This is a genomic window from Rhizobium sp. RHZ01, from assembly GCF_014851595.1.
GTDB lineage: Bacteria > Pseudomonadota > Alphaproteobacteria > Rhizobiales > Rhizobiaceae > Rhizobium > Rhizobium altiplani.
Map to the genome: position 1 here is coordinate 1 of NZ_JACUZZ010000039.1, position 49,511 is coordinate 49,511.

The window sequence follows — 49,511 nt, forward strand, 5'->3', positions numbered from 1 at the left end:
CTTCGCGATCCTGACGTCACTACTGCGATGAGGCGGAAAGGGCGCCCGTGTCAGTCGCCGCCGGAAAGTCAAATTCCAATGTTTACAGACACTTGAAGAGGGGGTGCATAATGAACACAACGTGGCCGCGGGGCGTCCGCTATGGTTCGCAAGCCAATGTGGTGATCTATGCCGGTGAGCACCCGATTACCAACTGGATAGGGTACTGTTGGATGCGGCTACTCTCGGTGCTCACCTATGTCAGCTAGTGAGGATTCGCGAGACATCAGCTTGATTTCCATTACGAACCAAAAGCGCAAGGGATTGCGCGTCGCCCTCGCCGTCGCGGCTGCATTCACTTGGGCGGTCGCCACAAGCGATCCCCTCCCATTTCTATGCGCACTGTTTGCGGCGCAGATGCTCATTTCGAGTTCTCGAGCGATTTCTCTCCAAAGCGCATTCTTGCTGACCCTGATCATCCTAATCGCTGCGTTGATCGTCCAGTTCCTGACCACGTTTCTGGCCGAGCGGCCACCGGTCCTGCTGCTGTTGCTTGGCCTGATTTATTTCGCCTGCTTTCTGAGGCAGGCGAGTGGCAAGCCCAATCCGCTCGTTTTCCTCATCCTTGTGGTCAGCGTCATGATCCCTCTGCTGACTATTTTGAACATTGACTTGGGCAGCTCCATTTTGACGGTCTTCGTCAAAAGCATTGCAGCCGGCGCCATCGTAACGTGGCTGGCCTATGCATTGATACCGGATATCGAAACGGTCGAAGCTGCGCGGCCATCTACATCCTCAACCCCGAAACCAGTTTGGCGCGCTGCTGCAGACGCATTGATTCTGCTTCTTGCGGTGACGCTCTGCCTTACCCAGGACCGGCTTGCGACCGCGGTAGTGATTCCCATCACCGTCGCGTCGCTGCTGTCGCAGTTGGACGTAGAGGCTAACGGCAGGCCTGCTCTGGCTACTGTCCTCGTCAACATACTAGGTGGCGTGGCGGCGATACTAGGGTTCGCAGTGTTGGAACTAAGGCATTCGTTGGCGACGCTGTTTCTGCTGGTGTTGCTTGCCGGGCTCGTATTCGGCGGCCGCGCGGCGACGCCAACTGTCGTGGCGAAGATCAATGCAGGAGCCCTGACTGTATTTCTGCTGGTGCTGGGCTCCGCTGTCTCACCACTTTCTAGCGGCGCAGCCGAAACCTTTGCGACACGCGTCGGATATATAGCGCTTGCAATTGTCTACACGCTGTTCTTTGCAACGTTGCTGTGGCCGAGCAAGGGAACGGCTGGCAGAATTCGGGACAGATAGCTTCCCGCGGCGCGCTGTCAAGTCCACCGTCTGACGTCAAGCGCAACTCCAACATTGCCGGGCTATCAATTCCGTTCCGCGTGGTCGCGAGCCGCCTCGCCAAGCGCCTGCACACTAACCGCTGCGACTATCCCGGTCAGCACGATACCGGAAAATCCAATCACCAAGGCAAGAATTCGCGCAAGGGCATGCTTGGGCGTGAGATCGCCGTACCCTATGGTCAAGCCCGTAACAAAAGTGAAGTAAAGTGCTTCGCCGATACTCCAGTTTTCAATGCGGCTGATGACGATCCCGCATCCGACCATGACGACGAGGATCCCGGAGAAAATTGGCCACAATACGTAAAGCTGCGTCAGGAGCGCAGCAAAAAAGAGTCTCCTCCTTCTTCTCCGATCTGACACCTGACGTGTTTTCGCCATGAAATGCTCGACCCCCACTCCCACAAACAACCATCCCTGTCAGTCTCTCTAGGCGTTTAAGGACTCTTCTTCTCCCAGCCAGTTCCTGACGATCGAGTAACCAATAGCCATGACAAGGGGGCCGACAAAGATACCGATGAGTCCCATCGTCAGAACACCGCCGATCACGCCGATAAAGATGATCCAGATGGGAGAGCCAGCGCCGCGGCCGATCAGCAATGGTTTGATGACATTGTCGAGGATATTGATGATTATGCCCGCAACTGTAGTGAAGATCGCCCAACCGGTTTCGCCTTGATAAGACAGCCAAACTGCAGCCGGGATCCATACTAGCCATGTGCCGATCTGCAGCATTGCCGTGCCAAAGCAGAGTACGCCCAGCGGGACAGCAAACGGAACCCCAGCGATCGCGAAGCCAATGCCTGATAGTATGCTCTGTATGAGCGCTGTCCCCATCACCCCCTGCACGACGCTTCGAATGGTGCGAACGGCAACGTCGACCAGGCTCTCCCCGGTGGGACCTCCAAGGCGCCGCCCGATTGTTCGGAATGTTGAGGCCGTGCTTCCTTGAGTGGCGAGAAAAACTCCGGCAAGAATAATGGAAAGCAGCATCTGCACAACGGTGAGTCCTAACGATGCACCAAGAGCCGCAAGCCATTGAAAAGCCGGCCCGAGATAGGGTTTCAAAATAATCAGTACATTGCGCGAGGATGACGCGGCCGCATTCCACTTCTCTCCGATCGTCGACCCAACGAGTGGAAAGTCGGACACCCAGGACGGTGGCGGAGGCAGGGTCAGCTCCGTCCAATTGTTGGTCATGGTTGCTATCGCTTCGGTCGCGTGATCGAAGGAGCCCGGCAGATAAGAGAGCGGGACTATCACCAGGATCAGTAGTGAGAGGACGATGAGCATCGTCGCCGTTTTCGGGTGACCTCCGATTGCGCTCGCGAGGCGGCGCTGCACCGGATATAGCGCGACAGCAATTAACGCTCCCCATGCGAGCACACCTATCAGCGGCCACGCGATCCAGAAGCAGGCTAAAATGATCACGCCTATGATAAGGAGGCCTACTAGGCGCTCGGCCCAGAAACCCAGAGATTCTTCTGCGCCCGCTGACATGCGCGTCTCCCCCGGTCGGATTCTGCGCGTTTCAGTCCACTACCACCCTTTAGATTCTGAGTTGCCCAATACCCCAGCTTGTGCACCACCAGTGATAGACATTATGCCACCGCCAACTTGCAATATCCAGCCAAAGCTCGCTCTGAAGTGTGGCACTCGGAAAAGACGCCTTCTGGCCTCCCGGAGGCGCCCAAGAGGCAACATCGCCCGTTTCTCTCCGCCCATGGCGTCGGATGCTCCGCCTGAGTTGATCTGCGAAGGCTAAGACTTGGGCATCGCCAGGACTGCGATCCCGCTCCTTGCCGAGGCAAGTCGCATCAAGGCGGATACGCAGGAGGCAAGACCAATAGAGTGAACGCGAAAATCGGATAAAGCGCCAGCGCCATGACCCGGCGTACGTGCTCCGCGCAAACAGGTGCAGGTCTTACCAGCTGACTGAGGAAGGGCCGTGGCTCTTTCAGCTTGGTGTGGCGTGCTTCCTGATAGCGATCACAGTTTGCCATCTAGGCAATCTTCATGCCCAGCGGTATCCTCTTGCTGAGATGCATGCAGCCAAAACGAGATCCGTTACCAAAACCCTCCTAAGCACAAACGGCTCCAGCGCAAGATGGGAATCGGGATCGACAATCGGCGCAAGAATGCCCAGCAGCGCCTCAAACTCTATGGCTCAAACCTGCTCCGAGGCCTTGAGGATCGGCAATAGAAGCAAGCGCCAGGTCGGCGGGCAGGACATGGATAGTCTTTACGGCGTCAGCGAGCAGGTTGAGCTCAGTACGCAGTGTCGGGTGACGCGCCTCCGGCAGGGTCTTTAATAGGTTCTCCAGCATTGCGCGTAGCCGCCGCGCGACCTGGAAGTTCTCAGCCCCATAGAAGCGAATCTCCCTCACGGCCAGTTGCACGAAATCCTCCCAGTTTGGTGTCTGAAGGATCAGTCGTAATTGGCCGGATTTGTCGAAAGCCTGGTCGCCTTGCAGCCGCCGCTCGCCAACCTTTCGAAGCAGTCGATTAAGTTGGTCGACGGCGAGTACGGCGGTGGTAGGGTCGTTGATAGCTTTGGACAGGGCCTTTATCGCTATGTCGACGATGATACGGAAGGCAAAGGTGGGATCCTGCTCGATAGTGCGCTCGGGCCCGATCGCCACATTTTGGGGGAACCGTCTTTCCTCGATTTTTGCAATGTCGCCATAGAGCCGAAAAAGTGGCTCGCCTGACTCTAAGAAGCTCCCGACAAAGTGAGGGAGCTCAATGACGAGCCCGAACCGCTGCGCCTCTTTCACAAGACCCTTCAGATTTACCGCTAGTATGACCCCCGACTTGCCGCTATGGGGTATGGTGCGGTCTGGCAGATTGATTGTTCGTCGCGAGTCTGTGTGCAAGTCATGACCGTCGAACAAGTCAGGATAGACCTTTTCGATTACGTCACATCCGAGGTCGCCTATACGCTGAACGATGCTGACGGGCCGCAGCAACCGCGCAGCATGGTCGATCAGATAGAGGAAGGCGATTAGGGAAGCGAATCCAAGAATTCCGGCAATTCCGACAAGAAAGAATGGTGCTTCGGCTTCAAGTCGTCCCAGCACGCCTACTGAAAACAGGAGCGTAAAGATAAAGATGCCCACAGTTGTCCGTATCACATTGTCACGCAGTAGGGCTGTTGCAATGATTCTCGGGCTCAGCTGACCGCTGGCAACCTGAATTGCGACAAGCAATGACCCGAAGGTGAAGACGATGAACGTCAGCGTAAGGGTGACGATGGTCTCCAGTATGCGCTGCGCCCCAGACGTCCCCCATGGCCACAATGGGATCACAATGAATCTCGCATTTATCCAGTCGACAACCTGGATAACCATTACGTAGAATAGCAGTGCGATGAACGGGACGACCCACAGTGTGGATCTTAGGTAGCTCTTAATGCTGTACCACCGATTCCATGACATTCTTCGCCCTCCCGTGATGCCGCCTGCAAGCCTGTGTGGACCTCGCGCCGAGGGGGTGCCCGGACGCTGCGGCAACCACTCGGGCTAAGCGCCAAGCAGGGCGGTCACCCGCGACGACCCAACAATGGCGTCTCCAAGCTGCTGAAATTCGGCCACGTCGCGGGGTGCAGGTGCCAAGCCGACGCCGTCAGGGTGGCCGGTACTGGGCGTCCACACCCTGCGCGTCTCCAAAAGGTACACGCCGTAAACAACGCGCAGTTCGCCCTGTGTCTCGATCTCCTGCTGGGCAGAGCAAGCAGCCAATGCAGCATTGACGACGACCGAGGTCTCAATCAGCGCCTGGCGGTACCCTGCACGTTGGAGAATGTCTGGCCCGAACGCCGCCTGAAGTTTTTGCGCCGAGACGTGCACGACGACCAGCAGGCGGTCGAGGATCTCTCGCAACGAATGTCGGTCGACCAGCGAGAGGTACATTCCAGGATTGAGGAAGACATCCACGGCTGCGGACACGGCGCCACATCCGCTATGTCCAAGGACGACAATGAGCTTGAGGGTGCCGCCCAAGTGCTCAACAGCGTATTTCAAGCTGCCCAAGACGTCGGAGCCGAGGCCGTTGCCGGCCACGCGGATGACGAACAGGTCGTTCGGTCCCTCGTTGAAGATCAGTTCGAGCGGGACACGGGCATCGGAACAGCCCAGGACAGCCGCGAACGGACGCTGTGAAGGCGCTGCGGCCATGCCGGACGCCAGCCCTAGATCACGCGCGTCGACTTGCACGACGCGGCGCGCTGAAGTGCCTTCGTCTTTCACACTGTCAAGCAGGTCGGCGAATGCGCGATTGCCGTCGATCAACCGCGAAAGGGCAGTAGTCGCGTCAGGCGGTCTGGGGCGAACGCCGACGTCCTTCTCCTGATACCGGTATGCAATTTCAACCGTTCTCACTAGGGTTCTCGGCCGCTTAAAGGAGCGCGCCGAGATCATACCCTCCTTACAACTTGTGATCCAGCATCATTGTTTGGGTTAAACATACTGACCGGGATCGCCTCACCCACTGGTGGGCGGCGGGTCTGGATGATCTCGTCGAGTAACCATGCTGGTCGATGGCGCGCCACAGCCAGTGTTTTTGGCCGCCGATCATCACGACCACCTCGTCCAGATGTTGCCACACATCGTTTCGGCTCGGCGCTTTGCGCGTCTCGTGAAAAACGATGATACCACGCTCCAGCAGACGCAGGCTCAGCGGAAATCGAAAACACAGCCAGACTGCGTAGCTAATGACGGACGGCGGATCACGATGACGCTTGTAACTGGCGGAGGGCTCGATCATGACGGCCGAATATTAGCCAGAAGCTTCATCACCAGTTAACCTGACAGCACAGTCCAGCGGCATGGGCGGATCGATGGTTTGAACACTCGCAAGTGCCCGCGCCCTCGGAAATCTCGATGACCACGGCGGGAAGGTTCGCCCCGATAGGGAGTGCCACATGGTTAAGGCACGCTCCCGCTCCCTACCGTCGCTAGTACAGTTTGTGAGGGCGATGCCCTCACTGAGGGATACGAGCATCATATGACCAATACGTGGGTTCCTACGGGTGCCCTGCCGTAAAGATGAAGAATGTCTTCATTGGTCATGCGAATGCAACCATTCGACACCGCCTGTCCGATCAGCCAGGGTTCGTTTGTGCCGTGGATCCGGAAGTACGTATCCTGTCCACCGCGGTAGAGATAAAGCGCAGCTGCACCGAGCGGATTGTTCTCCCCTCCTGGAACGCCTCCAGCGTACTCAGCCAACCGGGGCTTGCGTTCGATCATGCTCGCGGTCGGCGTCCACGATGGCCACTCGGCCTTCCGCCCGACAACGGCATTGCCCTTCAGAGTAAGACCTTCCTCGCCGACTGCCACGCCATAGCGTGTCGCGCGGCCTTCGTCCTCAACGTAGTAGAGGTAACGTTCGTAGGTGTTGACGACGATACTGCCCGGCGCCTCGCCGCCCGAATACGCAACCTCCCGTCGTTGAATAGGGGAAGTTCTTGAGGCATAGGGATTCCGGACTGAAGAATTCAACGTGCTGCACGAGGTCGCCATCATCGCCAGACAGCTCAAGAGTAGGCTCCGGCGCGTAATATGGTATTTATCCATTGTTACCTGCTGATTGTGGTGTGCCCTGGTGTTTTATTAGCAGCGACGCATGTTAATGCCAAGTCATTGCTCTCCCTATAGTTGCCAAGTCGTTCCGATCCGATCGATGGTTAGAATGCGTCCGAACGCATGAAGCTGGCGCAAATTTGTGGGCTGTGCCGCATAGACTTCATGAAGCGTCAGCATGCGAAGGGAAGCCTTCTGCACCTGGTTCAACACCACGCGCATGCGGGATATTTCGACGCCCTGACCCGATGAAGAATGTGATACAATGGTCGGCCCTCTCCCAGTAACGGAACCGCGAACAGCTTTCGCAGTGATCGGCAAGCCAGCTCAGTCACGGCCGAGTTCACGACTGAGCCAGCCATTAGATTAAGCAGCGTCGGGACGGTGAAGTGTTTTCACCTCTAGAAAATCTTCCAATCCGAATACCCCGCCTTCGCGGCCGTTGCCCGACTGCTTGTAGCCGCCGAACGGACTCCCATAGCGATGGGGCGCGCCGTTGATATGAACCATGCCGGCGCGCAGTCGTCCTGCCACACGCTCGGCGCGGGCTGGATCGCTGGTCTGCACGTATGCCGCCAGCCCGTAGCTGGTATCGTTGGCGTTTGCGATCGCCTCCTCTTCGGTCTCAAACGGCATGATAGCCAAGACCGGACCAAACACTTCCTCCCGGGCAATCCGCATGGAGTTGTTGACGTCGGCAAAAATCGTCGGCTTGACGAAATAGCCGGTTTCGAAGCCCGACGGCTTGCCGGCACCACCGACGAGGAGGCGCGCGCCCTCCGCGATGCCGGCCTCGATCAATGCCTGCACGCGGCCATACTGGACGTCGCTGACAAGCGGCCCGATGTGGCCACCTTCCTCCGCGGGGTTTCCCACGGTGGCACTGCCGCCAACGCGCTGAGCGATCTCGACGGCCCTGTCGTAGACCGATTTCTGTACCAGTAGACGAGTTGGCGCGTCGCAGGATTGTCCGGAATTGTTGAAACATTCGAGGACGCTGCCAGTGACGCGGTCTTCGAGATCGGCGTCCTCAAAGACGAGGTTGGGAGACTTGCCGCCGAGTTCCAAGGTGACACGCTTGACGGTATCCGCTGCGTCCTTGCTGACGGCGATGCCAGCACGCGTCGATCCGGTGAAGGACATCATGTCGACGTCCCTGTGCCTCGAAAGGGCGGCGCCGGCATTAACACCGTCGCCATTGACGAGGTTGAAGGTGCCGGCTGGGAAGCCTGCCTCATGTACCATCTCCGCATAGAGCATGGCGTTGAGCGGAGTGAACTCGGAGGGCTTCAGCACGCAGGTCGAGCCTGTTGCCAACGCCGGAACCACTTTCAGCGCGATCTGGTTGATCGGCCAGTTCCAGGGGGTAATGAGGCCGCAGACACCGATCGGCTCCCGCAAGAGCACGTCGCCGTTCGACAACACGTCGCGCACCTTCAATTGCTTCAGTGCATCGATGAAGCCCTGCAGGTGACCTACGCCGACATCAGCCTGCTGCTCGCGGCTCATGGTGATCGGCGCGCCGAGTTCGAGCGTGATCGTCTGTGCCATCTCCTCGTAGCGGCGCTTGTAGATCTCAAGCAGCCTTTCGAGAAGCGCAAGTCGTTCCTCCACGCTCGTGCGACTGTACGTGGCAAACGCAGTCTTCGCGGCAGCAACCGCACGATCGATATCGGCGGGCGTGCCCATGGAAATCACCGCGACCGGCTTCTCGGTCGCCGGATTGATAACCTCCAGATCGTTGGCAGCAAGCGGCGCTACCCATTCACCATTGATATAGAATTTGCGCTTGTCGAGCATGTCGTTACTCCCGTCATACTTTGTTCTGTTTTGCGTTCAGCCAGTTCGTGACCAGGCGGCGATACTTCTCGCCGCTGAAACTTGGAAAATGGCCGCCGTGTACCGTTCTGGCCGGAATTCCCAGGAGCCGCTCCATCGATGCGAGGTAATCATCGGCGTTCGAGTGGTAGGTGTCCTCGATCAACGGCCCGTCGTAGAGGATGTCTCCCGAAAACAGCGTTTCTGTTTCGGCTTCCCACAACGCGATTCCGCCCGGTGAGTGACCCGGCGTGTGGATAACCTCGAACCTACGGTCGCCGAGATCGATCACATCGCCATCCTCCAGAATGCGCGTGGCCGGCGCCTTTTTCACGCCATAGCACTTCGAGCAATAGGGCTCGGGCGGCAGCGCGTCGAAGATATCGTCGGTCACGTAAGGATCAGCAAGCGTGTTTTGCCGGGTAGGGTCGGCGAGCAGATCGGCCTCCGCCGAATGGACGGCCCGGCATTCAAACTCGTGATGGCAACCGATATGGTCGAAATGGGTGTGGCTCGCGACGGCAATCAGATCCCGCTCGGTGACGAGCGGCACCCATTCGCGCAGCGAAACGACGCCCATGCCGCTGTCGACCAGCATATCCCGATCCCGTCCGCGCACATGCCAGACGTTGCAGCGATAGAACTCCTGGATGAAGGGCTCGGAAATCTGCGTGACATCGTCGGCCAGCCGCTTCAGCTCATACCATTTGTGCGCAGCGATCCGTTCCATCGTCTGGGCCTATGCCTGTTTCGACGGCAGGGCGACGATATCACCAACGTTGACCGCAAGCGTGAGCACTTGGCCTTCGGCGACGACGGTTGATTGCGGCATATGCGCGACGATGCTGATATCAGGAGCGCCATTGGGCGCCAGATGGCATCGATAGTGGGTTCCGAAGAAGGCGCTGTTGGACACCGTGGCCTGCCCGAGCGCCGTAACGGCGCCATCGCCTTCGCCTGCACGGCGGAAATGTTCCGGCCGGATGCAGAGCATTGTCCCCTGCCCGGCGGACGGCGGGCCAGCCGTGAAGCAGGCTTTCGGCAATGTGACCTTCCCCAGCGCTGTTTCGACAACCGCCCCGGTGCCGTCCATATCTCTGATCTTGCCGGGAACGAAGTTGACCTCGCCCATAAAGCCTGCCGCAAACAACGAGCGTGGCCGCATGTAGATTTCCGATGGTGGTCCGAAGTCTTCGATTTTACCCTGGTTCATCACCACGATCCGATCGGCAATTGCCATGGCCTCTTCCTGATCGTGGGTTACGTGGACGAACGTCGTGCCGACACGCTTCTGGATGGCTTTCAGCTCATCCTGCATCTGCCGGCGAAGCTTGAGATCAAGCGCGCCGAGCGGTTCGTCGAGCAACAGGACGTCAGGGTCGACGGCGAGGGCCCGGGCAAGTGCAACACGCTGGCGTTGCCCACCCGAAAGCTCATGTGGTTTCTTGTCCGCCGAAGCCTTGAGCCCAACGAGGTCGAGAAAGCTCTTTGCGCGCTCCTCGCGCTCGGCCCTGCCGATGCCGCGCATTCTGAGGCCAAACCCGACATTGTCCTTTAGCTTCATGTGCGGGAACAGCGCGTAGTCCTGGAACATCGTCGTCGTTGGACGTCTTGCCGGTGGAACGTGGGTCATTTCCTTGCCACCGATCGCAATTCGACCGCTACTCGGCGACAGAAAGCCTCCGAGAATGGACAGAAGCGTGGTCTTGCCACAGCCGGACGGTCCCAGCAGAACAATGAATTCGCCTGCAGCAATGTCGAGAGAAACATCGTCGAGAGCGGTGGAACTGCCGAAAGTCTTCGTCGCGTTTTCGATTAAAACCGCAGCGGTCATGATTTTTTCGTCCTTTTGAACAGGAACAGTTCCAGCATGATCAGCAAGGTGACAGAAACGAGGAACACCAGCGATCCGATGGCATTGGTCTTAGGATTGAGGCCCGAACGAAGCAGGCTCCAGATTTCGACCGGGAGCGTAACGTCGAAGCGCGACAGCAGAAAAGCGATGATGAATTCATCCCAGCTAAACGTCATCGACAGGAAGAAGGAGGCGAGCAGCGACGGCAGCAGCATTGGCGCCGTCACCAGCACCATCACCTTGATATCGCTGGCGCCGAGATCGCGTGCGGCGCGTTCAATGTTGATGTGATGGTCCCCCATCGACGAGTAGATGATCGCAAAGCACAGCGGCAGATTAATCACCACGTGACCGATGCCGACCGTCCATAGCGATAGGCCAATTCCGAACGCGTTGAGGACGGTCAGGAGTCCGAGCGCAATGATGAGGTAGCTGACTGTCATTGGCGCGATCAGCAAGCCGCGCTGCCAGGCCGAGCCCGGCAGCTTGAAGCGGGCGAGCGCGTAGGCCGCCAGGAAGCCGAGAAGGCACCCGACGAGCGACGATATCGTCGCCACCAAGAAGGAGTGCAGCAGTGCCGACATCAGCTTGCGATCGGCAAAGACTGCTTCATACCATTGCAGGGAAAAGCCATTGAATGGCGGTACCGGCAGGCGCCCATCCTGGAACGAAAATAGCACCAGCACGATAACAGGCAAAAAGATGAAGCCGAAGATCAGAACCGCGTAGGCGCTGCAGGCGATACTGGTGATCCGGTTGCGTATCATCACGTTCTCTCAATCTTCAGCCAGCGCGCGCAAGCGACATAGGCTGCGGTGACCGCTAGCATCAGAATGATCGAGAGCGCTGCGGCCATCGGAAAGTCCGCGCGGCGACCAAGTTGCAGCATGATGATCTGCGGCAAGACAAGTTCGTTGTTGCCGCCCAGGATCTGCGGCGTGACATAGTCGCCGATGCAGAGCACGAAGGTGAGGAAGGCTCCCGTCATGATGCCCGGCATGGTCAGGGGCAAAATGACGTGCCAGAAGGTCTGAAATGCATTTGCGCCGAGGTCGGCAGCAGCGCGGCGGTAATTTGGCGAGAGCTGCACAAGGTTTGCGTAGATCGTCAGCGTCAAAAGCATGACGAAGAAGTGGACGAAGCCGATAACGGTCGCCGTACGGTTGCTGGCAAGCTCAAGCGGCTCGCTGATCACGCCGATGTTCATGAGTGTCTGATTGATGACGCCATTGCGCGACAGCACGAGCAGCCACGAATAGGAACGGACGACGTAAGAGGTCCAGAATGGCAGGACCGCAAGAATTAACGCCGTTCGCTGGAACCTTTGCGGCACCCGCTCTGCAATGATCCAGGCCAGGGGATAGGCGAGCAGGATGGAGAGGGCCGTCACGATCGCGGTGATCTCGAGGGAATTCGTCAGCCCGCGGAACAGCGCATCCTTCTCGAAGAAGGCGATGTAGTTGCCAAGGTTCCAAACGCGGACGATCGAGCCGCCCTGTTGCGCCCAGAGGCTCATTGCCGCCATGAACAGAAAAGGAACAACGAAGAAGACGATCGTCCAGACGAGCGCCGGTGCCACGAAACCCCAGGCCTTTCGACGTTCGGCATCTTCAAGTGAATGAGCAGCCACAGGCAAGTCTCCGACCTCCCTCTCCCATCTACGGGGAGAGGGTCTTGTGATTCAGTATAGAAGGGTCGAAGCTGTCAGTTTTGCAGCATTTCGGTCCAGGCGTCCTGCATCTTTGCGTCCAGTTCCGCGCTTGGGATCGGGTAAAGCTGCGTGCGCTTGAGATAGTCGGCCTGCTCGTCCCAGCGCAAAGCGGTTTTCTGTTCGGCACTCAGCTTCTCGCCGGCCTTGGCATTTGCGGGCATCGCCCAATAGCAAGAGGACGTCGCAAGTCGCGCCTGCCCTTCCGGGCTTACAATGTACTGCACGAATTTGAGGGCGAGGTCCTTTTTCGTGGAGTCCTTCATAACGCCGATCGACTGGGCCCAGCGCACTGCGCCCTGCTCAGGGATGACCCAATCGAGGTTGGGTTTGTCTTTCACCAGACCGGCCGTCAGCCACTCGCCTCCGCCAAAGACGATATCAACCTCGCCCGTCGCAAGTGCCGTTTGCGACGAGACGACGTCGCTCACCTGCTTGGCGTTGGCCTTGAGAGCAAACAGCTTGTCCTTGATTGCCGGCAGGTCGGCGTCCGTCAGGCTCGCCGTTGCCTTGCCCAAATCGATACCGGTCAGGCCGATCATCGGCAGGTAGTAGTCATAGACCGCGATGCGGCCCTTGTACTTGTCGGACCATAGCTTCGACATATCCTTCATGTCGGCCGGATCTACTTTTGTCTTGTCATAGGAAACCGTGTTGTAGCCGAACTTTTCGGTGACCGCATAGGTCTTGCCGTCGCGGGTGTTGTTGGGCTCCATGCGAACTTCAGGGAAGATATCTGCATTAGGAAGCGCGTCGGCCGGCATCTCCGCAAGAATGCCCTTGTCGACCGCGCGTTGCACGTCGACGCCATCGATAACGAGCACATCCCAGTCTCCCGGGCGCGACTGGTCGATGATGGAGAGACCCGCACCGGTACCCTCATATTCCTTCAAATTGACCTTTACGTTGTTCGCCTGCTCGAAGGGCTCGATCAGTGCGGGATCGGTGTGATCGCACCAGACAAGCGCATTCAATTCCTCCTGCGCCAGTACCGGCGCCGGGGTGATCGTTATTGTTGCGGCACCCAATGCGAGGATGGCAGCGGAAGCGAGGAGTCTACGCGCAAAAGCGCCTTCAGTAATATCAATCATCATGTGGCCCTCTGTCGGTGACGCTCATTTCGGCGCCTTCATGAAAAAGATTGAATGAGTTCATTTTTTTAGTCAATATGATTTTTGAGGACATTCATTATTTGAGAGAGTCGCATATGACGGGACTGCGCGCCAAGCAGAAAGCCGATCGCAATCGCCGCATACTGGAGGCGGCGACGAGCCTTTTCCGGGAGGTCGGATATGACAGCGCCCGCATCGAAGACATTGCCGAGCGCGCGGAAGTGTCGGTTGGCACGTTCTACAACTACTACGAAAACAAGGGCGACATTCTCGTCGCCACCGTTTCGATGGAAGTCGAGGAAGTGTTGGCTTCCGGCAAGGACATCGTTGAAAATCCGCCGACCACTACGCTCGAAGCCCTGCAAGTACTGATCGACCAGTATTTTGACCATTCGCTGGTCTATCTCAGCAAGGAGATGTGGCGTACGGCCATGGCGATCTCCATCCAGCAACCCGAGAGCCCATTCAGCCGTCGATATACCGAACTCGACGGGCGCCTGTGCGATCAGGTTTCGACGCTGGTCCAGAAATTGCAGCTTCGCGGCGCTGTCATGCCTGGGATCGATGCGATTGCGGTGGGCCAGATGGTCTTCAATAACCTCAACATGATGTTCCTTGAGTTCGTCAAAGACGAAGCGATGACGCTGGATAGGCTCAAGGAACGCGTAGCACGGCAGAACCGGCCGCTTGCCGTCTTAATCAGCAGCCCCAAAATTCAATAGCAGGGAACATCAGGGATGGAACACCAGCAACAAGCTGTGCTTGCCGCAGCGGATCGCCTCGTCGAAGCCTTTGGCAGGCATGATCGTGATAGCTACTTCGCGGCTTTTGCGCCCGCCGCCACCTTCATATTTCACAATCTCGACCGCCGCCTTCATACGCGTGCGGAATATGAGGCCGAATGGGCATTGTGGGAAACGCGCGACGGATTTCGTGTGCGGGCCTGCCGTTCCAGTGACCAGGATGTTCAGATTGCCGGCTCCGTCGCCATATTCACTCATTCCGTCGAGACGGATCTTGCTTTCAACGGTGAGCCGTCGACAAGCACCGAGCGCGAGACGATCGTCTTCGAGAAGCAGGCGAGCGGAGAATGGCTGGCGATCCACGAGCACCTTTCGCCGCAGCCCTGAGGCGACGATCGGAACCGCCCACAACGCTACCCAGGTCTGCGCCCCTTGGTCGTATTGCCGGGAAATTTCATAGGAAAGACAAAAACGATGGTTGAGTTGAAGAAGCACCTTGAGGATCTACGCAAGAAGTTCGCCGATAGCGCCGAGTTCTTCGATCCCCGCTTCCGCCGTGTGGCCGAGAAGATCTTTAGGGGCGGCACGCGCGCTGCACCTTATTCGGGCATTTCGACCTTCGCAGGCTTGCCCTACAGGGAGGTTAATTTCGCGGCCCCTGACTTCGGCGACCTGCAGGTCGCGGCAGTCGGCATTCCGATGGATCTCGGCGTCAGCAATCGGCCGGGTTCGCGATTTGGACCGAGGGCTGTGCGCGGCATCGAACGCATCGGTCCCTACAATCACGTGCTCGATTGCGCACCGGCCTATGATCTACGCGCTGCCGATATCGGTGATATCCCGTTCGGGAGCCGCTATCGGTTGGAGCAATGCCACGAGAATATTGAGGCAGCGATCCGCAAGATCGTCGAAGCCGGCGTCATTCCGCTCTCCGTCGGCGGCGACCATTCAATCACACACCCGATCCTCAAGGCAGTCGGCGCCAGAGAGCCCGTCGGCCTCATCCATATCGATGCCCACTGCGACACGGGGGGCCCGTTCGACCAGACGAAATTCCATCACGGCGGCCCGATGCGCAACGCCGTTCTGGACGGCGTCCTGGATCCGACCCGCACGATCCAGATCGGCATTAGGGGGCCTTCCGAATATCTCTGGGAGTTTTCCTACGAGTCCGGAATGACGGTCATCCACGCCGAAGAGGTCGGTGGCATGGGTATCCCCGCCATCATCCAGAAGGCCCGAACGATCGTCGGAGATGGCCCGACCTATCTGTCCTTCGATATCGACAGTCTCGATCCCGCGTTCGCGCCGGGCACCGGGACGCCAGAAATTGGTGGCCTGACGAGCCGTGAGGCGCTGGAACTGCTGCGCGGCCTCAAAGGTCTCAATTTCGTCGGTGGCGATGTCGTGGAGGTGGCTCCGCAGTATGACAATACCACCAACACCGCACAGGCTGGTGCGCAGGTATTGTTCGAGATCCTGAGCCTATTGGTTTTCAGCCCGGCTGTCGCGAGCGTACGGTGAACGCCGTCGCCTCGGGCTGCTGCTTGACTTCCTTACTCACGGGTGACGGCGTCCATGGCGCCTTCACCCACAATGCCACTGTTATGTCGTTTTGCCTTGCGGCCATCTCTTTCGTTTCACTGCGGATTGGGCAGACCGTAGCGGTCGCGTATCGTCTGCCCCTCGTATTGGCGGGGATACACGTTTCGATCCTGAAGGATCGGGATGATCTTGTCTACGAACTCAATGATGTCGTCCGGCGCCCGAGGCGGTTGCAGAGTGTAGCCATCGACCGTGCCGTCTTCCCAAAAGTCTATCATTTCGCCTGCTACCTCCTCCGGAGTGCCGAGCAAAAGCCGATGATGCCCCTCTGAACGACGTATGGCCTGCCGCGCAGTCAATTTCTCGTGGCGCAGCAGGTCGGATAGACCAAGCCCCATTCCCACCGCTTGCTGCCTGTTCGGGTCGGGGACGAAGCGTTCGTAGTCCAACACGGCATCCGGATCGAAACGGTCACGGTCCAAGCCATGCTCGCGCACAAAGCGTTCAAGCAGGCCATCTTCCGATCCGGTGCCGCTGTAAAGCTCATGCTTGCGAAGAGCCTCTTTTCGATTCGGCCCCAGGATGACAACAAGGCCCGGAACGATACGAATTCCGGATGGATCCCTGCCGAGCACAGCAGCTCGGCCGCGCACCTTGTCGCCGAAGGCTTTCCCTGCGGGTTTGGAAAGGATGTTGCAGTAGATGATCTCGCCGTGCCGCGCCGCAAGCTCGATGCCGCCGTCCGATGCGCCGGCCTGGGCAATCACGGGATGTCCCTGCGGTCCGCGCGGCACATTGAGCGGCCCGCGCACCTGAAAGAATTCGTCCTCGTGATTGATCGCGATTGCGCTGGCGCTATCCCAGAAGCGATCGGAGGCAACCTCACTCTCGCGGCGTGGGTCCCAGCTCGACCACAGCTTCTTCGCCACATCGAGAAATTCGGTCGCACGCGCATAGCGCTCGTTGCGTGGCGGAAGCGCCGCGCTGCCGAAATTGGCGGCGACGTTGGGATTGAACGACGAGACGATATTGACGATCAGGCGCCCGCCCGAAACGATATCGAGCGACTGGACGCGCCGTGCGAAGTTATAGGGCGAATTGTAGGTAGAGGAGACCGTGACGACAAAGCCGATATCAGGTACTTGAGCGGCTAGCGCCGTACACAGGATCAACGGATCGATCGTGTGGAAGGGGCGCCCGAGCGGTTCCGTCATCAACGCGGGATGGTCGGAAAAGAACACGGCGTCGAACAGCCCCTTGCGGGCGATTTCCGCCAAGCGCCGGTAATAGGCGGGATCGTTGATATCATGCCGACCACCGCTACGATATTTCCACGCATTCGCGAGATAGCCGGTGGAATTCAGCCCCACGTTTAGGTTCATGCGACGTTTTTCAATGCTCATGCGTCAGTCCGTTCTGCCTCTTCTTCTCTTGCAACGCCCACGCCCGCCTGCGGGCCCGGGATCGTACCGTTGATGGCGAAATCACCGACAATGCGATCGTGGTAGATACGTGGATTGTGGGACGCGATCGTGCGGGCGTTGCGCCAGTGGCGGTCGAGACCGTGGCCGCGCTTGACGGCGGATGCTCCCAACGCGTCAAACAGCACCGTGCTGGCGTCAAGGATCAGCGAGGTGACGACGGTCACGGACTGGCTGACCTCGAGTTCGGCATTGCGACCGGCCAGCGCGATCTGCTCCTGATCACCGCCCTGGTTGGCCTCATAGGCCCGCTGCAGGGCCCTTGCCGCCTGCAGTACGATCGCACCGGCACTGTAAGCGGCGCCCCTCACCTTCCCCACGACCTGCTGGACCTGGGAGTCCTGTGCCGATCGGGACGCATTGCCACGGCTATAGACCCTTTTTCTCGCCGCGACATGCCGCGCCAGATCGTTTGCCGCAGCGCGACCGATGCCGGCGAGCGAGGCGAGATGGACCAGTTGGAAGAACCCGCCGGAATAGCTGAATCGCACCGCGCTTGGCTTGATCAGATCGTCGGCGACCTCGACGTCGCGGAAACGGGCAGTGCCGCTCGCTGTCAGCGACTGGCCGAAGCCATCCCAGTCGTCGATGATTTCGACGCCCGGCGCCGATGTCGGCACCAGAGCGCCGATCGGCTGCCCGTCCCCGTCGATCGCACCGAGCGTGATCCAGTCCGCGTAAAGCGAGCCGGTGGTGTAGAATTTCTCGCCGTCGAGCCGCCAGTTGGCGCCATTGCGGACCAGTCGCGTCGAATAGCTGCCGAGCGGCGTGTCGCCGACTTCGGAGAACCCGCTTCCGATCGTCTCGCCCTGCCCAAGCCTCTTCAGCCAAGCATCGCGCCAGGCGCTTTCGGGTGCATTCAGCAGATCCTCGGTAAAGCCGAAGTGGCTCCGATAGGCATTGGTGAGGTTCGGATCGGCTGCAGCGAGCTCGATGATGAGGCCGAAGAGTTCCGGCAAGGTCGCGCCTAGGCCACCGTTCGCGACTGGTAGCCGCAATCGCGAAAAGCCGGAGGTTTTGAGCCACTCATAGGCATCGAATGGCAATTCGTGCGCGAGGTCACGGTCGACCGCACGCTCGCCAATCCGGGCGAACACCGACCTGAAGGTTTCTGCGAGCCGCTCGAAGCGTTCGCTGGGCGGCGCGCCCCAGGCCCCATTGATATCAGTCATGACGTTGTTTCCTATTCAAAGCCGCACTACCGCCGGCTGACGACGGCGGTATCCGAGGCTCGGTTCCCGTTCCTGCCAAGGCGAGCCTCGCCTCAAGCGGCTGCCCGCTTCTCCGCCTCGAAATCGTGAAGCAGGATCGCGATTTCGAAGCCGCGGCGGGCCAGCCAGTGGGCGACGATGCGGGCACGCGATCCCAGCAGATCGTCGATCAACACGACGCGGGCGCCGCGAACGGCGATTGTCCTATAGGCCACGCCGAGAAGCTGTCCGCCCTCGGACGAGATCGATCCGGGAAGGCTCGCGCGCGCGAATTCCTCCGGCGTGCGAACATCGAGCAGGTAGGTCGTGCGCGCCGGATCGGCGTTCCATCGCTCGGCAGTCTGTCGATCGATGAGCGTCAGGACGTCCTTTGCAGAAAGGCTATCACCGCGCTCAAGCGCAAATTGGCGCGCCTCTTCGCTTGGCTCACCGTAAGAGGCGGTGCGCCCGGTCTCCAGTTCGAAACCGGCATCCGTCCAGCCACGCGTGCCGTCGCCGAGATAGGAGACGGCGTTCGCAACGCCGGCATCGATCAGCGTCTGGGCTCCGAGAATGGCGCGTGGCAGGCCGGCGCAGGAAACGACGACCTTTGTTTTCGCCGAGGGGACGAGGTCCTGGAAACGCAGCAACAGTTCGGCCCCGGGAACGCCGACGGCGCCCGGCACATGAGCCTTCTCGTATTCGGCGAGCGTGCGCGTATCGAGGACGATGACGTCCTGACCCTGATCGCGCAGCGCTTTCAGTTCCACGGCGGACGTCACTGGCGTCTTCTTCTCCTCACGCACCCTGGTGACAAAGGGAACGCCGGGAATATCGAATGTCGGAAGCTCTTCGCCGCCTTCCACCCAGGCGGGAATGCCCCCTTCCAAGAAGTGGATATCCGTCCAGCCCGCTTGCCGCAAACGGCTGACCGCCGCTTCGGCATTGCCGTCGCCGCCATCGGCCAGAACCGTGCGAACACTACGGCGCGGCACGAAGCGGTCGAGTTCGACGTCCAGGCGCTCGGCCGGCAGGTTCGTCGCAAACAGCGGCGACGCATAGCCGACGTCTTCGGCCGGGCGGATATCAAGCACCGCCAATTCCAGCTCATCGCCCAGCCAATCGATCAATGTGGCCTTGTCTATCAGATATTTGGACATGTTTCCTGCTCCTCGACATCAAGCGTTCGGATCGAGCCACAGATCGCCGAAGCTCCAGTTGAGGCCCTGCGATCCGGTGACGTAGTTCTTGACCCGCTTGTTGGCGACGATCTGGGCGCCGGCGGCGACGAGGTCGACAGAGGCGACTTCGTCGTGGATGAGGTGCTGGAACTTGCTCCAGACCTCCCAGCGCTTCTTCTCGTCGGGCTCGATCGCGGCCGCCTCGAGCAGCGCATCCGCCTCTGCATTCGCGTAGTGGCTGGCATTCGAGAACGGCAGCCCGATCTTGAAGTTCTTGCTCCAGTAGGCGCGCTGGATGCCGAGCGACGGATCGAAAGTGTTGGAAAGCGACTCCACGACGAGGTCGAAGGCGCGGTCGGTGTAGACTGTCTTCAGGAAGGTCGGCAGGTCGTATTTCTTGATCTCGATTCCGACACCGATCTTTTCCAGCTGGCTTTTCAGCACATCGGCATAGCCTTGCGGCAGGTACGAGTTGTAGGTCAGCCGGAGATCGAAGCGCTTGCCATCCGCCTTGCGGGGATAGCCCGCCTCATCCAGCAGCTTTTCGGCTGCGGCCGTATCGTAGGGATGGGCCACGACGCTCTTGTCGTACCACTGAGGCAAGGCCGTGCTGACCGGGCTGGGCGACACCTGCGCATAACCATAGAGCGCGACGTCGACGATTTCCTGCAGGTTGATGGCCTGTGCGATGGCAAGCCGGACCTCGCGCTTGGCAAACAGCGGATTGTCGTAGTTGAAGAACAGCTGCTGCTGCGGGCCGGAATAGGCGTAGGTGGTCGTGTCGACGATGAGATTGGGGACCTGCTTCAGCCGGTCGAGATCGGCAAGCGGCACCGGATTGTCGCCGATGTCGGCTTCACCTGTCTCCAGGGCCGCGGACCGGGCGGCCGGATCGGTGACGATGCGCAGGATGATGCGGTCGAGATAGGGCTTGCCCGCATCCCAATAGTCGGGATTGCGTTCGAAGATCAGATGGCTGCCGGCCACCCATTCCGTCAGCTTGAAGGGGCCTGTGCCGATCGCGGTCTGCAGCGTCTGCCCGTCACCCGGCGCCAGTTTCTCGAAGATGTGCTTCGGCACGATCGGCGATTCCGAGCTCGACTGCGCAGCAAGCAAGAACGGGGCAGGCTTCGACAACACGATAATCGCGGTGAGCGGATCCGGCGTCTCGACCGCCACCACGTTCTGATAGGTGATGCGACCGCGCGGATGCGCTTCCTTCAGTCGGAAGATCGAGAAGGCGACGTCATCGGATGTGAAGTCCTTGCCGTCGTGCCACTTCACGCCCTTGCGAAGCTTGAATGTGTAGCGAAGATTGTCATCGGAGACCGCCCATTCCGTTGCCAGGAGCGGCTGCGGCCTGACATCGAGGTCGAAGGTGAGCAGGCCCTCAACGATCTTCGGGCCGATCGCCTGGCCGGTGCCCGACGACGTGTTGATGGCAAAGAGAGCATTGCCCGGATCCACCCGGTAGAGCCAGTTCAAGGTGCCGCCCGTCGCCGGTGCAGCGCCTTGTCCAAAGGAGATCGACGGGATGAGGGTGCTGGCGCTTGCAAGCAACATCAGCTGGTTGAAACTGCGACGGTTGATGGACACGCGAAGAGCTCCTCTCGGGTTTGGATTGTGGTCCGCTGAGGGGAAGCTTCAGTTCTGTGCCTCGAAAGCCGAAGTGAAAGTTTCTTCTCGTCCGGGAAAGAATAATTGCGTCTGAACGATTGTTCGAAGTCGGCGCACCACAGAGGAACAGCTACTCAATTTCCGCGATTTGACGGGATGATGTTTTCGTCGATGAGCACCCCGACGAAACGCAGGAATTGAGCGCGCCGGCGAAAGAATTTCTTTCCGTGAAATCAAACAGATATTTCTGGACTTGAACCGCCGGCCAGCCAACCGTTGACGGGAAATAGAGGGGTGAACGCCCCTTTCACCGTCATTCCCGGAGGCAAAATGCCGTTCGAAACAAATGCTGACGACACGTTGCTAGTAAAAGCGGCCGAGCTGCGTCAGGCGTTCCACCGTGATGCCGTCGAGAGAGACAAACAGGGCGGCAGCCCCGTCGAGCAGATCAGGCTTCTGAAGGCTAGCGGCCTGCCCTCCGCGCAGATCGCCAGGGAATATGGCGGCCAGGGCGCCTCATGGCTGACGATCCTGCGTATCGTCCGGGAGTTTGCCAAGACCGACGGTTCGCTCGCGCACCTGTTCGGCTACCATCATCTGCCGCTCAACCTCATCCTGTTTCGCGGCTCGGCGGCGCAGAAAGAGAAATGGCTGACCGGCTCGGCGGCCGGCGGCTGGATCTGGAGCAATTCCGGGAACGCCTTGTCGAAGACGTCGAGCGGCGAACGGACGGCAACGGGCTGGATCATCAACGGCAGTCGCCCATTCTCCTCGGGCACGCATATCGCCGATTACATCCAGATCTCCTGGGAAAATGCAAACGGCGCCCGGCTGACCGCCGCCGTTCCCGCCGACCGGGAAGGCATTGTCATCGTGAATGACTGGGACGGCATCGGCCAGAGGCAGACCGGCAGCGGCACGGTCCGCTTCGTGAATCTTGAGGTTCACGACGACGAATTGATCAGCTCGCCCGACGTGCCGCTGACGCCCTACTCCTCCCTCACATCGCTCCTCCAGCAGAGCGTGCTCCTCAATGTCTTCGTCGGCAGCGCGCAGGGTATACTGGAGGAAGGCCGCGGCTATACGGCGACGAGTTCGCGGCCATGGGTCTATTCCGGCGTCGAGCGGCACACCGACGACCCCTGGGTCAAGCGCCAATATGGCGACCTCTACATTCGAACGCTGGCGGCAACGGAGCTGGCCGACAAGGCGGCGCGCAGCCTCGATGCCGCCTACGCCGAAGGGCCTTCGCTGACCACCGCGGGCCGTGGCGCAGCCGCGATCGATGTCGCGACGGCCAACCTCTATGCCGGTGAAGTCGGACTTGCCGTCTCCAGCGAGATCTTCGAGGTGATGGGCGCCCGCTCCGCGACCATTGCCAACGGCTTCGACCGCTTCTGGCGCAACGTCAGAACGCACACGCTCCACAATCCCGCCGAGTACAAGAAGCGCACCGTCGGCACATGGCTGCTGACTGGTGAATTTCCCGTGCCGGCCATCTATCGCTGAAAGGGACCGCAATGGCGAGACGCAAGGACAAGATCAAACTCGGCGCATTTCTGCTCTTCACCGGGCATCACGTGGCCGCATGGCGTCATCCGAAAGCCTCCGTCGGCACCGAATTCGAGAACTACGTGGAACTGGCTAAGCTCGCCGAAGCGGCGAAGTTCGACACGATTTTCTTCGCAGACGGTGTCGCCGCGCGCATCAAGGATGTCGAGGCTGCGAGCCGCAAGGCTCACAGCGGTGTCTATCCCTTTGAGCCGATCACCCTGCTCTCCGCGCTGTCCTCCGTTACCCGCAATATCGGGCTGATCGCCACGGCGTCCACCAGCTACTCCGATCCCTACAATCTCGCGCGGCAATTCGGCTCGCTCGACCGGCTGAGCGGCGGCCGGGCCGGCTGGAACCTCGTGACTTCCTCCGACCCTGACGCCGCCTTCAATTTCGGCCACGAGGCTCAGATCCTCCATTCCGACCGCTATGAACGAGCCGAGGAATTTGCTGATGTGGTGCTCGGCCTCTGGGACAGCTGGGAAGACGATGCTTTCTTGCGGGATCGCGAAAGCGGCCGCTACTTCGACCCGGCGAAGCTGCATCGCCTCGATCACACTGGAAAGCATTTCAAGGTCCGCGGCCCGCTCAACATTCCGCGCTCGCCACAGGGGCGACCGGTTGTCGTCCAGGCGGGCGCCTCCGAACCTGGCAAGGAGCTTGCCGCCCGCACGGCGGAAGCCATCTTTGCCGCCCAGATCACGCTCGAGGAAGCGACCGGCTTCTACGCCGACGTCAAGGGACGGCTTGCCAAATACGGTCGCTCGCATGACGACCTGAAGATCCTGCCCGGCATTTTCCCGGTCGTCGGCCGCACACAATCGGAGGCCCAGGAAAAGTTCGAATCCCTTCAGGAACTGATTCAACCGGAGGTCGGGTTGAACCTGATTTCCCAGCTATCCGGCGTCGACCTCAGGGAATATCCGCTTGATGGACCGGTGCCCGAAAATCCGCCTGCGACGAATGCCGGCAAGAGCCGTCAGGCGCTGGTTCTGGACCTCGCCCGGCGTGAGAAGCTGACGATCCGGCAGCTCTACCTCCGCATCGCCGGCGCGCGCGGTCACTGGCAAGTGGTGGGAACGCCAACTGACATTGCCGATACGCTGGAAGAGCGCTTCGAAAATTATGGCGCCGACGGCTTCAACATCATGGCGCCGATCATGCCGGGTGGCCTTGCGGATTTCATCGAGCTTGTGGTGCCGGAACTGCGCCGCCGCGGTCTTTTCCGCCATGAATATGAGGGCACGACGTTGCGCGAAAACCTCGGCCTCAAGCGCCCCGAAAACAGCCATGCCGTCAATCGCGGCGCAGTCGCGGCCGAGTAAGGAGAACAGACATGAGCCGCGATACGCTTTTTCTCATCGCTCCCGGCTTCTCGGATCCGAAGCACCCCGGCCAGACCTTCGTCTGCCCCCATTGCAACGCGATCGAGGGCTTGCTTTCGAGCTTCCCCGAACTTGCCGCCCGCATTGAGGTGCGGAGAGTTCACTTCCCTCGCCCGCGCACGCAGGTCATCGAGGCGGTGGGCGAGGAAAACCAGTCCTTGCCGGTGCTGGTCCTCGCATCCAACCCGCCACCCGATGCTGCGGACTGGAAAGGCAAGCGCTTCGTCTCCAAGACCAGCCGCATTCTCGATCTGCTTTCAGAGCGGCATGGCTTTCCGCGACTTCACGACTGACGGAGATAAGACGATGACCGTAAAGCCCTCAGGCTTCGAACCAGCCCTGCTACCTCCCCTCCTCTTCGAGCCGGACCAGACCGATCCCTATCTCGCCAAGGCGGTCGAACTCAGGAATATCTTCGCTGTCGATGCCGTCGAGCGGGATCAACAGGGCGGGAGGCCGACGGAGCAGGTCCGGCTTCTCAAGGAGAGCGGCCTCGTCAATCTCCTCATTCCCACGGAATTCGGTGGCGAGGGACAACCCTATTCGACAGCTCTGCGCATCGTGCGCGAATTCGCCAAGGTCGACGGCTCGCTTGGCCACCTGTTCGGCTATCACTTCAGCCCGATTCAGAATGCCCTGACGGGGGCCAGCGACGAACGATCGGCCGCGATCCTGCGGCAATCAGCCGAGGGTCGGTGGTTTTGGGGCAATACAACGAACAGCTTCTCCAAAAGCCTCTTCGGCAAAAGGATAGAAGGTGGCGTCCTCTTGAACGGCTATCGGCCATTCGCCTCCGGCTCGCATGTCGCCGACTATTTGATGGTCGCATGGGAGGACGAGGAAACAAACGCCCGCAGCTTCGCCTATATTCCCGCCAATCGCGACGGCATAACGATAGCCGACGATTGGGATGGGATTGGCCAACGGCAGACCGGCAGCGGTCGCGTCCTCTACAAGGATGTGGCGGTGAAGGATGAAGAGATCCTGCCGGAACGCCCCAGGGATCCGGCTGCCCTTCTCATTCCGCAGCAACAGCAGAGCGTTCTCCTCAACGTCTTCATCGGCAGCGCGCAAGGCGCCCTGATCGCAGCGCGGGATTATACGATCACGAAGTCTCGGCCGTGGATCTACTCCGGTGTCGAACGCCATTCGGACGACCCGTGGATCAAGCGACAGTACGGTGAACTCTGGACCAAGGTGCAGGCCGCAACCGCGCTGGCCGACAGGGCTGCAGTCGCCATCGATGCAGCCTATGCCAAGGGCCCGGCGCTCACGGCAGAGGAGCGCGGCGCGACCGCGATCGCCGTGGCTTCCGCCAATGTCCTGGCCGGCAAGGTGGCGCTCGACGTCACCAGCGAAATATTCGAGGTGATGGGCGCCCGTTCGGCCGTGCGCCCCTACGGCTTCGATCGTTTCTGGCGCAACGTCCGCATCCATACGCTCCACAATCCGGCAGAGTACAAGACCCGCAATGTCGGCTCCTGGTTTTTGACTGGCGACTATCCCGAGCCGGGGATATTCCAATGAGCCGACGGCAGCTTCATCTCAACATCAATATCCTGCACTCGGGGTTCTCCCCGGCGGCCTGGCGCATGGAAGGCAGCGACCCGCGCGCCTCCTTCGACATCAACCACTACATCAAGGTCGCTGGCATCGCGGAACGAGGCACCTTCGATGCCGTCTTCCTGGCCGACCAGGCGGCCATATCGGACCGCATCGACTTCCGCCCACTGACTTCGCTGGAACCGACGATCGTGCTTGCGATTGTTGCGGCCAGCACGGAACGGATCGGGCTGATCGGCACGGCCTCCACCACTTACAACGAGCCCTACAATATCGCCCGGCGCTTCGCGACGCTCGACCATGCCAGCGGCGGGCGCGCGGGCTGGAACATCGTCACCAGCGCGGATCTGGCGCAAAGCCGGAATTTCGGCCTCGAAAAGCCCGTGGCCCATGCGAGCCGCTATGAGCGGGCCGGCGAATTTGCCTCCGTGGTCAAGGCGCTATGGGACAGCTGGGAGGAAGAGGCCTTCGTCGGCGACGTCGCGACGGGACGTTTCGTCGATCCCGGCCGCGTGCATCCGATCGCTCACAACGGCAAGCACTTCTCCGTGCATGGGCCGCACAATATCCCGCGCCCGCCACAGGGGCACCCGGTTCTCGTGCAGGCGGGCGGATCAGACGACGGGCGCGCGCTCGCCGCCGAACATGCCGAAGCCGTGTTCTCCGCCTCACAATCCTTCGAAGAGTCTCTGGATTACGCCAGGGATTTGCGTCGTCGCGCCGCTCGTTACGGTCGCCCGGAAAACAGCATCCTTGTGCTTGCGGGCCTCGCCACCATCATCGGCAGCACCGAAGCGGAAGCAAGGCGCAGACAGGAAGAGCTGCGCGACCTCATTCCGCTGGAGTACAGCCTTGCCCGGCTGGCCGGTGTCCTGCAGGTCGATCAGAAGAAGCTCGAACTCGACAAGCCATTGCCTGAGGACATACCGTTGCCGGCTGACGGCGGGCACACGTTCTTCCAGGCCACGTTGGCGCTGGCGCGGCGGCAGGGATTGACCGTTCGAGGCCTGATACGCGCGCTCAACGGCGGCACCGGGCATCGCACGATTGTCGGAACGCCTGCCGCGATCGCTGACGATATCGAGACATGGTTCACCGCCGGTGCGGCTGATGGTTTCAACCTCATGCCCGATGTGCTGCCGCATGGGCTTGAGGTCTTCGTCGATGAAGTGGTTCCGATCCTGCGTCGCCGCGGCTTGTTCAGGCACGAATACACCGGGCGCACATTGCGCGATCACCTTGGCCTCACGCGACCCCACAACCCCTACGCCACCGCGGCGGAATAGCGGCCCGGAAAGGACGCTCCCATGACACCATCCCTTGCGGCAAAACCAACCGGCACCGACCGGCTGGCGACGCTATCAGCCGAACGCTATCGCCAGGCGCAGCACCTCGGCAGCGACTGGAACGAAACGATCGATACGCTGCTCTCCCACCGCAGCGTGCGCAGCTATTTGCCGGATCCGGTTCCACACACCGCTGTCGAACTTGCCGTTGCCGCCGCGCAGTCGGCTGCCAGCTCCTCCAACCTGCAGGCATGGAGTGTCGTCGCCGTCGAGGACCCCGAGCGCCGTAACCGCCTGAACGCCGTTGCCGGCAATCAGCGCCAGATCGCCCAGGCACCCCTCCTGCTCGTCTGGCTCGCGGACCTTTCCCGGCCTCGGGCGATCGCAGCGGACGGCGGCTCGGCGGGCGACGGCCTCGACTATATCGAGAGCTTTCTGCTTGGCGTGATCGATGCGGCACTTGCGGCGCAGAATGCGGTCGTTGCCTTTGAATCGCTCGGGCTTGGGACGTGCTACATCGGTGCGATCCGCAACGATCCGGAAACGGTGGCCCGGGAACTCGCCTTGCCGGACGGCGTCTTCCCGGTCTTCGGCCTGACGGTCGGCTTTCCCGATCCGGCGCAGCCCGCCGGCGTAAAGCCACGCCTGCCGCAATCGACGGTCCTGCATCGTGAGCAATATGCGGATGACGCCCGGGCGCGGGATCTTGCCGGCTACAACAAGGCATTGAGAAGCTTTCAGGCGGAGCAGGCGATGCCGGCGATCGACTGGACGGATCAGGTCCGCAATCGTATTGGCACGGTCGAGGCGCTGAAGGGCCGGCACGTGCTAGCCGCGGCCGCGCGCAGGCTGGGCTTCCCACTCAAGTAGAGGCAAGGCGTCTGGGACGACGTTACTCGGCCGCCATCATGTCTGCCGCCGGTCGGATACGGCGCGCGATGATCTCGTCCATTGTCTGCAAGGCCCGCGCTTCGGCAAGCAACCACTCGCGAAACAGATCGACGCGCATCAGTCGCGCCGTATGCGCCGTGGTGGCGAAGAAATAGGACGAACTGACGGGCTGCGGCACGCCAAAGGGGCAGACCAGCCGCCCGGAGCGGATCTCTGCTTCCGCCAGCCGGATCTTGCCGAGCCCCAGCCCCTGCCCCGCCAGCGCTGCATCAAGGACGAGGGAGGACTGGTTGAGACGAAAACCACCCTGCGACGGCAGGTAGGAAAGCCCGGCGGCGCGCAACCATCCACCCCAATCCGGGCAGGATTGGTCATGCTCGGCGCCCTCCTCATGCAGCAGCGGCACGTCTTCGATCGCCTCCGGCTTGCCCCACAGCCCATACGTATCCGCAAACTCCGGGCTGCAGACCGGCAGCACGGCCTCGGAAAAGAGATGGTCAACGATGAGCCCCGGATATGGACCGCTGCCGTAGCGGATCACGCAATCGGCGTCGCCTGCATCAAGGTTCGTCAACTGGGTCGACGCATCGACCAGGACCTGAAGGCGCGGGGCGGCCCGCCGCAGCGCATCGAGGCGCGGGATGAGCCACTTGCTGGCAAAGGACGGGGCGACCGAAACGCGGATCGGCTGTTCATGATCGCTCTGCACGAACTGAGCCATGGCGGTCAGAACCGCATCGAAGGCCCCGGTCAGTCCAGGCACCAATGCCAGCCCGGCCGGCGTCAGATTCAACTGGCCACGCACCCGGTTGAAGAGCGGCTGGCCGAGATAGTCTTCCAGCAGGCGGATCTGTTGACCGACCGCAGCCGACGTCACATGCAACTCTTCGGCAGCACGAACGAAATTGAGATGTCGCGCCGTCGCGACGAAGGCCCGCAGCGATGTCAGCGGCGGCAGTCGCGCAAGCGTGGGCTGGATTGCTTTTCTGCGGGAGTCGGCAAAGGTGCTCATTGCGTGATTGCACCACAAACCTGCCTATGAAGACGAGAACCGCCTTTCCTTCCAGCCCTTCCGACGGAGCATTTTCTTGCGCCGCGAGCATTGATCGGAGATGCAAAAACTCATTTTTGTGAATGTCTATATTTTTAGTAGATTACAACAACCCACGCCCACTCCGGATACCCGGACGCGAAGTTTTCCTTTTCAGGACAGGGAGAAAAACATTCTTCCAATTCTCCTCCACGCTGCCCGATGATGCCGGCGACGACGCTTTGATAGAGGCGTCCATCGCAATTCAGGGGGTATTCATGGACATCAGCAGACGCCAGCTCAACAAACTTCTCGCCGCGACGGGCCTTACCGCATTCCTGCCGCTTAGCGCCTTCGCCGAGACTGCGGCGCCGACAAAGGGCGGCACGCTAAATTTCATCGTCGAGCCGGAGCCGCCGACGATCCTGACGCTGGCCCACACGGCTGGCGGCACCCAGAAGGTAAGTCCGAAGATCACCGAAGGCCTTTTGACCTACGATTTCGATCTGACGCCGAAACCACAGCTCGCCACGGAATGGTCGATCAGCGACGATGGACTGAACTACACCTTCAAGCTCCGCCCGAACGTCAAGTGGCATGACGGCAAGCCCTTCACATCCGACGATGTTGCCTATTCCATCGAGCTTCTGAAGCAGGTCCACCCGCGCGGGCGCGGCACCTTCGCCAATGTCACAAAGGTCGAAACGCCCGATCCGCTGACCGCCGTGATCCGGCTTTCCAAACCGGCGCCCTATCTGCTGAGTGCTCTCTACGGGGCCGAGTCGCCGATCGTGCCCAAGCACGTCTATGACGGCGTCAAGATCGCTGACGTCCCAACCAATCCGAATGGCAGTGCCCCGATCGGCACGGGGCCATTCGTCTTCAAGGAGTGGGTACGCGGATCGCATATCATCCTCGAGCGTAATCCTGATTACTGGGATGCCGGCAAACCCTATCTCGACCAGGTCATTGTGCGCTTCGTGCCTGATGGCGCGGCCCGCGCCGCCGGTTTTGAGACCGGCGAATTCGATATCGGCGGCGACAATCCCATTCCGCTGAGCGATCTCGAACGTGTGAAGGCACTGCCGAACATTGCCGTCGATTCACGCGGCTACGAGACCAAGGGCGACCAGACGCAGCTGATCTTCAATCTCGACAACGAGTATCTGAAGAATGTCAGCGTTCGCCGCGCGATCGCCCACGCCATCGACCTCGACGTCATCCTGAACACCGTCTGGTACGGCTACGGCCATGTTTCGCCGACCCCGATCAGCACCTTCCTGCCGCGCTATCTCGACACCTCGATCAAGCCCTACGCCTTCGACCTGAAAGCCGCTGAACAGCTGCTCGACGAGGCCGGCTACAAGCGCGGAGCAGACGGCGTCCGCTTCAACCTGCGACTGACCCACAATTCCTACAACGAAGGCTTCAAGCGGGTCGCCGAATATCTGAAGCAGAACCTGACGCGCATCGGCATCAACGCCACGATCGATTCCTACGACTTCTCCACCTACATCAAGAAGGTCTACACCGACCGTGCCTTCGACGTGACGGCCGAATATCTCGGCAACCAGTTCGATCCAACGCTTGGCGTGCAGCGCATCTACTGGTCGAAGAATTTCAAGCTCGGCCTGCCCTTCTCGAACGCCAGTCACTACAACAACCCGGAGGTGGACAAGCTGCTCGAAGCCGCATCCGTCGAGATCGACGATGCGAAACGCAAGCAGCAATTCTTCGCCTTCCAGAAGATCGTTGCCGACGAAGTGCCGGTGGTGAACCTGATTTCACTGGAGAACGTCACCGTCTTCAACAAGCGGGTCAAGAACCACACGATCGGGGCCGAGGGTGTGCAGTCCAACTTCGCTGATGTCTACATCAAGGACGGCGAAGGCTGAGGTGCGGCGGCAGGACCTGCACAGGAAAGGGGCGCATCGTCGATGCGCCCCTTTTGCTTTTGGAGGTGAGATCACGCGACGCGGACGGGCGTGAATTTCGTGAGGATACGATCGGCGAGTGCAATCGCCTGGGCGCGCTGCTCGGTGATCGAACTCGACTCCCATGCAACGCCCCGCAGCGGATGGCCGATGGCGCTGAGATTACGGTGGACGAGCCCCTCCTCGTTGATGAGATCACCCGCCGGCGTCGCATCAATGCCATAGCCGGTGCTGTGAGGGCGAACCTCGCCGCTCGCGAGCAGGCTCTTCACGAAGGGGTCGGATACCCGGCGCCAATCATGCAACTGATGGCCACGGCAATCGATCACGCCGTCGAACGGCACCGTCCCAACGCCTGTCGCTGTCTTCAGGCTGGCGGTGATCTCGCTGCCCTCAATGGCAAATCCAAGGATACGGGCGCGGCCATGCTCCAGCCGACCTTCCGAAATCACCCGCTCGATAATCGCGTGGCTTTCCGGCGCCGAGCGATGCGCGGTAACGTCCCAGTAGGCCCTGAGATGCCGGGTGAACCGCAGACGCTCACGATCGCTGGCCCCTTGCCACAGCGAGAGAATATGGGGGCGGATCGCCAAGGGCAGCCCTTGCCAGTCTGCACCCTCAGCCGAAATCGACCGCCGTTCAGCCTTGACGCGCGACAACAGTTCGCGCGCGGTTGATGGCAACGGGCCATCGGCCAGAAAGTCGCGCGCTGCGTCGACAGTCCTGCGACCCTCCACGAACTGGCCACGGCGCGATATCACGCGGTAGCGGCCGCGATAACCCCGCGCCTCCATGCTGGCCACGGCATCGACCATCGACAGGCTCGAACCTATCAGGAGAATTTCCTCGCAGCCTTTCAGACGGTCGAGCGCCAGTGCGTCCCACGGATTGGCTGCAAAACGCGGGTGACCGGCGAGTTGAGCCTCGGCGGCCGACAGGCGCGGTTGGAAAACGCCAAGGGCCAGCACGGCCTCATCCGCCTCCACAGAGGTACCGTCAGCCGTGGTAATGCGGATCCGGCTCGGCGTTGCCACCAGCCCGGATGCCGACGACCGGATATGCCTTAGCGTCGAACCGAGCCGCGCGTTCGCGACCGCACGCGCGAGCTCGTCACGGACATAGGTTCCATAGAGGTAACGCGGCGGACTGCTTGTGCCCGCCTCGGCGGGAGGCGTCCAGCCGTAGGCCGGGCCATTCTCGACGAGCCAGCGCGAGAGATGGCCTGGATCCTCTGGATAGAGGGAGAAGATTTCAGCCGGACCGTTCACCAGATGGGCCGGATCGGGTGTGCTGTAGGCAACACCTCGCCCAAGCTCCTCTCGTCGCTCGATGATGGTGATCGCCAATGGCACTTCGGTCTGGTCGAGCAGCTTGAGCGCCGTCAGCGCCCCGGCGAAGCCCCCGCCGACAATGGCAACGGAGTGATGCGGAATACGATCGATGCGCAATAGACCTCCTCTCCCACCGGCGTCGGTGGGGCGTGATATGTCGGGATATGAGAACGGGCGGACGCCCTTATGCGATCAGCTTGTCGCGACTGCGATGGCGCCCATTCAGCAGTTCGAGGGCGTTTCGGCTGGCAATCAGTTCGGCTTCACGCTCGCCCAGTCCTGCCGCCGCAAAGGCTGCGGCCAGTCCGTCCTGCGTCGGATCGTGCCCAAGGATCGGCCAGTCGCTGCCGGTCAGAACATGGTCGGCGCCGACGAGACTGGTCACGAAGCGGATGAAGCGTGCTTCCAACGGCATGATGTCGATATAGAGGTGACGCCGCTTGCCCGCTGGCGCCTCCGCGAAAATGGACGGCAGTTCGCCGAAGGGGCCGGTCAGGGCGAGTGCCGAAATCCCGAGCGCGGTAATGACGACCCGAAGTTCCGGCAATTCGTCGAAGACGCCCGACGTCACCAGCGAGATCGCGGCGGCGGCGTTGATCGTGCCACGACTTAAGCGGGTCCCGAGCCTGCCGAGGCCGGACAGCTGCGTTGAAAGCGGCTCGGGGTTGATGGGATGCAGGAAGACGGGAACGCCGAGCTCCGCAGCAACCCTCAGGACGGGCCGGGCTTCCGGCGCATCGATCAACCTGTCACCTCTCGCGCTGTCGAGAAATAGGCCGGACAGATTGAGGTCGACGATGGCGCGCCGTGCCTCGACCGCCGCCTCTTCTCCGCCGAAGGTGTCCACGGTCGCCAGCGCGAAAAGCCGATCGGGATGGCGCGCAACCGTCGCTGCTAGGTCGTCGTTCAGCTTGCGGCTGACCGCGCCAAGATCGGCATCAGGTGCCGCGACGATCGACAGCGCGACCCCGATCACGCGGCGCGAGATACCGGCCGCATCGCTATCTGCGATCAGCGCATCGATATCGGAGATCTTCGTGCCGATCCGTGCCCACAGCGGATCGAGCGGGCGACCGGGCGCGCGGTAGACCTCCCAGCCTTCGGGCAGGAAATGCGTATGGAAATCGACGATATCGAGCTTGCTCATGGTGGCTCCGTGGCGATCGCTGCGCGGCAGGGACTAGAAGACCTTACCTTCTTCCAGGTGTGTCGTGGTTCCGTTGATGTAGAAGTCACCGACCACCCTCGCCTTGTGCAGCAAGGGATTGTGATTGAGCACGGTGCGGATGTTGCGCCAGTGCCGATCGAGATTGAGATGGCGCGACGTCGCGGAGCCGCCGCCGAGTTCGAAGACGTTGGTTGCGGCCGCCAGTGCAATCTGCGAAGCCACGATCTGTGTGCGTGCAGTCGTCAGCGCGCTCTCGATCAACGCGGTCTCCAGCGCCTGCGGATCGCCTGCGGCGAACGCGGCGGCCGTCTTGTCGAGCGCACGCGCGCTTTCACGGATCAACGTGTCGACGGCAAAGGAGCCGGCGGCGACCTCACCGAGAATCTTCTGGACGAAGGGATCCGCACTGGCGGTTTCTGCCGCGCTATGGGCTGCCGAGCGGGCCTGGCGGCGCACATATTCCGTCCCTTCGGCGAGCGCGCCACGCACAGCGCCCGCCATTGACGCCGCAAGGTGCAGCTGCCGCAAGGTCGAGGTGTGGCGTCCAACGAGCGTGTTGAGGCCGCGCGTGGAGATTTCATGCGGCAGTACCTCGACGTCTTCGAGCAGAACACCACCGCTCGCGGTCAGCCGCTGGCCCATGCCATCCCAGTCGTCGAGAATGGTGATGCCGGGACGATCGACCGGAAGCAAAACGCTCACGAACTCACCGTCATCGTTCTTCGCACTGAATGATGCGAAGTCCGAGAACGCCGTGCCCGTCGCATACCATTTGCGGCCGTTGAGACGGTAACTATCCCCCGATCTCGTCAAACGTGTCGTCACCTCGCCCGGCCGCTTGGTGCCCTGCTCCGTATGAGCTCCGCCGAAAAGCTTGCCCGAGAGAACGCGACTGAGCTGTGTGCGGTCGATAGCAGTGCTGGGGCTGAGGATCAGGCTTTCGGTGAAATTGAAATGGCTGCGCAGCGCGTGAGCGACATTCGAATCCGCGGCGCCGATCGCCATGATCGTTTCGATGTAGTCGGCAACGGATCCACCCGGACCGCCGAGCGCCACAGGAATGCGCAGCGCCCCCAGACCCGCCTCCTTGAACAGGCGGAAGGCCTCGAATGGAAGCTCCCTTTCCAGATCGCGTCTTGCCGCCTCCTTCGCGATTTCGGCCGCCAGATCAGGAACTTTTGCCAATAGCGTCGAGAGATCGTTCACCGCCTCCGCAGGTTTCGGGGTGGCGGACAGTGCTGAAGGAGCGGTATTCGGCATGCGGGAACCTTCTCGGCCGGAAAAAGAAAAGAAGGGACCCGCCATATCGGCGGATCCCTGAAGTCATGATCAGGCGACCGCGCGTGTCAGCGGCACGACATTGTCGGCACCGCCTGCGACGCTACGCGGCACGCGACCTTCGACCGGATGGCTCGGATCGTTGAAGCCGGGCGTCGAGGGATGGCCCGTCGTGACAAGTCGGTCGACCAACGCCTCGTCCTCAGCGTCGAGCTTGACGTCGAGCGCGCGGATGTAGCTGTCCCAGTGCTCTTCCGTGCGCGGACCGGCGATGGCCGCCGAGATCAGCTTGTTGTTCAGCACCCAGGCGAGCGCGAACTCGGTCGGAGAGACGCCCTTGCGGGTAGCGTGGGCAGCGATCTCGGAGGCAATGGCGATCGATTCAGGACGCCATTCGGTCTCGAGGATACGCTTGTCGCCGCGACCGGCGCGGGTATCGGCGGCCGGTTCCTTGCCCGGCTCGTACTTGCCCGTCAGGACACCGCGGGCCAGCGGCGAATAGGAGACGACGCCGAGACCATAGTGATGGGCCGCCGGCAGCTGCTCGGCTTCGGCGGTGCGGTTGACGATGTTGTAGAGCGGCTGGCTTGCGACCGGACGATCGATGCCAAGTTCATCGGCCAACTGCGCGACTTCGGCGATGCGCCAGCCGCGGAAGTTGGAGACGCCGAAGTAGCGGAGCTTGCCGGCGCGGATCAGGTCGGCGATCGCGCGCACCGGCTCTTCCAGCGGCGCATCGAAGACAGCGCGGTGGAAATAGAGGATGTCGATATAGTCGGTGTTGAGACGGCGCAGCGAATTCTCGACGGTCTCGATGACCCACTTGCGGGAATGACCGCCGAGGTTCGGGCCCTTCTTATGCGAATTGACAAACTTCGTCGCCAGAACCCAGTGATCGCGATGCGCCTTGATGCCCTTGCCGACGACCTCTTCCGACTTGCCGTCGTGATAGACGTCGGCGGTGTCGATGAAGTTGATGCCCTGCTCGCGGGCCTTGTCGATGATGCGGAACGCGACGTCATCGGGCGTCGGGCCCCCGAACATCATGGTTCCCAGGCTGAGCGGTGACACCTTGAGCGCGCTGCGCCCGAGATAACGATAATCGACCATTGTATTCTCCTTCTTACTGAGCGTGATGGCAGGCGGCGGCGTGGCCGCTGCCGAACTGGCGGAATGCCGGATCTGCGGACCGGCAAATATCGGTGGCGAGCGGACAGCGCGTATGGAAGCGGCAGCCGGCCGGTGGATTGTGCGGGCTCGGCAGATCGCCTGATATGGGCGCGGCCTGCTTGCGCCGCGACGGATCGGGCACGGCGGCGAGCAGCGCCTGCGTATAGGGATGCTTGGCGCCCTTCCACAGCTCGCTCGTCGGAGCGCTCTCGACGATGCGGCCGAGATACATGACGAGCACGCGATCGGCGAAATAGCGAACCACCGAGAGATCGTGAGAGATGAAGAGATAGGAAAGCGATAGCTCCGTCTTCATCTCGACCAGCAAATTGAGGATCTGCGCCTGGATCGAGAGGTCAAGCGCCGAAACAGGTTCGTCGCAGATGACGAGTTCCGGCTGCAGGATGAGCGCACGGGCAATGCCGATACGCTGGCGCTGGCCGCCGGAGAACTCATGTGGATAGCGATCGAGCGAATCCGCCGGCAGGCCGACATGGGCCACCATCTGCGCGGCGATCGCCTCGCGCTGCTTGCGCTCGCCGATACCGTGAACCGCGAGAGGAGCCGTTAGGATGGTGCGTATCGTCTGCCGCGGGTTAAGCGAGGCAAACGGATCCTGGAAGATCATCTGGATGCTGCGCCGGACCGACTGCAGTTCGCGCCCCGCCATGGCGGTGACGTCCCTGCCCTTGAAAGTGACGCTCCCCGACGATGGATCGACGAGCCGCACCAGCGACTTGCCGAGTGTGGATTTGCCACAGCCGGACTCGCCGACCAGCGCCACCGTCTCGCCTTCGGCGATATCAAGCGACACGCCATCGACGGCGCGCACGGTGCCAGCGGCTCCGGGATAATGGGTCGAAAGCCGATCAACCGACAGAAGCGACATTGGCGTTCTCCGCAATGGCTGGAACATAGGGGCACGCCACCTGCCGGCCGGCCGGCAGTGCGATAAGTTGCGGTACGACGGAGGCGCAGGAGGGCCGGGCGACCGGACAACGCGGACGGAACGAACAGCCCTTCTCGCCGGCAGCCGAAACGATCGAGCCCGGGATCTCCGAGAGCGGTCCGTCGCGGTAGTGATAGTCCGCCTTCAGCCGCGGCGAAGCCGACAGCAAGCCATTCGTGTAGGGATGGTACGGCCTCTCGAACACCTCGCCCGGAAGTCCCTCCTCGATCTTGCGCCCGGCATACATGACGACGACGCGATCGGCCCATTGCGCGACGATGCCGAGATCGTGGGTGATCAAAATGACGGCCATGTTCAGCTGCACCCGAAGATTATCGAGCAGCTGCAGCACCTGCGCCTGGATCGTCACATCAAGCGCCGTCGTCGCTTCATCGGCGATCAGCAGTTTCGGATTGCAGGCAACAGCGATGGCGATCATGACGCGCTGGCGCATGCCGCCGGAAAGCTGGTGCGGATACTCGTCGATACGGCGGCGGGCTTCTGGAATGCTGACGAGATCCAACAGCGCAATGGCGCGCTCTCGGGCCTGACGCCGGTTGAGATCCTCATGAATGCGCAGCACTTCGATGATCTGATTGCCGATCGTCAGCACCGGATTGAGCGATGTCATCGGCTCCTGAAAGATCATGGCGATGTCGCGGCCGCGGATGCGGCGCAGGTCCCGTTCCGGGAGGCCGACAAGATCACGCCCGTCGAAGCGGATCTGCCCTTTAGCCTTTGCGTGCCGCGGCAACAGGCCGATGAGGCCGAGGGCCGTTAACGACTTGCCCGAGCCGGATTCCCCTACGATGGCGAGCATCTCGCCCGGATTGACGGAAAAGCTGACACCCTTCACAGGTTCGGCGGCCCCAAAACGCACTGAGAAGTCTGAAACCTCGAGGAGTTTCGTCATCACCGATCCTCCGAAAAGCGCGGGTTGAGCGCGTCGTTCAGACCATCGCCGATCAGGTTGAGCGAAAGCACTGTGAAGACGATCGCAAGACCGGGAAGCGCCGTCAGGTACCAGGCGGTGCGGATGACATCGCGCCCTGCCCCAATCATCGAGCCCCAGGAGACGCGGTTGGGATCGCCAAGCCCCATGAAGGAGAGCGCCGATTCCATCAGGATCGCGCTTGCCACCATTACCGAAGAGGTGACGATCAGTGGCGGCAGCGCATTGGGAAGGATCTCGCGGAAGATGATGCGGGAATGGCCGAAGCCGAGGCTGCGGGCAGCCTGCACATAGTCCTTCTCGCGAATGGCCCGGAATTCCGCGCGCGTCAGTCGCGCCACCGTCGGCCAAGAGACGATCGCGATGGCGATGGTCACGGTCGCTGTCGTCGGCTGGGCGATTGCCACGAGAACGACGAGCAGCACGAAGCTCGGAATGGTCTGGAAGATCTCGATGAACTTGACGAGGATATCGTCGATCAGACCACCGAAGTAGCCGGCGACGGCGCCGATGGCGATCCCCACAGTCAAGCCGAGCGCGGTGGCCGCCAGCCCGACGGTCAGCGATATCCGGGCGCCGTGAACGATGCCGGCAAGCACATTGCGGCCCATGGAATCCGTGCCCAGCGGATAAGCAGGGTTCTGCCCGGGCCACAGGAAGGGGCGCGCAACCATTTCGAGCGGATCGCCGGGAAAGAGAAGCGGCGCCAACAACGCCGACAGGGCAACGAGCAGCAGAATGCCTGTACCGAAGAGTGCATTGTAGTTGCCGAGGAAGACTTTCAATTCCCGACGCATGCCGCGCCAGGCCGTACCCGAAACAGAGGCACGGACGTCGGGGGCGTGGATATGTGTCCAGCGCGGCTGCTTGGGCGCTTCCGGTGCTGGTTGATCGCGCTCGACCTTTTTCTGTGGCGCGAAGTCTATCGCCTGGCCGGCCAGTGTTCCAAGTTTTTGAGTATTCATCGGCTTGCTCCAATTCGAGGATCGATCCACGCCTGCAGCAGGTCGACGGCTGCGTTTGCGACGATCACGAGGAAGGAAGACAGGAGGAGAATGCCGAGCAGCACGCTGAAATCGCGCGCCATGACGGCTTCGAAGGCAAGGCGCCCGAGGCCGGGCCAGCTATAGACGGTCTCGACCACGACCGCGCCGCCCAGCATCCCGCCAAAGTGCATGCCGGCCATGGTGGTGATAGGGATCAGAGCGTTGCGAAGGACGTGTCGCGTCGTCAACACGAAGGGCGAGACACCCTTGGCGCGCGCGGTTCGCACGAAATCCTGCGACTTGACTTCGAGCATCGAGGCGCGCGTCAGGCGGGCATAGATCGCAAGGTAAAAAAGCGCGAGCGAGGTTGCGGGCAGCACCATGTAGCGCGCCCTGTCGAGCAGCGCCGGGAACCCTGTCAGCCGCGAGCCAATCGTGCTGTCTCCGCCGCTCGGCAGCCATCCAAGCTTGACCGAGAAGAGCAGGATCAGCATCAGGCCGATCCAGAAGCCGGGAATCGAATAGAAGAGCAAAGAGACGACGGAAATTATACGATCGGGAAGGCGCCCGGAGAAGGCGGCCATCAGCGAACCGAGCAGCAGTCCGACGGCAATTGCAATCGCCAATGCCGCCAGCATCAGCACCAGGGTGCCCGGCAGCCGTTGGCCGATCAGATCGGCGACCGGCATGCCGTAGCGCGGCGAAAAGCCAAGGCTGAAATGCGCGAGGTTGTTCAGATAGTTGGCAAGCTGAACAAGGATCGGGTTATCAAGCCCGAAGCGCTCGCGCAGTGCCGCCATCGTCTCGACTGTGGCCGAGCCGGATTCCGCCGCCATCACATCGGCCGCATCGCCAGGCGCCAGCTTCAGCAGGAAGAAATTGAGGATGACGATCCCGAGCATCGTGGGCACGGCCTGAATGATCGTCCTGCTGATCGTTCGACCGATCCGCCTTAAAGCCGACATGTGCCCCACCTCGCGATCTGAAAAGAATTCACCTCGTCTCGTCGCTCAGTAGTTGACTAATTCTGTGGGTTTTGTCAAATCCATATTGGTAAATAATTCCAACGATGCAGCCATTTGGCGCGCTTTTGGAAACTTAATACCGCATATCGACACTGCGTAGGTTTTCTTCCCACTTCAAAGCAGTCACGGGGCAAAAATCTCTAAAGCAGGCTCGATCCGCGGAATGACACTGAAGCGGGCCGTGACGGCCCCTGAATCACGAGGGCTGAACAAGATGTCACTATTTCCCGCACCCACGCGCCGCAGCTTTCTTCTGGCCTCGGTCGCACTCGGCGTCACCGCGACAGCACGGCTTCCCGCCTTCGCAGCCACCGCAACGCGCGGCGGCACGGCAACGCTTCTGCTGGCCGCCGAGCCGCCCGTCCTGACGACGATCGCCCATACGGCCTATAACGCGGTCTATGTCTCGCCGAAGACCACTGAAGGCCTTCTCACCTATGACTTCGACCTCAATCCGAAACCGCTGCTGGCCAAGGAGTGGACTGTCAGCCCCGATGGCCTGACCTACACCTTCAAGCTGCGCGACGGCGTGAAATGGCATGACGGACAGCCCTTCACCTCCGCCGATGTAGCCTTCTCGATCAAGACCCTGAAGGAAGTGCACCCGCGCGGCCGCAACACCTTCCTCAATCTCACCGACATCGAAACGCCCGATGCACAGACGGCCATCCTCAAGCTTTCCAAGCCCGCGCCCTATCTGATCACCGCGCTTGCCGCCTCCGAAACGCCGATCGTGCCGCGCCATATCTACGAAGGCACCAAGGTTGCGGAAAATCCGGCCAATCTTGCGCCTATCGGAACCGGTCCTTTCAAGTTCAAGGAATGGGTGCGCGGCAGCCACATCGTCTACGAACGCAACCCCGATTACTGGGATCAGCCCCGCCCCTATCTCGACCAGCTGATCATCCGTTTCATTCCTGATGCCGCCGCCCGCTCGATCGCGATCGAGACCGGAGAAATCGATCTGGCGCCGTCGACACCCGTGCCGCTCAGCGACCTCGAACGGCTGCAGAGCGCCGAAGGGCTCGCCTTCGAGACCAAGGGCTACCAATACCAGAACGGCGTCAGCCGCATCGAATTCAACCTCGAGCGCCCGTTCTTCAAGGACGTGAGGGTGCGTCGCGCCTTTGCGCACGTCATTGATCGCAACGTCATTCTCAACACCATCAACTACGGCTACGGCGCCGCGATCCCCGGCCCGATCAATCCCAACCTCGCGAAATGGTTCGTGCCGGATCTCAAGACCTATCCGATCGATCTCGCCGCGGCCGAGAAGCTTCTCGATGAAGCAGGCTTCCCGCGCGGCGCAGACGGCATCCGTGCGCACATCAATCTCGACTTCGTGCCGAGTGGCGAAACCTATCCGCGTGGTTCGGAGTATATCCGCCAGGCGCTTGCCAAGGTGGGTATCGACGCCAAGGTCCGCAGCCAGGATTTCGCGACCTACACCAAGCGCATTTACACCGACCGCGATTTCGACTTCGCCTTCGAAGGCATGAGCAACCTGTTCGACCCGACGGTCGGCGTTCAGCGCCTCTACTGGAGCAAGAACTTCAAGCCTGGCGTCCCCTTCTCGAACGGCGCGGCCTACAGCAATCCCAGGGTCGATGAATTGCTCGAAGCCGCAGCGATCGAAGTCGATCCGGCAAAGCGTGTCGAGCAGTGGCGCGAGATCCAGCAAATCCTCGTCGACGACGTGCCCGCGATCGACATCGTCAGCCAGCCGGAACTGACGATCTACAACAAACGCATCTCCGATCACACCGTCGGCGGCGAAGGCATCGCAGGCAGCCTCGCCTTCGCCTACGTCGCAGCATCCTGACGCCAAACCAGCAGGAATATACTCATGACCATTCAACATCCCCCCGGATCGATCGTCGGCCTGCCGAAGTTTGCCGCACCCACCGACTTCCCGGAAAGCCCGCTATCCCAGGCGCTGAAGCAGCCCGTACTCCTCGGCCTCTTCTTGCCGATTCAGGCCGGGGGCTGGACGCAATCGACGCTCGAGCGATCGACCGACTGGCGCTTCGATTACAACAAGGCCTTGACGTTGAGGGCGGAGGAACTCGGCTTCGACCTCGTCTTCGCGCTGTCGCAATGGTTGCCGAAGGGCGGCTATGGCGGCGTCTTCGACGGCCAGGCGCTGGATAGCTTCGTGTCGACGGCGGCGCTGGCGGGCCTCACCAAGAAGATTATGCTCATCTCGACCATGCATGTCCTTTATGGTCCATGGCATCCGCTGCATCTGGCAAAGTTCGGCGCGACGCTCGACCATATCACCGGCGGTCGCTGGGGCATTAACGTGGTCACCGGCCACCGGGCGGTCGAGCACGAGATGTTCGGCTGGCCGCGCATCGAGCACGACAAGCGCTACGAACTGGCCGCCGAATTCCTCGAAGTCGTCCAGCGCCTCTGGAGCGACAGCGAGAACTTCTCCTTCGAAGGCGAAAGCAGCTGGAAGCTCGGCGGCGGCTTCGTCACGCCGAAGCCAAACTTCGGCCGCCCGATCCTCGTCAACGCCACCGGTTCGGATGCCGGAATTGCCTTTGCCGGTCGCTATTCGGATATCGTTTTCATCACCAGTCCGACCGGCGCCGACATCAACAGCGCACTGGATTCGCTGCCGGCGCATACGAAGCGGGTCAAGGATTCGGCAATCAGCGTCGGCCGTACTGTGCGCACGCTGCTCAATCCGATGGTGATCTGCCGGCCGACGGAGAAGGAGGCGTGGGAACTCGCCGACCGCATCGTCGCCCATGCCGACCAACGCTCGCCGCAAGGCTTCCAGTCGCTGAACTCGGATGCCCATGCCTGGAAGGGACGCGATCCGCAGGATCCCTACCGCGCCATCGGCGGCAATATCCGCGTCATCGGCTCGCCCGAACAGGTGGTCGATCAGTTCGTCAAGCTGAAGGAGGCCGGCGTCGACGGCCTGCAGCTCAGCTTCTTCGACTTCCGCGACGATCTCGAATTCTTCGGCACCGACGTCCTGCCCCTGATGAAGCAAGCCGGCCTGCGCCACTAGGAGGAACGCCATGACAAGCCCAGCTACAACAGGCAATGCCATTTCCGAAATCTGGTACACGCGCTGCCCGGTGCCGACGCCCGTCGGCCTTGCCGCGCAACTCGGCTATCTCGAGGAAAACTTCCGCAAGGACGGCGTGACGTTGAAGTCGATCATCGATTCACCCGACCGCAACATCCGCCAGAGCCATTTCAACCACACGCTCGACTGGTCGTTCCGCCATGGCGGCAACGTTCCGCCGATCCGCGCGCGCTCTGAGGGACGCAAGACACGCCTCGTCGGCATCACCTGGACCGATGAATTCCAGGCGATCATCACCCTGCCGGAAACCGGCATCAAGACCACGAAGGACCTGAAGGGGCGCCGTTTCGGCATTGCCCGTCGCCCGGAAGGCATCGTCGATTTCATGCGCGCCACCGCGTTGAAGGGGCTGCTTTCGGCGCTGTCGCTTGACGGGCTGGCGCTCGACGCTGTGGAGATCATCGATATCGCGCTTTCCGATTCCGTGCTCTCGACGCAGGAAGGCCCGTCTCTCTTCGGGCTGAAGCGCAGGCAGCCCTATGGCGAGGAAGTTGCAGCCCTCATTCGTGGTGACGTCGACGCAATCTATGTGAAGGGCACGGCCGGCATCAATGTCGCCAACCTGATTGGCGCCGTTGAGGTGGCCGAGTTCGGCTTCCACCCCGATCCCAAGATCCGCATCAACTCTGGCTCGCCGCGCGTTTTGACGGTGGACGAGCTTCTGGCCGACGATCGGCCGGATCTCGTCGCCCGCCTGCTTGAATCGATCTTTAAGGCCAGCGCATGGGCCGAAGCGCATCCCGAGGAAACGAGGCGCTTCGTCGCGCGGGAGGCCGGCGCCACCGAAGAGCAGGTTGTCGCCGCCAATGGCCCCGACATCCACAAGCACCTTGGCCTTGGCCTGCAGCCCGAACTGGTGGATGCGATCGGCCACTACAAGAACTTTCTGCGCGACTTCGGCTTCCTCGCCGCCGACTTCGACATCGCCGACTGGGTCGACCGCCGTCATGTCGACAGCTTCAACAGGCGTGCCGTGGCCTGAACCGGGAGATTGAACAACCATGCTTCAGGAAAAAATCGATCCGGTGGACAAGGCACGACGGCTCGCCGTCGACTTCGCCGGACGCGCCGCGCATTACGACAAGACGGGAGATTTTCCATTCGAGAACTTCACCCGTCTCTTCGACGCCGGCCTGCTCGGACTGGTGACGGCGGCTGAGCACGGCGGCCATGGCGCCGGCCTTGCCGAGGCGCAGGCCGTCATCAGCGAGATCGCGCGCGGCGAACCTTCGACCGCGCTCGTGCTCGCCATGCACTACAATAGCCACTACAGCCTGCGCCGCTTCGCAAAGTGGCCGGACCACCTTGCCGAGCGGGTACTCACGGCCAATCGGCTTGGGCCGGCTCTGATCAATGCTGCCCAGGCCGAGCCGCGCATCGGCTCTCCCGCCCACGGCGCGCTGCCCGAGACCATCGCGCGCCGAGACGGTGACGTCTGGCGCATCAGCGGCCACAAGAGCTACGTGACAGGCATACCCGTACTGAAATGGGTGTCGCTGCTGGCACTGACCGACGAGGAGGAGCCGAGACTGGCCTCCTTCCTCGTTCCGACCGACAGCCCCGGCCTGCAGTTTGAAAAGGCATGGAATGCCGCCGGTATGCATGCGACAGCCAGCGACGATATCATCCTTAACAATGTCGCCGTTCCACTCGAAGACATCATCGAAGCCCAGCCGGCTTCCGAACCGCTGCGCCGCGAAGAACATGCAACCGCCTTCTTCTTCTCGCTGATATCAGCGGTCTACCACGGCGTGGCGCTTTCCGCCCGCGACCGCGTGCTCGCCTTCGCCGCCCACCATACGCCGGCAAGCCTCGGCGCTCCGCTATCGACGGTTCCGCGCATTCAGGATGGGCTGGGAGAGATCGAAGTCCGCCTTGCAACCAATGCCCGATTGCTGCGCTCGCTCGGCGAAGACGTCGACCCTGGCAGGGTCGTTGGAATGGACGGCATGCATGTCCGCCACGTCGTCATCGACAATGCGGTGGCGATCACCAGCCTCGCTCTCGAGCTCGCCGGAAACCCTGGCCTCAATCGTGATTTCCAGCTCGAGCGCCACCATCGAGACGCCATCACCGGCCGCTCCCATGCCCCGCAGAGCCACATGATCCGGACGATCGCCGCCCGCAACGCACTCGGTCGTCTCGCATCACGATAGCGGGACGCCGATCTCCGGTTTTACTATTTGATTTCACAAGCACAGGCCGACGATGAGCAAAGACAGCGAATTCCTCTGGTACATACCGAACGACACGAGGCCGGGGCATCGCGGCGATTCCGTGGTTGAACATCACAACAGCCTGGCCACGTTGACGGAACACGCCAGGGCGCTCGAGGAGCATGGCTGGAAGGGTGCGCTGATCGGAACGGGTTGGGGCAGACCGGACACATTTACCCTTGCCGCTGCACTTGCGGCACGCACGACGACGTTCGAACCGCTGATAGCGATCCGCCCGGGTTACTGGCGACCCGCGAACTTCGCCTCGGCCGCCGCCACCCTCGACCATCTCACTGGCGGGCGTGTCCGTGTCAACATCGTCTCCGGCCTCGACAATCTCTCGGCCTATGGCGACCGGGAGGGAGACCAGGCAGAGCGCTACGCTCGCACCAAGGAATTCATGCGGCTGGTGCGCAGGCTCTGGACGGAGGAAAACGTCAGCTATGACGGCGAATACTTCGGCGTCGCGGGTTCGACCGTCGTGCCGCGCATCGAGGCGCACGGCGATCGTCGCCACCCGAAGCTCTATTTCGGCGGCGCTTCCGAGGCGGCCGAGCGCGTCGCGGCCACCGAAGCGGATGTCCAGCTCTTCTGGGGAGAGCCGCTCGATGGTGTCCGCGAGCGCATCGCGCGCCTGCAGGCGCTGAGCCGGGAGCTTGATCGAGATCTGCCGCCACTCGAGTTCGGGCTCAGGATCACCACGCTGGTGCGCGACACCACCGAGCAGGCCTGGGCCGACGCCGAAGCAAAGGTGGCAGAGATGGCCAAGGGCAATGGCGCCGGCTGGAGCGATCATCGCAGGGCAGTCGCGGTCGGCCAGCAGCGACTGTTCGACCTGCATCGATCGGGAGACGTCCTGGACGACAACCTCTACACCGCCCCCGGCAAATACGGCGGTGGCGGCGCCGGCACGACCTGGCTGGTCGGCTCGGCGGCCGACGTCGCCAAGTCCCTGAGCAAGTACGAGGATCTGGGCATCACCCATTTCGTGCTCTCCGATACGCCCTACCTCGCGGAGATCAAACGCCAGGGTAACCAGTTGCTGCCGCTTCTACGCAGGTGAGCCCTAAGTGACCACTTCATTGCGGACGCTCGCGCAATCACGCAAGATCCCGCGCAACACCAGCTCGTTACGCAGGAGGCTGCCCATGCAGCAGAGGCGGGTGTGTCCTCTGTTCCCCACTTTGTATTCGGCGAACACATTGAGACCAATTGGGAGTCGAAGCGAAGATCAGATCGCATCTGCGATAAGTGGAGCACAGTGCAATTTTAGCGGACGATGAACCGGGGTAAGCCCCTATTTCGCCCGGTGCCGACCGGCATCCTCCCCTTAGGGATTTGTCAAAGACTCGGGCTGATGTACGCGGCATGTCATAACGTCTGTGGCGACCGCTGATGGGCGTGCATGACGGTGATGATCTCAATATCTCGACTGACGCGGTACGCGATGATGTAGGGAATATCGGCCAACACCACTTCGCGGGTGCCCTTGATACGGCCGGGTCGCCCATTTGCGGGTAAGTCGGCGAGCATATCCACGACCGTCACAATTCTGGCAATCACGCGCGCTGCCGCATCGGGATTGTCCTGCTCGATATGAGCGCCGATTTCATCAAGCCGCCGCAACGCCCGAAGCGTCCAGCGAATACGTTTCCCGCTCATGATTGGCGGGCAGACTTGACGTACTTCCCAACAACCTTCGCCACGTCTTCGGCGCTGGCGAATTCGCCGCGATCGGCCGCATCCAACCCGGCTTCGATCTCGGCAAGCTGCCACTCCTGCTGCTCAACGAAAGCTTTGATGGCCTCGGCAGCCATATAGGCGCGGGAGCGGTCCAGCTTTTCCGCAATCTGATTAAGCTTGCTCGCGGTTTCATCCGAAACCCGCACGGTAAATGCAGTGGTCAAAGCACCTGTCTTTCCTTGGTTCACTTTTATTATTGGTGAACCACGATGGTTCGTCAAAGTTCTCGCCACACGTGTTTTCGGGCGATTATTAGGAATACGCGATGCCACCCTCCAGATTGAGCGGCGGCAATAAATCGTTGTCGTTGAGTGGAATTTGGTTGCGGGGGCCTGATAGCACGGAGACTTGTAAAAGTGCCGGTCTTGATGGGATTCGAACAGAGATTTGCGCGTTAGATAAGAGATTACCGGTTCGGTACCTTCGTACGCGAAGGATCGACTGCGGCATACCCCCACTATGAAACACCTTCAGTCGTTTCTCACGCAAGCGCCGCCATCCGTTGGGTTCAACATGTCATTTGGCTTTTTACGCCGCGGCCGTGATCGCCAAAGCGACCTCGTTGATGCGGGTGCTAGGACTTTGGATAGACCGACGCGATAACTCGTGCTGTCGCGGCACCGGTTAAGAGGTAGGGCCTCGGCGGTGGCGGGACAGGAACTTGCCTTGTCCCGCCTCCCGAAACGCACTCAATGTCGCCAATAGCAGGAGATCATCCGCCACTGACGTGCCACGCGAAGGTCAATTGACGGCAGTTTAAGATACTACCCTCGCCCGGTTTCGATCGCCGCGCGTTCAGACTCGACAGCATCGCTTTCGCCATCACTCAGCTTGCACTGCATCTACTGTCAGTCAGACCGTCTGGGCGATATCCCGCTCCCAGTACCAGGCAACATACAACGACTTTCGGTCATGCTTGCGGCTCTTGAGAAAACTGCGAATGGACCGGGCGTCTGCTTTTTCACAGGCAGCCCAGACGAAGGTGTCGCCACCGTAAGCAACGATCGCGGCTTTGGCCTGATCCGCAGGAATACCGCTCGCAGCCATGGGATAATGCCTACGATGCAACCAGCGCGCCTTGAGCGTGCTCTCGGTCGGCAGCGGCTGCTCCTCGCGGCCATCCTCCACTTCGATGATCGCCTCGATATCAGTCCCAGGCGCGGCTTCCGCGATGATGCGGGCGATCGCCGGCGGGGGCAGGATTTAATCATTACTTGCGATCCCCTCGATCGTCGGCGACCGGCATGTCCGAACCGGGCAGGATCAGGGACAGCCGCTTGGCGTCGGTGAAGACTTCAGGTTATGCGCCTTGCTCTTGCTGTCGCGCTTCCGCCAGCGATGCGACGATTGCGGCGATGGAGCGAAACAGGACGAGCGGGTCGTCCTTCGAGGGCGTGAAGCCTCGGCGCTGCCAGAACTGCGCCGCTTCGTGATCGACGGCGTTGACCATCAACGCCCGCCCGCCGATCAGAGCGGCGGCCTGGACGCAACGCTCAAGAGCATGTTTCACCAGACCTGTGCCGATGCCTATCCCCACCCATTCCGTGTCCGTGGCAAGCTGGCCGAGGAGAAGACAGGGAACCGGATCGGGCGGTTGCCCGGTGCGGATCGAGCGCGGGAGGATCGCAGGGACGACGGCGGTAGGCGCCAGGCCGTAATACCCGACGACGCGCCCGCCCTCATGGACGACGAGAACCGCCGTGAAACCTTTCTCCTGATTGGAAAGCGCGCGCGTCTTCAGCCAATGATCGAGCGTCGGCTTGCCGCAGGAAAATTCGGAAACATCATGCGCCGCCGTAAGCGGTTCTGGAGCCGATAAGGCCACGGCTTATTGCTTCGGCTCGTAATCAACTTCCCACGGCGCGGGCCGCCTGACCAGTTCCACCATCTCCGGAACAGGAGCGACCGGTAGGGACAAGACACCCAGGAAATCGGCAAAGCCTTCAGGGCTCATGCGGATGAGCCCCTGCTCCATAACGACTTCCTCTGCGGCGCGCACGGCCGCCTCCCGCACAAAATCGGTGCGCGAGCGGCCGCGCAGGCTTGCCGCGCGATCGATCATTGCAACATCTGCTTCAGGCAGACGCATCGAGATCGGATATTCCTTGCGTTCGACAGTGGCGGCCATGACATATCTCCTTTACGAGGAAAATAGCGATTTGTAGCGCCAAATGCAATACGAAACTATCAGTCTCGTTCACGGGTTCAGCGACTCTACGAGACGCTCGAGGACGATTCCGAGGAAAAGTGTATTGAAGCGGCGAACGTGATCCGTTCGCTGGTCAAGGACATCATCCTCACGCCGGTGAACGGAAAAATCAAGATCGACGTTCGCTTCGATCTAGCGGGGATCCTGACGCTTTCGGTCAAAAAGGAAAACCCCGCAGCGTGTGCAGCGGGGTCGCAAGTAAATTTGGTTGCGGGGGCAGGATTTGAACCTGCGGCCTTCAGGTTATGAGCCTGACGAGCTACCGGGCTGCTCCACCCCGCGCCAAGTGCAAAACCCTTTGGGTTTTGTCGCGTCCGAGTAAACCGCTTGCGGTTTGCTCTTACTGCCTGAGCAACGGGGCGAAGCCGCGTTGTCTCATGTTAGGTTCTGCTCTGTTTCGAGCCATTATAGCAGAAAGGCCGCTTTGTGGGCGGCCCTTTTGATCGGCTTGGGGCCGTTTTCGTGATGAGAAGATTTGTTTGTTTCACATGCAGCTTTCGAATGTCTTCGACATTCGGCGCATGTGTTGTTGCGTTTAGCAGACCTGGCAGCGACCGACTCTCCCGCGTCTTAAGACG

Annotated in this window: 44 protein-coding genes, 1 tRNA gene and 3 pseudogenes; 17 read left to right on the forward strand and 31 right to left on the reverse strand. The window is 61.0% G+C overall.

The window, feature by feature from the left end:
* Positions 1-125: 125 nt before the first annotated feature.
* Together IB248_RS28185 and IB248_RS28190 are read left to right on the forward strand one after the other, a co-directional pair.
* A pseudogene (locus tag IB248_RS28185) lies at positions 126-248 on the forward strand (HlyD family secretion protein); the annotation flags it as partial.
* 193 nt (positions 249-441) lie between these two features.
* Positions 442-1,287, forward strand: a complete 846-nt coding sequence (locus IB248_RS28190) for a hypothetical protein (protein WP_246779304.1) — start codon at positions 442-444, stop codon at positions 1,285-1,287.
* Positions 1,288-1,352: 65 nt separating this feature from the next.
* Here IB248_RS28190 and IB248_RS28195 read toward each other — a convergent pair whose 3' ends face one another.
* From IB248_RS28195 to IB248_RS28250, 12 genes and pseudogenes are all read right to left on the reverse strand, one after another.
* Positions 1,353-1,706 (reverse strand): potassium channel family protein, encoded by a 354-nt coding sequence (locus IB248_RS28195; protein WP_192241979.1) that lies wholly within the window; start codon positions 1,704-1,706, stop codon positions 1,353-1,355.
* A gap of 48 nt (positions 1,707-1,754) precedes the next feature.
* The gene (locus IB248_RS28200) at positions 1,755-2,825 is read right to left on the reverse strand and encodes an AI-2E family transporter (protein ID WP_192241980.1); all 1,071 of its coding nucleotides are present in this window, start codon (positions 2,823-2,825) and stop codon (positions 1,755-1,757) included.
* 653 nt (positions 2,826-3,478) lie between these two features.
* A complete protein-coding gene (locus IB248_RS28205) occupies positions 3,479-4,762 on the reverse strand; it encodes a DUF2254 domain-containing protein (RefSeq protein ID WP_192241981.1) in 1,284 nt (427 codons plus the stop codon).
* An 84-nt stretch (positions 4,763-4,846) separates the two neighbouring features.
* Positions 4,847-5,704, reverse strand: a complete 858-nt coding sequence (locus IB248_RS28210) for a carbonic anhydrase (RefSeq protein ID WP_192241982.1) — start codon at positions 5,702-5,704, stop codon at positions 4,847-4,849.
* Positions 5,705-5,846: 142 nt separating this feature from the next.
* Positions 5,847-6,089, reverse strand: a pseudogene (locus IB248_RS28215) (DDE-type integrase/transposase/recombinase); the annotation flags it as partial.
* A 236-nt stretch (positions 6,090-6,325) separates the two neighbouring features.
* Positions 6,326-6,901, reverse strand: coding sequence for a L,D-transpeptidase (locus IB248_RS28220; protein WP_192241983.1), 576 nt, complete (start codon positions 6,899-6,901; stop codon positions 6,326-6,328).
* Positions 6,902-7,273: 372 nt separating this feature from the next.
* On the reverse strand, positions 7,274-8,707 hold the full coding sequence (locus IB248_RS28225) for an aldehyde dehydrogenase family protein (RefSeq protein ID WP_025662022.1): 1,434 nt from the start codon (positions 8,705-8,707) through the stop codon (positions 7,274-7,276).
* Between the two features lie 13 nt (positions 8,708-8,720).
* Positions 8,721-9,455 (reverse strand): MBL fold metallo-hydrolase, encoded by a 735-nt coding sequence (locus IB248_RS28230; protein ID WP_192241984.1) that lies wholly within the window; start codon positions 9,453-9,455, stop codon positions 8,721-8,723.
* A 9-nt stretch (positions 9,456-9,464) separates the two neighbouring features.
* On the reverse strand, positions 9,465-10,559 hold the full coding sequence (locus tag IB248_RS32425; protein ID WP_192241985.1) for an ABC transporter ATP-binding protein: 1,095 nt from the start codon (positions 10,557-10,559) through the stop codon (positions 9,465-9,467).
* Positions 10,556-11,347, reverse strand: a complete 792-nt coding sequence (locus IB248_RS28240; RefSeq protein ID WP_192241986.1) for an ABC transporter permease — start codon at positions 11,345-11,347, stop codon at positions 10,556-10,558. The genes IB248_RS32425 and IB248_RS28240 overlap by 4 nt, the downstream gene beginning before the upstream one ends.
* Entirely contained in the window at positions 11,347-12,210 is an 864-nt protein-coding gene (locus IB248_RS28245) for an ABC transporter permease (RefSeq protein ID WP_192241987.1), read from the reverse strand. Before IB248_RS28245 ends, IB248_RS28240 begins: the two co-directional genes overlap by 1 nt.
* Positions 12,211-12,284: 74 nt before the next feature.
* On the reverse strand, positions 12,285-13,382 hold the full coding sequence (locus IB248_RS28250) for a spermidine/putrescine ABC transporter substrate-binding protein (RefSeq protein ID WP_192241988.1): 1,098 nt from the start codon (positions 13,380-13,382) through the stop codon (positions 12,285-12,287).
* A 113-nt stretch (positions 13,383-13,495) separates the two neighbouring features.
* Here IB248_RS28250 and IB248_RS28255 point away from each other — a divergent pair, with 113 nt between their 5' ends.
* From IB248_RS28255 to speB, 3 genes are all read left to right on the forward strand, one after another.
* Positions 13,496-14,122, forward strand: coding sequence for a TetR/AcrR family transcriptional regulator (locus IB248_RS28255; RefSeq protein WP_026372095.1), 627 nt, complete (start codon positions 13,496-13,498; stop codon positions 14,120-14,122).
* A 15-nt stretch (positions 14,123-14,137) separates the two neighbouring features.
* Positions 14,138-14,530 carry a nuclear transport factor 2 family protein gene (locus IB248_RS28260; protein WP_018859531.1) on the forward strand — a complete coding sequence of 131 codons (393 nt, stop codon included), beginning with the start codon at positions 14,138-14,140 and terminating at the stop codon, positions 14,528-14,530.
* Between the two features lie 87 nt (positions 14,531-14,617).
* On the forward strand, positions 14,618-15,667 hold the full coding sequence (speB, locus tag IB248_RS28265; RefSeq protein ID WP_192241989.1) for an agmatinase: 1,050 nt from the start codon (positions 14,618-14,620) through the stop codon (positions 15,665-15,667).
* 116 nt (positions 15,668-15,783) lie between these two features.
* Here the strand turns inward: speB and IB248_RS28270 are convergent, their stop codons facing one another.
* The 4 genes from IB248_RS28270 to IB248_RS28285 all read right to left on the reverse strand — a co-directional run bounded on the left by IB248_RS28270 (position 15,784) and on the right by IB248_RS28285 (position 21,136).
* A complete protein-coding gene (locus tag IB248_RS28270) occupies positions 15,784-17,091 on the reverse strand; it encodes an NtaA/DmoA family FMN-dependent monooxygenase (protein WP_192241990.1) in 1,308 nt (435 codons plus the stop codon).
* Positions 17,088-18,341, reverse strand: a complete 1,254-nt coding sequence (locus IB248_RS28275; RefSeq protein WP_192241991.1) for an acyl-CoA dehydrogenase family protein — start codon at positions 18,339-18,341, stop codon at positions 17,088-17,090. Before IB248_RS28275 ends, IB248_RS28270 begins: the two co-directional genes overlap by 4 nt.
* Positions 18,342-18,433: 92 nt before the next feature.
* On the reverse strand, positions 18,434-19,519 hold the full coding sequence (locus tag IB248_RS28280) for a rhodanese-like domain-containing protein (RefSeq protein WP_192241992.1): 1,086 nt from the start codon (positions 19,517-19,519) through the stop codon (positions 18,434-18,436).
* An 18-nt stretch (positions 19,520-19,537) separates the two neighbouring features.
* Positions 19,538-21,136, reverse strand: coding sequence for an ABC transporter substrate-binding protein (locus IB248_RS28285; protein WP_192241993.1), 1,599 nt, complete (start codon positions 21,134-21,136; stop codon positions 19,538-19,540).
* Between the two features lie 351 nt (positions 21,137-21,487).
* Between IB248_RS28285 and IB248_RS28290 the strand changes: the two genes are divergently transcribed.
* From IB248_RS28290 to IB248_RS28315, 6 genes are read left to right on the forward strand one after another with little or no spacing between them, the layout of a single operon-like run.
* Positions 21,488-22,666, forward strand: coding sequence for an acyl-CoA dehydrogenase family protein (locus IB248_RS28290; RefSeq protein WP_192241994.1), 1,179 nt, complete (start codon positions 21,488-21,490; stop codon positions 22,664-22,666).
* Positions 22,667-22,677: 11 nt separating this feature from the next.
* Positions 22,678-24,036, forward strand: coding sequence for an LLM class flavin-dependent oxidoreductase (locus IB248_RS28295; RefSeq protein ID WP_192241995.1), 1,359 nt, complete (start codon positions 22,678-22,680; stop codon positions 24,034-24,036).
* A gap of 11 nt (positions 24,037-24,047) precedes the next feature.
* Positions 24,048-24,389, forward strand: a complete 342-nt coding sequence (locus IB248_RS28300; RefSeq protein WP_192241996.1) for a DUF3088 domain-containing protein — start codon at positions 24,048-24,050, stop codon at positions 24,387-24,389.
* A gap of 13 nt (positions 24,390-24,402) precedes the next feature.
* Positions 24,403-25,623 (forward strand): acyl-CoA dehydrogenase family protein, encoded by a 1,221-nt coding sequence (locus IB248_RS28305; protein WP_192241997.1) that lies wholly within the window; start codon positions 24,403-24,405, stop codon positions 25,621-25,623.
* Positions 25,620-26,945 (forward strand): LLM class flavin-dependent oxidoreductase, encoded by a 1,326-nt coding sequence (locus IB248_RS28310; protein ID WP_192241998.1) that lies wholly within the window; start codon positions 25,620-25,622, stop codon positions 26,943-26,945. The genes IB248_RS28305 and IB248_RS28310 overlap by 4 nt, the downstream gene beginning before the upstream one ends.
* 21 nt (positions 26,946-26,966) lie before the next feature.
* Positions 26,967-27,815, forward strand: a complete 849-nt coding sequence (locus IB248_RS28315; RefSeq protein WP_192241999.1) for an NADPH-dependent oxidoreductase — start codon at positions 26,967-26,969, stop codon at positions 27,813-27,815.
* A 22-nt stretch (positions 27,816-27,837) separates the two neighbouring features.
* Here the strand turns inward: IB248_RS28315 and IB248_RS28320 are convergent, their stop codons facing one another.
* Positions 27,838-28,848 (reverse strand): LysR substrate-binding domain-containing protein, encoded by a 1,011-nt coding sequence (locus tag IB248_RS28320; RefSeq protein ID WP_192242000.1) that lies wholly within the window; start codon positions 28,846-28,848, stop codon positions 27,838-27,840.
* A gap of 296 nt (positions 28,849-29,144) precedes the next feature.
* On the opposite strand from IB248_RS28320, the gene IB248_RS28325 reads away from it, so the two are divergent.
* Positions 29,145-30,761, forward strand: a complete 1,617-nt coding sequence (locus IB248_RS28325; protein ID WP_192242001.1) for an ABC transporter substrate-binding protein — start codon at positions 29,145-29,147, stop codon at positions 30,759-30,761.
* 71 nt (positions 30,762-30,832) lie between these two features.
* On the opposite strand, the gene IB248_RS28330 is transcribed toward IB248_RS28325, so the two are convergent.
* The 8 genes from IB248_RS28330 to IB248_RS28365 all read right to left on the reverse strand — a co-directional run bounded on the left by IB248_RS28330 (position 30,833) and on the right by IB248_RS28365 (position 39,599).
* A complete protein-coding gene (locus IB248_RS28330; RefSeq protein ID WP_192242002.1) occupies positions 30,833-32,248 on the reverse strand; it encodes an FAD/NAD(P)-binding protein in 1,416 nt (471 codons plus the stop codon).
* A gap of 67 nt (positions 32,249-32,315) precedes the next feature.
* Entirely contained in the window at positions 32,316-33,278 is a 963-nt protein-coding gene (locus tag IB248_RS28335; RefSeq protein ID WP_192242003.1) for an amidohydrolase family protein, read from the reverse strand.
* 33 nt (positions 33,279-33,311) lie between these two features.
* Positions 33,312-34,559, reverse strand: a complete 1,248-nt coding sequence (locus IB248_RS28340; RefSeq protein ID WP_113470664.1) for an acyl-CoA dehydrogenase family protein — start codon at positions 34,557-34,559, stop codon at positions 33,312-33,314.
* Between the two features lie 69 nt (positions 34,560-34,628).
* Entirely contained in the window at positions 34,629-35,687 is a 1,059-nt protein-coding gene (locus tag IB248_RS28345; RefSeq protein ID WP_192242004.1) for an aldo/keto reductase, read from the reverse strand.
* A gap of 13 nt (positions 35,688-35,700) precedes the next feature.
* Positions 35,701-36,636 carry an oligopeptide/dipeptide ABC transporter ATP-binding protein gene (locus IB248_RS28350; protein ID WP_018859508.1) on the reverse strand — a complete coding sequence of 312 codons (936 nt, stop codon included), beginning with the start codon at positions 36,634-36,636 and terminating at the stop codon, positions 35,701-35,703.
* Complete coding sequence (locus IB248_RS28355; RefSeq protein WP_192242005.1) at positions 36,617-37,609, reverse strand: ABC transporter ATP-binding protein; 993 nt, start codon at positions 37,607-37,609, stop codon at positions 36,617-36,619. Before IB248_RS28355 ends, IB248_RS28350 begins: the two co-directional genes overlap by 20 nt.
* A complete protein-coding gene (locus IB248_RS28360) occupies positions 37,609-38,613 on the reverse strand; it encodes an ABC transporter permease (RefSeq protein WP_062370626.1) in 1,005 nt (334 codons plus the stop codon). The genes IB248_RS28355 and IB248_RS28360 overlap by 1 nt, the downstream gene beginning before the upstream one ends.
* A complete protein-coding gene (locus IB248_RS28365) occupies positions 38,610-39,599 on the reverse strand; it encodes an ABC transporter permease (RefSeq protein ID WP_192242006.1) in 990 nt (329 codons plus the stop codon). The genes IB248_RS28360 and IB248_RS28365 overlap by 4 nt, the downstream gene beginning before the upstream one ends.
* Positions 39,600-39,873: 274 nt before the next feature.
* Here IB248_RS28365 and IB248_RS28370 point away from each other — a divergent pair, with 274 nt between their 5' ends.
* From IB248_RS28370 to IB248_RS28390, 5 genes are read left to right on the forward strand one after another with little or no spacing between them, the layout of a single operon-like run.
* Positions 39,874-41,481, forward strand: a complete 1,608-nt coding sequence (locus IB248_RS28370; RefSeq protein ID WP_192242007.1) for an ABC transporter substrate-binding protein — start codon at positions 39,874-39,876, stop codon at positions 41,479-41,481.
* Positions 41,482-41,505: 24 nt separating this feature from the next.
* On the forward strand, positions 41,506-42,684 hold the full coding sequence (locus tag IB248_RS28375) for an LLM class flavin-dependent oxidoreductase (protein ID WP_192242008.1): 1,179 nt from the start codon (positions 41,506-41,508) through the stop codon (positions 42,682-42,684).
* A gap of 10 nt (positions 42,685-42,694) precedes the next feature.
* Positions 42,695-43,747, forward strand: a complete 1,053-nt coding sequence (locus tag IB248_RS28380) for an ABC transporter substrate-binding protein (protein WP_192242009.1) — start codon at positions 42,695-42,697, stop codon at positions 43,745-43,747.
* 19 nt (positions 43,748-43,766) lie between these two features.
* Complete coding sequence (locus IB248_RS28385; RefSeq protein ID WP_192242010.1) at positions 43,767-44,921, forward strand: acyl-CoA dehydrogenase family protein; 1,155 nt, start codon at positions 43,767-43,769, stop codon at positions 44,919-44,921.
* Between the two features lie 52 nt (positions 44,922-44,973).
* Entirely contained in the window at positions 44,974-46,044 is a 1,071-nt protein-coding gene (locus tag IB248_RS28390) for an LLM class flavin-dependent oxidoreductase (protein ID WP_192242011.1), read from the forward strand.
* 308 nt (positions 46,045-46,352) lie between these two features.
* Here the strand turns inward: IB248_RS28390 and IB248_RS28395 are convergent, their stop codons facing one another.
* From IB248_RS28395 to IB248_RS28420, 6 genes and pseudogenes are all read right to left on the reverse strand, one after another.
* The gene (locus tag IB248_RS28395) at positions 46,353-46,643 is read right to left on the reverse strand and encodes a type II toxin-antitoxin system RelE/ParE family toxin (protein ID WP_169680968.1); all 291 of its coding nucleotides are present in this window, start codon (positions 46,641-46,643) and stop codon (positions 46,353-46,355) included.
* The gene (locus IB248_RS28400; RefSeq protein ID WP_169681008.1) at positions 46,640-46,888 is read right to left on the reverse strand and encodes a CopG family ribbon-helix-helix protein; all 249 of its coding nucleotides are present in this window, start codon (positions 46,886-46,888) and stop codon (positions 46,640-46,642) included. Before IB248_RS28400 ends, IB248_RS28395 begins: the two co-directional genes overlap by 4 nt.
* A gap of 688 nt (positions 46,889-47,576) precedes the next feature.
* Positions 47,577-47,915, reverse strand: a pseudogene (locus IB248_RS28405) (SIP domain-containing protein); the annotation flags it as partial.
* Between the two features lie 109 nt (positions 47,916-48,024).
* Entirely contained in the window at positions 48,025-48,549 is a 525-nt protein-coding gene (locus IB248_RS28410) for a GNAT family N-acetyltransferase (RefSeq protein WP_062370610.1), read from the reverse strand.
* 3 nt (positions 48,550-48,552) lie between these two features.
* The gene (locus IB248_RS28415; protein ID WP_018859495.1) at positions 48,553-48,852 is read right to left on the reverse strand and encodes a DUF1778 domain-containing protein; all 300 of its coding nucleotides are present in this window, start codon (positions 48,850-48,852) and stop codon (positions 48,553-48,555) included.
* A gap of 286 nt (positions 48,853-49,138) precedes the next feature.
* Positions 49,139-49,215, reverse strand: a tRNA-Met gene (locus IB248_RS28420).
* Positions 49,216-49,511 lie beyond the last annotated feature (296 nt).

Coding starts and splice junctions, on each gene's coding strand:
- IB248_RS28415 (WP_018859495.1), bottom strand. CDS start 48,852: ATGGCCGCCACTGTCGAACGCAAGGAATATCCGATCTCGATGCGTCTG.
- IB248_RS28315 (WP_192241999.1), top strand. CDS start 26,967: ATGACACCATCCCTTGCGGCAAAACCAACCGGCACCGACCGGCTGGCG.
- IB248_RS28220 (WP_192241983.1), bottom strand. CDS start 6,901: ATGGATAAATACCATATTACGCGCCGGAGCCTACTCTTGAGCTGTCTG.
- IB248_RS28335 (WP_192242003.1), bottom strand. CDS start 33,278: ATGAGCAAGCTCGATATCGTCGATTTCCATACGCATTTCCTGCCCGAA.
- IB248_RS28270 (WP_192241990.1), bottom strand. CDS start 17,091: ATGAGCATTGAAAAACGTCGCATGAACCTAAACGTGGGGCTGAATTCC.
- IB248_RS28290 (WP_192241994.1), top strand. CDS start 21,488: ATGCCGTTCGAAACAAATGCTGACGACACGTTGCTAGTAAAAGCGGCC.
- IB248_RS28295 (WP_192241995.1), top strand. CDS start 22,678: ATGGCGAGACGCAAGGACAAGATCAAACTCGGCGCATTTCTGCTCTTC.
- IB248_RS28345 (WP_192242004.1), bottom strand. CDS start 35,687: ATGGTCGATTATCGTTATCTCGGGCGCAGCGCGCTCAAGGTGTCACCG.
- IB248_RS28230 (WP_192241984.1), bottom strand. CDS start 9,455: ATGGAACGGATCGCTGCGCACAAATGGTATGAGCTGAAGCGGCTGGCC.
- speB (WP_192241989.1), top strand. CDS start 14,618: ATGGTTGAGTTGAAGAAGCACCTTGAGGATCTACGCAAGAAGTTCGCC.
- IB248_RS32425 (WP_192241985.1), bottom strand. CDS start 10,559: ATGACCGCTGCGGTTTTAATCGAAAACGCGACGAAGACTTTCGGCAGT.
- IB248_RS28255 (WP_026372095.1), top strand. CDS start 13,496: ATGACGGGACTGCGCGCCAAGCAGAAAGCCGATCGCAATCGCCGCATA.
- IB248_RS28305 (WP_192241997.1), top strand. CDS start 24,403: ATGACCGTAAAGCCCTCAGGCTTCGAACCAGCCCTGCTACCTCCCCTC.
- IB248_RS28275 (WP_192241991.1), bottom strand. CDS start 18,341: ATGACTGATATCAATGGGGCCTGGGGCGCGCCGCCCAGCGAACGCTTC.
- IB248_RS28375 (WP_192242008.1), top strand. CDS start 41,506: ATGACCATTCAACATCCCCCCGGATCGATCGTCGGCCTGCCGAAGTTT.
- IB248_RS28380 (WP_192242009.1), top strand. CDS start 42,695: ATGACAAGCCCAGCTACAACAGGCAATGCCATTTCCGAAATCTGGTAC.
- IB248_RS28390 (WP_192242011.1), top strand. CDS start 44,974: ATGAGCAAAGACAGCGAATTCCTCTGGTACATACCGAACGACACGAGG.
- IB248_RS28260 (WP_018859531.1), top strand. CDS start 14,138: ATGGAACACCAGCAACAAGCTGTGCTTGCCGCAGCGGATCGCCTCGTC.
- IB248_RS28280 (WP_192241992.1), bottom strand. CDS start 19,519: ATGTCCAAATATCTGATAGACAAGGCCACATTGATCGATTGGCTGGGC.
- IB248_RS28350 (WP_018859508.1), bottom strand. CDS start 36,636: ATGTCGCTTCTGTCGGTTGATCGGCTTTCGACCCATTATCCCGGAGCC.
- IB248_RS28325 (WP_192242001.1), top strand. CDS start 29,145: ATGGACATCAGCAGACGCCAGCTCAACAAACTTCTCGCCGCGACGGGC.
- IB248_RS28340 (WP_113470664.1), bottom strand. CDS start 34,559: ATGCCGAATACCGCTCCTTCAGCACTGTCCGCCACCCCGAAACCTGCG.
- IB248_RS28195 (WP_192241979.1), bottom strand. CDS start 1,706: ATGGCGAAAACACGTCAGGTGTCAGATCGGAGAAGAAGGAGGAGACTC.
- IB248_RS28385 (WP_192242010.1), top strand. CDS start 43,767: ATGCTTCAGGAAAAAATCGATCCGGTGGACAAGGCACGACGGCTCGCC.
- IB248_RS28300 (WP_192241996.1), top strand. CDS start 24,048: ATGAGCCGCGATACGCTTTTTCTCATCGCTCCCGGCTTCTCGGATCCG.
- IB248_RS28355 (WP_192242005.1), bottom strand. CDS start 37,609: ATGACGAAACTCCTCGAGGTTTCAGACTTCTCAGTGCGTTTTGGGGCC.
- IB248_RS28205 (WP_192241981.1), bottom strand. CDS start 4,762: ATGTCATGGAATCGGTGGTACAGCATTAAGAGCTACCTAAGATCCACA.
- IB248_RS28395 (WP_169680968.1), bottom strand. CDS start 46,643: ATGAGCGGGAAACGTATTCGCTGGACGCTTCGGGCGTTGCGGCGGCTT.
- IB248_RS28365 (WP_192242006.1), bottom strand. CDS start 39,599: ATGTCGGCTTTAAGGCGGATCGGTCGAACGATCAGCAGGACGATCATT.
- IB248_RS28240 (WP_192241986.1), bottom strand. CDS start 11,347: ATGATACGCAACCGGATCACCAGTATCGCCTGCAGCGCCTACGCGGTT.
- IB248_RS28360 (WP_062370626.1), bottom strand. CDS start 38,613: ATGAATACTCAAAAACTTGGAACACTGGCCGGCCAGGCGATAGACTTC.
- IB248_RS28200 (WP_192241980.1), bottom strand. CDS start 2,825: ATGTCAGCGGGCGCAGAAGAATCTCTGGGTTTCTGGGCCGAGCGCCTA.
- IB248_RS28370 (WP_192242007.1), top strand. CDS start 39,874: ATGTCACTATTTCCCGCACCCACGCGCCGCAGCTTTCTTCTGGCCTCG.
- IB248_RS28225 (WP_025662022.1), bottom strand. CDS start 8,707: ATGCTCGACAAGCGCAAATTCTATATCAATGGTGAATGGGTAGCGCCG.
- IB248_RS28320 (WP_192242000.1), bottom strand. CDS start 28,848: ATGAGCACCTTTGCCGACTCCCGCAGAAAAGCAATCCAGCCCACGCTT.
- IB248_RS28310 (WP_192241998.1), top strand. CDS start 25,620: ATGAGCCGACGGCAGCTTCATCTCAACATCAATATCCTGCACTCGGGG.
- IB248_RS28250 (WP_192241988.1), bottom strand. CDS start 13,382: ATGATGATTGATATTACTGAAGGCGCTTTTGCGCGTAGACTCCTCGCT.